The sequence below is a fragment of the Sphaerospermopsis sp. FACHB-1194 genome (assembly GCF_014696235.1).
GTDB lineage: Bacteria > Cyanobacteriota > Cyanobacteriia > Cyanobacteriales > Nostocaceae > Sphaerospermopsis > Sphaerospermopsis kisseleviana.
Window position 1 is genome coordinate 1 of record NZ_JACJPU010000037.1, and the last position, 56,288, is coordinate 56,288.

Annotated in this window: 54 protein-coding genes, 2 rRNA genes and 2 pseudogenes; 32 read left to right on the forward strand and 26 right to left on the reverse strand. The window is 38.4% G+C overall.

Annotated elements, in window-relative coordinates; translation table 11 throughout:
• Nucleotides 1-127 (forward strand): 23S ribosomal RNA (locus tag H6F45_RS18865); the annotation flags it as partial.
• Nucleotides 128-247: 120 nt separating this feature from the next.
• Nucleotides 248-365, forward strand: a 5S ribosomal RNA gene (gene rrf / locus H6F45_RS18870).
• 306 nt (nucleotides 366-671) lie between these two features.
• Here rrf and H6F45_RS18875 read toward each other — a convergent pair.
• The gene (locus H6F45_RS18875; protein WP_096571267.1) at nucleotides 672-872 is read right to left on the reverse strand and encodes a hypothetical protein; all 201 of its coding nucleotides are present in this window, start codon (nucleotides 870-872) and stop codon (nucleotides 672-674) included.
• A gap of 117 nt (nucleotides 873-989) precedes the next feature.
• Here H6F45_RS18875 and mnmE point away from each other — a divergent pair, with 117 nt between their 5' ends.
• Nucleotides 990-2,384, forward strand: coding sequence for a tRNA uridine-5-carboxymethylaminomethyl(34) synthesis GTPase MnmE (gene mnmE, locus H6F45_RS18880; RefSeq protein WP_190348075.1), 1,395 nt, complete (start codon nucleotides 990-992; stop codon nucleotides 2,382-2,384).
• Between the two features lie 73 nt (nucleotides 2,385-2,457).
• Here mnmE and H6F45_RS18885 read toward each other — a convergent pair whose 3' ends face one another.
• The 4 genes from H6F45_RS18885 to H6F45_RS18900 form a co-directional block, all read right to left on the reverse strand.
• Complete coding sequence (locus H6F45_RS18885) at nucleotides 2,458-2,814, reverse strand: hypothetical protein (RefSeq protein WP_190348076.1); 357 nt, start codon at nucleotides 2,812-2,814, stop codon at nucleotides 2,458-2,460.
• Nucleotides 2,815-2,885: 71 nt separating this feature from the next.
• Entirely contained in the window at nucleotides 2,886-3,449 is a 564-nt protein-coding gene (locus H6F45_RS18890) for a Uma2 family endonuclease (protein ID WP_190348077.1), read from the reverse strand.
• A 66-nt stretch (nucleotides 3,450-3,515) separates the two neighbouring features.
• The gene (locus H6F45_RS18895; RefSeq protein ID WP_187040570.1) at nucleotides 3,516-3,740 is read right to left on the reverse strand and encodes a hypothetical protein; all 225 of its coding nucleotides are present in this window, start codon (nucleotides 3,738-3,740) and stop codon (nucleotides 3,516-3,518) included.
• Between the two features lie 175 nt (nucleotides 3,741-3,915).
• The gene (locus H6F45_RS18900) at nucleotides 3,916-4,116 is read right to left on the reverse strand and encodes a DUF2283 domain-containing protein (protein ID WP_190348078.1); all 201 of its coding nucleotides are present in this window, start codon (nucleotides 4,114-4,116) and stop codon (nucleotides 3,916-3,918) included.
• Between the two features lie 458 nt (nucleotides 4,117-4,574).
• On the opposite strand from H6F45_RS18900, the gene purT reads away from it, so the two are divergent.
• Nucleotides 4,575-5,744 (forward strand): formate-dependent phosphoribosylglycinamide formyltransferase, encoded by a 1,170-nt coding sequence (purT, locus tag H6F45_RS18905; protein WP_190348079.1) that lies wholly within the window; start codon nucleotides 4,575-4,577, stop codon nucleotides 5,742-5,744.
• Nucleotides 5,745-5,864: 120 nt separating this feature from the next.
• On the forward strand, nucleotides 5,865-6,671 hold the full coding sequence (locus H6F45_RS18910; protein ID WP_190348080.1) for a DUF4058 family protein: 807 nt from the start codon (nucleotides 5,865-5,867) through the stop codon (nucleotides 6,669-6,671).
• 51 nt (nucleotides 6,672-6,722) lie between these two features.
• Here the strand turns inward: H6F45_RS18910 and crtH are convergent, their stop codons facing one another.
• Entirely contained in the window at nucleotides 6,723-8,210 is a 1,488-nt protein-coding gene (gene crtH, locus H6F45_RS18915) for a carotenoid isomerase (protein WP_199301857.1), read from the reverse strand.
• Nucleotides 8,211-8,578: 368 nt separating this feature from the next.
• Here crtH and upp point away from each other — a divergent pair, with 368 nt between their 5' ends.
• From upp to H6F45_RS18930, 3 genes are all read left to right on the forward strand, one after another.
• Complete coding sequence (gene upp / locus H6F45_RS18920) at nucleotides 8,579-9,229, forward strand: uracil phosphoribosyltransferase (protein ID WP_096571283.1); 651 nt, start codon at nucleotides 8,579-8,581, stop codon at nucleotides 9,227-9,229.
• A gap of 169 nt (nucleotides 9,230-9,398) precedes the next feature.
• Nucleotides 9,399-9,746 carry a hypothetical protein gene (locus H6F45_RS18925; RefSeq protein ID WP_137666634.1) on the forward strand — a complete coding sequence of 116 codons (348 nt, stop codon included), beginning with the start codon at nucleotides 9,399-9,401 and terminating at the stop codon, nucleotides 9,744-9,746.
• Nucleotides 9,747-9,877: 131 nt separating this feature from the next.
• Nucleotides 9,878-10,150 carry a YggT family protein gene (locus tag H6F45_RS18930; protein ID WP_096571285.1) on the forward strand — a complete coding sequence of 91 codons (273 nt, stop codon included), beginning with the start codon at nucleotides 9,878-9,880 and terminating at the stop codon, nucleotides 10,148-10,150.
• 207 nt (nucleotides 10,151-10,357) lie between these two features.
• Here the strand turns inward: H6F45_RS18930 and H6F45_RS18935 are convergent, their stop codons facing one another.
• The gene (locus tag H6F45_RS18935; RefSeq protein WP_137666650.1) at nucleotides 10,358-10,801 is read right to left on the reverse strand and encodes a biotin carboxylase; all 444 of its coding nucleotides are present in this window, start codon (nucleotides 10,799-10,801) and stop codon (nucleotides 10,358-10,360) included.
• Between the two features lie 135 nt (nucleotides 10,802-10,936).
• Between H6F45_RS18935 and H6F45_RS18940 the strand changes: the two genes are divergently transcribed.
• Nucleotides 10,937-11,548 carry a hypothetical protein gene (locus H6F45_RS18940; RefSeq protein WP_096571289.1) on the forward strand — a complete coding sequence of 204 codons (612 nt, stop codon included), beginning with the start codon at nucleotides 10,937-10,939 and terminating at the stop codon, nucleotides 11,546-11,548.
• A 215-nt stretch (nucleotides 11,549-11,763) separates the two neighbouring features.
• Nucleotides 11,764-13,404, forward strand: coding sequence for a DNA methyltransferase (locus H6F45_RS18945; RefSeq protein WP_137666635.1), 1,641 nt, complete (start codon nucleotides 11,764-11,766; stop codon nucleotides 13,402-13,404).
• Nucleotides 13,405-13,417: 13 nt separating this feature from the next.
• On the opposite strand, the gene H6F45_RS18950 is transcribed toward H6F45_RS18945, so the two are convergent.
• Genes H6F45_RS18950 through fetB form a run of 3 tightly spaced genes read right to left on the reverse strand, consistent with a single transcriptional unit; the run spans nucleotide 13,418 to nucleotide 14,976 of the window.
• Nucleotides 13,418-13,912 carry a DUF3368 domain-containing protein gene (locus H6F45_RS18950; RefSeq protein WP_137666636.1) on the reverse strand — a complete coding sequence of 165 codons (495 nt, stop codon included), beginning with the start codon at nucleotides 13,910-13,912 and terminating at the stop codon, nucleotides 13,418-13,420.
• Nucleotides 13,909-14,154, reverse strand: coding sequence for a UPF0175 family protein (locus H6F45_RS18955; protein ID WP_096571295.1), 246 nt, complete (start codon nucleotides 14,152-14,154; stop codon nucleotides 13,909-13,911). The genes H6F45_RS18950 and H6F45_RS18955 overlap by 4 nt, the downstream gene beginning before the upstream one ends.
• 45 nt (nucleotides 14,155-14,199) lie before the next feature.
• Entirely contained in the window at nucleotides 14,200-14,976 is a 777-nt protein-coding gene (gene fetB, locus H6F45_RS18960; RefSeq protein ID WP_137666637.1) for an iron export ABC transporter permease subunit FetB, read from the reverse strand.
• A gap of 169 nt (nucleotides 14,977-15,145) precedes the next feature.
• Here fetB and H6F45_RS18965 point away from each other — a divergent pair, with 169 nt between their 5' ends.
• Complete coding sequence (locus H6F45_RS18965; RefSeq protein WP_137666638.1) at nucleotides 15,146-16,294, forward strand: DegT/DnrJ/EryC1/StrS family aminotransferase; 1,149 nt, start codon at nucleotides 15,146-15,148, stop codon at nucleotides 16,292-16,294.
• Between the two features lie 723 nt (nucleotides 16,295-17,017).
• Here H6F45_RS18965 and H6F45_RS18970 read toward each other — a convergent pair.
• The 14 genes and pseudogenes from H6F45_RS18970 to H6F45_RS19035 all read right to left on the reverse strand — a co-directional run bounded on the left by H6F45_RS18970 (nucleotide 17,018) and on the right by H6F45_RS19035 (nucleotide 28,228).
• Nucleotides 17,018-17,764, reverse strand: coding sequence for a DUF561 domain-containing protein (locus tag H6F45_RS18970; protein WP_137666640.1), 747 nt, complete (start codon nucleotides 17,762-17,764; stop codon nucleotides 17,018-17,020).
• A gap of 117 nt (nucleotides 17,765-17,881) precedes the next feature.
• Nucleotides 17,882-19,450 carry a DUF262 domain-containing protein gene (locus H6F45_RS18975; RefSeq protein WP_190348082.1) on the reverse strand — a complete coding sequence of 523 codons (1,569 nt, stop codon included), beginning with the start codon at nucleotides 19,448-19,450 and terminating at the stop codon, nucleotides 17,882-17,884.
• The gene (locus H6F45_RS18980) at nucleotides 19,447-20,298 is read right to left on the reverse strand and encodes a hypothetical protein (RefSeq protein ID WP_190348083.1); all 852 of its coding nucleotides are present in this window, start codon (nucleotides 20,296-20,298) and stop codon (nucleotides 19,447-19,449) included. The genes H6F45_RS18975 and H6F45_RS18980 overlap by 4 nt, the downstream gene beginning before the upstream one ends.
• Before the next feature lie 11 nt (nucleotides 20,299-20,309).
• A complete protein-coding gene (locus H6F45_RS18985) occupies nucleotides 20,310-21,233 on the reverse strand; it encodes an AAA family ATPase (protein WP_190348084.1) in 924 nt (307 codons plus the stop codon).
• Nucleotides 21,234-21,372: 139 nt separating this feature from the next.
• Nucleotides 21,373-21,588, reverse strand: a complete 216-nt coding sequence (locus H6F45_RS18990; protein WP_347237750.1) for a DUF4139 domain-containing protein — start codon at nucleotides 21,586-21,588, stop codon at nucleotides 21,373-21,375.
• 31 nt (nucleotides 21,589-21,619) lie between these two features.
• Nucleotides 21,620-21,826: pseudogene (locus tag H6F45_RS18995) on the reverse strand (DUF4140 domain-containing protein); the annotation flags it as partial.
• Nucleotides 21,827-22,026: 200 nt separating this feature from the next.
• Complete coding sequence (locus H6F45_RS19000; RefSeq protein WP_137666641.1) at nucleotides 22,027-22,968, reverse strand: LysR family transcriptional regulator; 942 nt, start codon at nucleotides 22,966-22,968, stop codon at nucleotides 22,027-22,029.
• A 560-nt stretch (nucleotides 22,969-23,528) separates the two neighbouring features.
• Nucleotides 23,529-24,314, reverse strand: a complete 786-nt coding sequence (locus H6F45_RS19005; RefSeq protein ID WP_096571305.1) for a BMC domain-containing protein — start codon at nucleotides 24,312-24,314, stop codon at nucleotides 23,529-23,531.
• 49 nt (nucleotides 24,315-24,363) lie between these two features.
• Nucleotides 24,364-25,146 (reverse strand): transferase, encoded by a 783-nt coding sequence (locus H6F45_RS19010; protein WP_190348086.1) that lies wholly within the window; start codon nucleotides 25,144-25,146, stop codon nucleotides 24,364-24,366.
• On the reverse strand, nucleotides 25,109-25,339 hold the full coding sequence (locus H6F45_RS19015) for a hypothetical protein (RefSeq protein ID WP_190348087.1): 231 nt from the start codon (nucleotides 25,337-25,339) through the stop codon (nucleotides 25,109-25,111). The genes H6F45_RS19010 and H6F45_RS19015 overlap by 38 nt, the downstream gene beginning before the upstream one ends.
• 6 nt (nucleotides 25,340-25,345) lie before the next feature.
• Nucleotides 25,346-27,001 carry a ribulose bisphosphate carboxylase small subunit gene (locus tag H6F45_RS19020; protein WP_096571309.1) on the reverse strand — a complete coding sequence of 552 codons (1,656 nt, stop codon included), beginning with the start codon at nucleotides 26,999-27,001 and terminating at the stop codon, nucleotides 25,346-25,348.
• A gap of 165 nt (nucleotides 27,002-27,166) precedes the next feature.
• Complete coding sequence (locus H6F45_RS19025) at nucleotides 27,167-27,469, reverse strand: EutN/CcmL family microcompartment protein (RefSeq protein ID WP_096571311.1); 303 nt, start codon at nucleotides 27,467-27,469, stop codon at nucleotides 27,167-27,169.
• 6 nt (nucleotides 27,470-27,475) lie between these two features.
• Nucleotides 27,476-27,820, reverse strand: coding sequence for a carbon dioxide-concentrating mechanism protein CcmK (locus H6F45_RS19030; RefSeq protein ID WP_096571313.1), 345 nt, complete (start codon nucleotides 27,818-27,820; stop codon nucleotides 27,476-27,478).
• A 99-nt stretch (nucleotides 27,821-27,919) separates the two neighbouring features.
• Nucleotides 27,920-28,228, reverse strand: coding sequence for a carbon dioxide-concentrating mechanism protein CcmK (locus tag H6F45_RS19035; RefSeq protein ID WP_006276527.1), 309 nt, complete (start codon nucleotides 28,226-28,228; stop codon nucleotides 27,920-27,922).
• Nucleotides 28,229-29,100: 872 nt separating this feature from the next.
• Between H6F45_RS19035 and H6F45_RS19040 the strand changes: the two genes are divergently transcribed.
• From H6F45_RS19040 to H6F45_RS19055, 4 genes are all read left to right on the forward strand, one after another.
• Nucleotides 29,101-30,957, forward strand: a complete 1,857-nt coding sequence (locus H6F45_RS19040; RefSeq protein WP_190348088.1) for an NAD(P)H-quinone oxidoreductase subunit F — start codon at nucleotides 29,101-29,103, stop codon at nucleotides 30,955-30,957.
• Between the two features lie 137 nt (nucleotides 30,958-31,094).
• On the forward strand, nucleotides 31,095-32,594 hold the full coding sequence (locus H6F45_RS19045) for an NADH-quinone oxidoreductase subunit M (RefSeq protein WP_096572803.1): 1,500 nt from the start codon (nucleotides 31,095-31,097) through the stop codon (nucleotides 32,592-32,594).
• Nucleotides 32,595-32,816: 222 nt separating this feature from the next.
• Nucleotides 32,817-33,947 (forward strand): CO2 hydration protein, encoded by a 1,131-nt coding sequence (locus H6F45_RS19050; RefSeq protein ID WP_190348089.1) that lies wholly within the window; start codon nucleotides 32,817-32,819, stop codon nucleotides 33,945-33,947.
• 120 nt (nucleotides 33,948-34,067) lie between these two features.
• Nucleotides 34,068-34,973, forward strand: coding sequence for a hypothetical protein (locus tag H6F45_RS19055; protein WP_190348104.1), 906 nt, complete (start codon nucleotides 34,068-34,070; stop codon nucleotides 34,971-34,973).
• 42 nt (nucleotides 34,974-35,015) lie between these two features.
• On the opposite strand, the gene nadA is transcribed toward H6F45_RS19055, so the two are convergent.
• Nucleotides 35,016-35,978: a quinolinate synthase NadA gene (gene nadA / locus H6F45_RS19060; RefSeq protein ID WP_137666649.1), complete on the reverse strand. Its 963-nt coding sequence runs from the start codon at nucleotides 35,976-35,978 to the stop codon at nucleotides 35,016-35,018.
• Nucleotides 35,979-36,481: 503 nt separating this feature from the next.
• A complete protein-coding gene (locus tag H6F45_RS19065) occupies nucleotides 36,482-38,713 on the reverse strand; it encodes a polysaccharide biosynthesis tyrosine autokinase (RefSeq protein ID WP_190348090.1) in 2,232 nt (743 codons plus the stop codon).
• Nucleotides 38,714-39,480: 767 nt separating this feature from the next.
• Between H6F45_RS19065 and H6F45_RS19070 the strand changes: the two genes are divergently transcribed.
• The 17 genes and pseudogenes from H6F45_RS19070 to H6F45_RS19140 all read left to right on the forward strand — a co-directional run bounded on the left by H6F45_RS19070 (nucleotide 39,481) and on the right by H6F45_RS19140 (nucleotide 56,072).
• Complete coding sequence (locus H6F45_RS19070) at nucleotides 39,481-40,806, forward strand: glycosyltransferase family 4 protein (protein ID WP_190348091.1); 1,326 nt, start codon at nucleotides 39,481-39,483, stop codon at nucleotides 40,804-40,806.
• Between the two features lie 381 nt (nucleotides 40,807-41,187).
• The gene (locus H6F45_RS27370) at nucleotides 41,188-41,781 is read left to right on the forward strand and encodes an Rpn family recombination-promoting nuclease/putative transposase (RefSeq protein WP_190348092.1); all 594 of its coding nucleotides are present in this window, start codon (nucleotides 41,188-41,190) and stop codon (nucleotides 41,779-41,781) included.
• Nucleotides 41,778-41,921: pseudogene (locus H6F45_RS26670) on the forward strand (RNA-guided endonuclease TnpB family protein); the annotation flags it as partial. The gene H6F45_RS27370 and the pseudogene H6F45_RS26670, both read left to right, overlap by 4 nt.
• 134 nt (nucleotides 41,922-42,055) lie before the next feature.
• Nucleotides 42,056-42,502, forward strand: coding sequence for a hypothetical protein (locus tag H6F45_RS26675; RefSeq protein WP_242052677.1), 447 nt, complete (start codon nucleotides 42,056-42,058; stop codon nucleotides 42,500-42,502).
• Nucleotides 42,503-42,670: 168 nt separating this feature from the next.
• Entirely contained in the window at nucleotides 42,671-42,991 is a 321-nt protein-coding gene (locus tag H6F45_RS26680) for a DUF4351 domain-containing protein (protein ID WP_242052678.1), read from the forward strand.
• A 109-nt stretch (nucleotides 42,992-43,100) separates the two neighbouring features.
• Nucleotides 43,101-45,002, forward strand: a complete 1,902-nt coding sequence (locus H6F45_RS19085; protein WP_190348093.1) for an ABC transporter ATP-binding protein — start codon at nucleotides 43,101-43,103, stop codon at nucleotides 45,000-45,002.
• A 119-nt stretch (nucleotides 45,003-45,121) separates the two neighbouring features.
• Nucleotides 45,122-45,316: a hypothetical protein gene (locus H6F45_RS19090; RefSeq protein ID WP_187040596.1), complete on the forward strand. Its 195-nt coding sequence runs from the start codon at nucleotides 45,122-45,124 to the stop codon at nucleotides 45,314-45,316.
• Between the two features lie 225 nt (nucleotides 45,317-45,541).
• On the forward strand, nucleotides 45,542-46,510 hold the full coding sequence (locus H6F45_RS19095) for a class I SAM-dependent methyltransferase (protein ID WP_190348094.1): 969 nt from the start codon (nucleotides 45,542-45,544) through the stop codon (nucleotides 46,508-46,510).
• 4 nt (nucleotides 46,511-46,514) lie between these two features.
• Nucleotides 46,515-47,264 (forward strand): FkbM family methyltransferase, encoded by a 750-nt coding sequence (locus H6F45_RS19100; RefSeq protein WP_190348095.1) that lies wholly within the window; start codon nucleotides 46,515-46,517, stop codon nucleotides 47,262-47,264.
• A 60-nt stretch (nucleotides 47,265-47,324) separates the two neighbouring features.
• Nucleotides 47,325-48,227 carry a sulfotransferase family 2 domain-containing protein gene (locus H6F45_RS19105; protein ID WP_190348096.1) on the forward strand — a complete coding sequence of 301 codons (903 nt, stop codon included), beginning with the start codon at nucleotides 47,325-47,327 and terminating at the stop codon, nucleotides 48,225-48,227.
• 276 nt (nucleotides 48,228-48,503) lie between these two features.
• A complete protein-coding gene (locus H6F45_RS19110) occupies nucleotides 48,504-49,562 on the forward strand; it encodes an NAD-dependent epimerase/dehydratase family protein (protein ID WP_190348097.1) in 1,059 nt (352 codons plus the stop codon).
• Nucleotides 49,559-50,776, forward strand: coding sequence for a hypothetical protein (locus H6F45_RS19115; protein WP_190348098.1), 1,218 nt, complete (start codon nucleotides 49,559-49,561; stop codon nucleotides 50,774-50,776). Before H6F45_RS19110 ends, H6F45_RS19115 begins: the two co-directional genes overlap by 4 nt.
• A 2-nt stretch (nucleotides 50,777-50,778) precedes the next feature.
• Nucleotides 50,779-52,116: a glycosyltransferase family 4 protein gene (locus H6F45_RS19120; protein WP_190348099.1), complete on the forward strand. Its 1,338-nt coding sequence runs from the start codon at nucleotides 50,779-50,781 to the stop codon at nucleotides 52,114-52,116.
• Nucleotides 52,117-52,155: 39 nt separating this feature from the next.
• Nucleotides 52,156-53,088, forward strand: a complete 933-nt coding sequence (locus H6F45_RS19125) for a class I SAM-dependent methyltransferase (protein WP_190348100.1) — start codon at nucleotides 52,156-52,158, stop codon at nucleotides 53,086-53,088.
• Nucleotides 53,089-53,118: 30 nt separating this feature from the next.
• The gene (locus H6F45_RS19130) at nucleotides 53,119-54,444 is read left to right on the forward strand and encodes a glycosyltransferase family 4 protein (RefSeq protein ID WP_190348101.1); all 1,326 of its coding nucleotides are present in this window, start codon (nucleotides 53,119-53,121) and stop codon (nucleotides 54,442-54,444) included.
• A gap of 2 nt (nucleotides 54,445-54,446) precedes the next feature.
• Entirely contained in the window at nucleotides 54,447-55,037 is a 591-nt protein-coding gene (locus H6F45_RS19135) for an acyltransferase (RefSeq protein ID WP_190348102.1), read from the forward strand.
• Nucleotides 55,038-55,040: 3 nt separating this feature from the next.
• Entirely contained in the window at nucleotides 55,041-56,072 is a 1,032-nt protein-coding gene (locus H6F45_RS19140; RefSeq protein WP_190348103.1) for a galactosyltransferase-related protein, read from the forward strand.
• Nucleotides 56,073-56,288 lie beyond the last annotated feature (216 nt).

Here is a 56,288-nt window from a genome sequence, read left to right on the forward strand (position 1 = left end):
TCAAGATGAGTGTTCTCACCACTTTAAGTGGGTAAGGTCACGGGCAGAACACCCGTTTATAGGCTCTATGTGGAAGTACAGTAATGTATGTAGCAGAGGGGTACTAATAGACCGAGGGCTTGACCTCTCACATTGCTAATATTCGCGTTACTTGCAGTCTTCAGGGTTTTGTCATGTTAAAACTCAGATTTCAAATTTTCTTATTTTTGACTTTTGACTTTTGACTTTTGACTTCCCAAAGGATTTTCCTGGTGTCTATGGCGCGGTGGAACCACACTGATCCCTTCCCGAACTCAGAGGTGAAACGCTGCTGCGGCGACGATAGTTGAGGGGTTGCCCTCTGTCACAATAGCTCGATGCCAGGTTTAATATTTAACAACAATTTAACAACAATGCCTCCTCTATTTATTTAGAGGGGGTTTTGGATATTTTGTACTTGACCTTCAGAAAGAAGTAAACTAGGCTAGGGATAATTAGTTTAAAAATGGTGCAGTTAGTGTTAATTCACCTTACATAGAACTGGGTATGTAGAAATTTACTAAGAAAATTTACATCAAATTTACTAATAATTAGTGGCAATAGTTATTAGATACTGCCACTAGAAATGATTATTAATAGTATGAAATTCGTTATTGCATTTGCTTGTCCAGGAAGTTTCAAGAACTAGGAAATTAAGGATCTTCTGGAAATACCCATTTTGGAGGTTCCATCATTTTTTTCCGCAGTCGTTCTTCAGCTATCTCCAGCATTTTATCCAACGAAGTCTCTTCAATAAACTTGGAAGTTGCTTCTCTAAACTCAATATTGGGACATTTATCGCCTAAAACGCAACCGTTAACGCAAGCTTCAGCGCAGTTAATTGTCTGCTCCACAGTAAATTCCTCTCTCAAGTACGGCGTTATTAACCTTTAGATAAATATTACTATTAAGTTTGTATGGTTATCAGAAGTTATTCTTGGTGCTACCTATTACCTGTTATCTAAACTCCTATGTCAGAATTATTAACTCATACTGGAACGATCGCGGCGATCGCTACTGCTGTTGTCCCCCAAAAAGGTAGTGTAGGTATTGTGCGGGTTTCTGGTGATCATGCAATGGCGATCGCCAAAACTCTATTTTTAGCACCGGGAAAACAAGCGTGGGAAAGTCACCGCATCCTTTATGGTTTTATCCGTCAACCCCAAACCAAGCAAGTAATTGATGAAGCTTTATTATTAATAATGAAAGCACCCCGTTCTTTCACCCGTGAAGATGTGGTAGAGTTTCATTGTCACGGGGGAATTATGGCAGTGCAACAAGTATTGCAATTATGTTTAGAAAATGGTGCAAGGTTAGCGCAACCGGGGGAATTTACGTTAAGGGCTTTTTTAAATGGTAGATTAGATTTAACCCAAGCTGAAAGTATTGCAGATTTAGTTGGTGCAAAATCTCCCCAAGCTGCACAAACAGCATTAGCAGGTTTACGGGGTAAATTAGCGCAACCGATTAGAAATTTACGCTCTCAATGTTTAGATATTTTAGCAGAAATTGAAGCGAGAATTGATTTTGAAGAAGATTTACCGCCTTTAGATGAACAAAGAATTATTCATGAAATTGATAGAATTAGTTTAGAAATAAATAAATTATTAGCCACAAAAGATCAAGGTGAATTATTAAGAACTGGGTTAAAAGTTGCCATTGTTGGCCGTCCGAATGTGGGAAAATCAAGTTTATTAAATGCTTGGAGTCAGAGCGATCGCGCTATTGTCACCGACTTACCTGGTACAACCCGTGATGTGGTAGAATCTCAGTTAGTTGTAGGGGGAATACCTGTACAAGTTTTGGATACTGCGGGTATTAGAGAAACAGTAGATCAGGTTGAGAAAATAGGAGTTGAGCGATCGCGTCAAGCTGCGAATAATGCAGATTTAGTGTTATTTACTATTGATGGTTCTGTGGGTTGGACCGATGCAGATCAAGAAATTTATGAACAGGTAAAACATCGTCCTTTGATTTTAGTAATTAATAAAATTGACCTCATTTCCGAAGCAGAAAAACAAACTCTGAAATCTAAAATCCAAAATGTAAAAGCTAAAATTGAAACTGCTGCTGCGAAAAATCAGGGTATTGATGATTTAGAAACAGCGATTTTGGAAAGTGTGGAAGTTGGAAATGTGGAAGCTGCTAATCTGGATTTAGCTATTAATCAAAGACAAGCAGCAGCATTAACAAAAGCAAAGATTGATTTAGCACAGGTGCAAGAAACTATTAAAAATCAATTACCTTTAGATTTTTGGACTATTGATTTACGAGGTGCTATTTATGCGTTGGGAGAAATTACGGGTGAAGAGGTGACGGAATCAGTTTTAGATCGGATTTTTAGTAGGTTTTGTATTGGTAAATGAATTTTAAATTTTGCCTTTAAATTTTGACATTTGTCAGAATCAGGACACCCTTCGGGAAGTCAAAAGTCAAAAGTCAAAAGTCAAAATTTAATTTTAAATAAGATAAATTACCAGATTTAATCATCACCATTAAGTGTTCAATGCGTTCATATTCATCTAATTCTTGCACTTCACTAGGTGTAATTTCACCTGCTTTACTGCGTGTTAGTAAAGTACGTAACCTTTCTTGCATTTGCGGTGTGGGTTTAAATTCAGCAATTTCTTGTGGAGTAGGGTTACTGGCAATAAAATTAAGGATATATTGGTAAACTTGTGTTGGTATTAATGGTTTTTGCAGACTTACAGCTAGGAGTTCTGGTAAGGTATCTATTCCTATTTGTGCTATTTGTTGAGATAGTTCTTCTGATATTTCTAGGGTAATTTTAGGCATGGTGCATTTTTCCCAAATCCGTTATTTCCTATAATACAAAAATCTTCACATCTCAACAATATATTAAACTTCTATTCATTTAACCAACTAAAAAGTTGACCTACAGTGAGATTAAAAGACTCAGCAAAAGCTGGAACAGGTAAAGTATCTGTTTCTAATTCAAATAATAGAATACGTTGATCAGCAAAATAGACAAAAATTAATTTTTCTTCAGGGTCAATTAACCAACCCATTTGAGTACCATGTTGAAGACAATGGAGAATATTTCTAACTACTTTAGTTTGATTTTGTTCAGGAGAAAGTATTTCAATTGTCCAGTCAGGAGGGATAGTAAAAGTATTAGCAACTTCACCATTTTCATCGCGGGGAATGCGTTCCCAAGTGAAGACAGCAATATCTGGTACAATGGATCTACCGCCAAAGGTACAGCGTAATTCAGAGTATGCGCGGGCGATATGCTGGGGTTTGAGAATGGTATTTGCAGCAGAGATAAAATCGCTTTGAACTGTGCTATGTTTTCCTTGGGGCATTGGTTTTTGAATGATTTCACCGTTAATAAATTCGCTTGCTGGTTTGGTTTCTGGTAATTTGAGAAATTCCTCAAGGGTTAGGGGTTTAATAGGGGTTTGAACCATTATCATTTCGGGTGATGTGGATTATTAATATTGTATCTTATTTTAATTATTTGTCAGAATGAATGATTATTCTCTTGTATGAATTTCATCTCTTGTTAGTTTAGATAATCCTTTAACGCTAATAGGATTTTTTGCTAATTCATCCATTAAGCTATATTCTCGTTGAGGTTCATTTTGGAAACTAATTACAACTCTAATTTCACTTCCGTCAACCAAATTAGTTTGATATTCTTGAGGAATTTCAATAATACCTTGTTTAACTTTTGCATTGAATCTAACTGAATTAATCATTTATTTATCTCCATTTGATAAATTATGATAATAATATAATATCACAATCTGTATAGATTCTCAAATCTTAATTAAATTTTGCGTTTGTCTGATAGTGTAGCCATATCAGGAAACTCTTCGGTAAGTCAAAAGTCAAAAGTTAAACGGTAAGTCAAAAATCAAAAGTCAAATCTACCTAAGAATTACTAACAGAATACTCAACTGAACAGGGATTATCAATAAGTTTAGAAGGGTCTATTATTTCAATTCCTACAATATTTCCAGCGTCGTCATAATCTAAAATGATTCCTGGTTTTTCTTCATCACTTTCTTCAATTGGCACATTGCTGAATATAATTCTTAAAACATCAACTTCTGCATCGTAGGTAATTTTCATGATTCTCTCCAGTATTTCTCAATTTTGCATTTGTCAGAATCAGGACACCCTTCGGGAAGTCAAAAGTAAAAAGTCAAAAGTCAAAATTTAATTGTCTGAATCAGGATGTCCAGAATTTGATGATTTATAGGATATTTTTTGATGATTGTTTGTGACGTTTTTTTAATGCTTTTCCGGGTTGTAGCATAAATCAGGATAATGATTGATGATGTCCGTGATCATAACACACTGCATAAGTATTAACACGATGAACAATCAATAACATCCTGTAAATCCTTTAATCCTGGACATCCTGATTCAGACAATTAAATTTTGACTTTTGACTTTTTACTTTTGACTTCCCGAAGGGTGTCCTGATTCAGACAATTAAAAAATTCAAATCCCCTCGCAAAATTCGGTCATCTAAATAGTTTATTATCTTAAAAGATCAACATATTAAAAACCGACCAAGGTAAACCATGAAAAAATCACTGCAACTACCCCAAAAACTCATGTTACTCGGTTCAGGAGAACTAGGAAAAGAATTTGTCATTGCTGCACAACGCTTAGGTAATTATGTGATCGCAGTTGATCGTTATGCAAACGCTCCCGCAATGCAGGTTGCTGACTGTTCAGAAGTAATTTCTATGCTCAGTGCAGAAGATTTAGAAGCGGTAGTTACTAAACACAAACCTGATTTTATTATCCCAGAAATCGAAGCCATTAGAACAGAAAAATTACAGGAATTTGAACAAAGAGGAATTACAGTTATTCCCACCGCAGCAGCAACCAATTACACGATGAATCGTGATAGAATCCGAGAATTAGCACACAAAGAATTAGGAATCAGAACCGCTAAATATGGTTATGCAGTCAGCTTAGAAGAATTGATTGCCATTTCTGAAGAAATCGGTTTTCCTAATGTTGTGAAACCTGTAATGTCATCATCAGGAAAAGGTCAATCTGTAGTTAATGATAAAACAGAAGTAGAAACAGCTTGGAAATATGCAATTGAAAATTCTAGAGGTGACAGTCAAAAAGTCATAGTAGAAGAATTTATCAATTTTGAAATAGAAATCACTTTACTGACAATTAAACAATGGGATGCAGAAACTATATTTTGTCCTCCCATTGGACACAGACAAGAAAGAGGAGATTATCAAGAATCTTGGCAACCTGCGGGTATTTCTGATGATAAAATCTTAGCATCTCAAGCAATAGCTAAAAAAGTAACTGATGCTTTAGGAGGTGCGGGAATTTTTGGGGTAGAATTTTTCATCACTAAAGATGAAGTGATTTTCTCTGAACTTTCACCTCGTCCCCATGATACCGGAATGGTAACGTTAATTTCCCAGAATTTGAATGAATTTGAATTACATTTACGGGCAATTTTAGGTTTACCTATTCCCCATATTGAACAACTAGGATATTCTGCAAGTGCGGTAATTTTAGCTTCAGAAAAATCTGATTCCATTGCTTTTACTGGTGTTGCAGAAGCATTAGCAGAAAAGGATGTAGATATTAAATTATTTGGAAAACCAACCGCACATCCTTACAGAAGAATGGGAGTTGCATTAGCAAAAGGTAATGATGAAAAATCAGCAAGGGAAAAAGCGACAAAAGCAGCAAATAAAGTGAAATTAGTTTAAATGTAAAACTTCATTAGGGTGCGTTACGCTGTGCCTAACACACCCTACAATATATAATACTTACTTTCCTAGAAATGCTATAATAAAACAGGAACTCCAATAATTGTATAGGATAAATTTATGACTTCACCATTTCCAGGGATGAATCCCTATTTAGAAAATCCTGATTTATGGTCAGAAGTACATCATAGATTAATTACAGCGATTGCTGATAATATAGAATCCCATCTTAGCCAAAAATATCGCGTAGCTATAGAAAAACGCACCTATAGAACTGACAGTGAAGATTCTCTGTTAGTTGGTATTCCCGATGTAACGATTTTATCAGTAAAACAAAAAACTCAAAAATCAGATAATTATACAGCAACAGCAACTTTATCCACAGAAACAGCAAATAAATCCGTTGATGTCACATTACCCTTACCTTTAGAAATCAAAGAAGGATATTTAGAAATTAGAGAAGTTTCTACAGGTAAAGTAGTAACTATAATTGAAGTGCTTTCTCCTACTAATAAAAGAACAAAAGAAGGTAGAAAATCTTATTTAGACAAACGGGAGAAAATACTACAAAGTGATACTAATTTAGTAGAAATAGACTTAATTAGGGCTGGGGAAAAGATGCCTATGATTACCCATATTGCTGATACAGATTATCGAATTTTAATTGTTAGGTCTTATCGCTTGCCATCGGCTCAACTATTTGCATTTAGTGTCAGAGAAACTATACCTAATTTTACTATTCCTCTACAAAAAGGGGAACAGGAAATAGAAGTAAACTTGCAGGATTTGTTATCAGTTATCTATAAAAAAGCTAGATTTGATTTAACCTTAGATTATAATATTCCTCCTGTACCAGATTTATCTGTGGAAGCTCAAGAATGGATGGATCAATTATTAAGAGAACAAGGAAGAAGAGGTGACAGCTAAAGTAGATAGATAAGGGTGTGTTAGCGATCGCCTAACTCACCACACTAATTATCAAAATCCCAAATCTACCGCAATACGATGAGCGCAAGCAAACCCAGAAAACGCCACAGCATTTAAACCTTGACCCGGAAATGTGCTATCACCCACACAATAAAGATTAGGTATGGTGGTACGATTAAAAGGCATACCCAACAAACCCCATAACTTACGTCTGGGTATTGGTCCATAAGTTCCATCAACCCTACCTAAAAACCGCCGATGGGTTAGGGGTGTTCCCACTTGCATATAGTCCAAACCCGCATCTAAACCGGAAAAAATTCGTTCTAATCTGTTAATAATTTCCCCTGCTGCTTGTTCCTTCTTTTCTGCATATTCACTCCTAGAAAGTCCCCGCCAATTATCAATCCAATCCGGTGTAAAAGCATGAATAATGTGGTATTCTGGAGGAGCTAAACTCGGATCTAGCAATGTGGGAATAGATACAAACAGGGTCCCTGCTGCTGATTCCATTTTTTCCCAGTCTTCTAAAATAATGTGATGACATTCTGTTCCTGTAGGTAATACGGAAGCTTTTACACCTAAATGCAAACTTAAAAAACTTGGTGATTTCTGATATCTCTGCTGCCAATTTTTCTCATTAGGTGGTATTTGTGCTTTTGGTAGTAATTTTTCAAAAGTGTCCCAGCGCGTAGCATTAGATACAATTTTTTTACCATGATAAACTTCACCTGTTGCTAATTGTACACCAATAGCTTGACCCTGTTTAGTGAGAATTTTTGTCACTCTTGCTTGATATTCAATTTTACCACCACATTTTTCTAAACCTTCTGCTAATTTTTGGGCAATTTTTCCTACTCCACCTTTAGGATAATTAACTCCCCCATAATGACGATCAGAAAACACCATTCCAGCATTAATCATTGGTGTCATATTAGCAGGAACGACAGACCAACAATAACATTCAATATCTATGAATTTTAATAATAACGGATCTTTAATATATTTGCGGGCTATATCGCCAACATTTTGCGGTAAGTATTGGGCTAAACCTAAGCAAGCTAAGGGGTTTTGCCAGAATACTCGCATTACATAACCAATTTCTTCTAATGATAATAATTCTATGCTATTGAGGCAATTAAAAATTTTTTGACATTCGTTATAAAATCGGCGAATCCCTTTTTCTTCATGGGGAAAATAAGCAATTAAATTTTGTAAAAATTTCTCGTAATTTTGATCAACTTTAATATCTAAATTATCAGGTAAATGATAATGAATTTGGACAGGATCAGGGATGGTTTCTAAGTGAACATTGACTGCATCTAAAGCGCGGGTGAGTAGGTTGGTTGTTCCTTTTTTACCAAAACCAAATATCATGGATGCACCAACATCAAAAGTATATCCTTGGTGTTGAAAATAACCTGCACTACCACCAGGAATTAAATAACGTTCTAAAACCAAGACTTTCGCGCCTTTAGCTGCTAACTGGGTGGCGGTAACTAAACCCCCGATACCAGCACCAATAATAATAGCATCAAACATAATTGGTAATTGGTAATTGCTAATTGGTAATTGGTAATTGGTAAATACTAGAGTTTGCGTATTTGTTCTCATTTTTTATATTTTAGCCTTGAAAGCTGAAAAAAAAGAGGGACAAGCCGCTATTACTGGCCAATCCCGTCTGCCGATCCTTTAAAGAGAGGAGAACACTATAAACAATATAGCCTTGATTGAGAATATCTGTCAACTACTAATGAAAATTTATTGCAATAGTTGGAAAGCGATCGCACAAATGCCGGAAATACACAGATTGTCCACAGCCATAAATGAGCCTATCTAACCAATGCACAGGCGGGAAAGAGTATGATGGTGGATCAGTTCCTTGATAGTGAGAGGCTGCTTTTTGAACTATGACTCAACAATTGCTAGTTTATGTCCCACCCCATCCCCTGATCAAACACTGGCTGGCGGTAGCTCGTGATGCAGCTACACCTTCAGTATTATTTCGCTCTGCGATTACGGAGTTGGGACGATGGCTAAGTTATGAAGCCGCAAGAGAGTGGTTACCAACGCAAAACACGGTGGTTAATACTCCCTTAGCTCCTTGTGCAGCAACTTTCATTGATCCACAAGTACCAGTGGCAGTTGTACCGATTCTCCGGGCTGGGTTAGGCTTATTAGAGGGAGCGCAAACGGTATTACCTTTAGCAAAAGTTTACCATTTGGGTTTAGTGCGAAATGAGGAAACCTTAGAACCCTCTTGTTATTTGAACAAACTACCAGAGAAATTTGATCCAGAAACGAGGGTGTTAATTACCGATCCCATGTTAGCAACAGGAGGATCTATAATGACAGCAATGGCAGAATTGACACAAAGGGGTGTTGATCCGACGTTAACGCGAATTGTTTGCGTGGTAGCTGCACCACCAGCTTTGCAAAAATTGAGTGCTGCTTATCCTGGCTTAACAGTTTATAGTGCCATTATTGATGAAACGGTTAACGATCAGGGATTTATTGTACCGGGATTAGGAGATGCAGGCGATCGCATCTTTGGGACTTGACGAAGGCAGAAGGCAGAAGGCAGAAGGCCGTTTTTGTTATGGGTATTAATCACCCACTGCAAAAACTTTGCACCTGAAAAAGCGGGGTTTTAGACCCGAATGTTTGGATAACTAATAAAATTACTGAAAATGGGCTTCTGATGGTTTCTTTGTTCAAGGCGGTGAAAATATGAGTCAAAAAGATGGTTTTGCCAGTGGTTTTTTACTTGGGTCTATTGTTGGCGGTGTAGTTGGCGGCGTTTTAGGTGCTGTGCTGGCATCTCGACGGGATACAGTGGAAGAGGAAGAGAGAGAAATTAACAATGGTTCTGTGACAGCGGGTAAAGTTCCAGCTAGAAGAAAACGGCAGATGAGATCCGCTGCTGGTGAAGATTTAGAAATGGAAACAGCAAGGCGATCGCTAGAAGATAAAATCGCTCAACTCAATGCCACAATTGATGATGTGCGAAATCAGTTGAGCAATGTTAATGGTAGTTCATCTCCAACCGCTGAACGCTCTATGTCCCAAGACCCTTAAACAACGGCTATATCATAGCAAAAAACCTATTTTGGTAGATGTCGCTGTTATTTGCAGACGCTATGACATTAGCTCCATTACAATCAAGAAATAAGACAGCGTTTAGCTTTTACCACAAAAATAACCCATCTATGTATTTACTGATTAACACTCTCAATACTTTCATCACTATCTATAGCTCTTTGCTAATCATTCGGGTTTTATTAACCTGGTTTCCCCAAGTCAACTGGTATAACCAACCATTTGCAGCCTTGAGCCAGATTAGTGACCCCTATCTTAATCTATTTCGTTCAATTATCCCCCCATTGGGTGGTATGGATTTTTCGCCTATCCTAGCTTTCCTTGCACTCAATGTTGCTAGTAGTTTAATATCTGGTCTTGTTCCTTTAGTCCAGGGATTTTAAATCATTTCTGCTCATTTCGGTAATTACCCGGTCTGATATCAGCCGGGAATGTAGTGTAAAAATATAGGATTTGCTGAAAAAGTCTTTTCGTGGAGGCAGGGAATAGGGAGGAAAATTTTAGATTTTAGATTTTAGATTTTAGATTGGAGTTAACAAAAACAATCCAAAATCCAAAATCCAAAATCAATAACTCCTGACTCCTGACTCCTATCTTCTCACTTTACCGCTAAACCCAGATGCTTTAAATTGCTTTAGTTGTAATGGAGTTGGTTGGTTTGCAGGTACAGAAATTCTTAACTCAAAATTACTAACACCAGGTGGTACTTCAGGAATAGAACCTAGACGGGTGCGGTTTTGTAATATTGGATTATTATTGGCATCATAGATGCGTCCGTAGATATCTGCGTCATAGACTGTTTTATAAGTGCTGTTTTCTGCTTTACCAGTGACAATAAAGCAATTAGCAGACCCTGAACCATTACTAACAACAGCACCTTGTGCTAATTCTGGTGGACAATCTTGGTATGATAAGTCAGATAGTTTAATTTGTGTTAAAGCTTGGGCTGGTAAGGTAAAAACCCAAGAGCAGAAAACTAATAAACAAGAGATTAATATTAGCTTGAGTGATAGCTTGAGTGAGTGCGATCGCATAAAACACAAAGTAAATTTACAAAAAGTATACAAAAGTTTTATTTGCCGATTACCGAAAATTCCCTGTTTTTTAATGAGAAAGTGGAATTTAATTTTGCAATAATTGTATCAATAGACCATTCTTTGCACCAGCTTATGAATCCAGATGAGATTGAAGCAGTCTTGCAAACAGCATTTAGTCGTTGTGATGCTGCTGACTGTCCTCTCACTGATATACAGAAACAAATATTGCTGCAAGTAGTCGAACAGATTCAGAGAAGCTTAACTTCTAAGGTATCAGATACTAACAACCCTTTGGATGAACTGACTCCAGAGGAATTAGAGGTGTTTTTGGAGTTTGTCAAAGCAGAGGAAGCACAAAACCGCACTTGGAAAGTACAATTACTTAATGATTGGCTGTTAGCACAAGATTCGGGAAAAGTGCAATTTATTCGCCAACGTTATGGTTTACAGTGGTTAAATCGGGTGCAAGCATATCATTTTGATAAGTATGCTTATTTGGAAGAAGCTTTAAAACTGAAAGTAGGCGATCGCATTGAAGTTTCTAATGCACTGTGGGAATGGATACCAGAAGATGATATATCTCAGAAGGAATGGATTCCCTGTATGGTAATTAATATTGATGAAATTGTTAATAGTAATGACAGTTTTAGTATTTGTCAAATTCGGTTTTTTAATGGTAGTGAATATGAAATACCCGGTGTTTATGAATGGAATCGGTATAATTGGCGGTGGCCTAAAAAGTAAATATCATTTAATATCATTTAATATCATTTACCCAGATACCGGACTTCTTAAATAAGTCCGGTATCTATCAATTTTAATTGGATTTTGACTTATTTATTAAAGTAATCAACCAGGAAAATATTAAAATTTTATACGATTTTATAGCATTGAATTAGACATATTGTAAAATATGATCTTGAAATAGCTAAAACATTTAAATTTTGAGATTATTAATTATGGTCAATCAGTTATTTTATGGTGATAATTTGCAGGTTTTGAGAAAACACATCAAAGATGAAACTGTGGATATTTGCTATATTGATCCGCCCTTTAATTCTCAACGCAATTATCACCAAATTTATAATAATATCGGTAAAGAAGATAAAGCAAAAACTCAAGCTTTTATTGATACATGGACATGGGATGATCACGCTAATCAAGGTTTAGCAGAAATTCAAGAAAACTATTTAGGACATTTTACTTCTCAAAGCATAGATTTAATTTCTGGGTTAACCAAAGTTCTGGGTAAAGGAAGTCTATTAGCTTATTTAGTGAACATGACTTTAAGAATAGCAGAAATCCACCGAGTTTTGAAACCCACAGGTAGTTTTTACTTGCATTGTGATCCCACAGCTTCCCATTATTTAAAAATTATTATAGATGCTATTTTTTGTTCTCAAGGTGGAGATTTCAAAAATGAAATTATCTGGAAACGTACATCAGGACATAGTGATTCTGGTAAATATGGTAATGTTCATGATGTGATTTTTTACTATTCCAAAAGTTGGAAAACTACCTGGAATCAAGTATATCAAAAATATGAACAAAGTTATATTGATAAATATTACAGATATCAAGATGATGATGGGAGAAAATGGATGTCAGGTGATTTGGGTGCTGCTGGTTTAGCTGGAGGCGGTTATCAATATGAATGGAATGGAGTGACAAAACTGTGGAGATGTCCAAAAGAAACAATGGAAAAACTTGATAAACAAGGGAGAATTTACTATACTAAAAATCGTGTTGCGAGAATTAAAAGATATTTAGATGAAAGTGAAGGTTTACCAATCCAAGATACTTGGAATGATGTAGAAGCTTTGCGATCTTGGCACAAAGAATTATTAGGATATCCCACCCAAAAACCCGAAGCATTATTAGAAAGAATAATTCAAGCCAGTAGTAACGAAGGTGATATCATATTAGATGCTTATTGTGGTTGTGGAACAACAGTAGCAGTATCACAAAGATTAAATCGACAATGGATAGGAATTGATATTACTTATCAAAGTATTAGTTTAATTCTGAAAAGATTAGAAGACTCTTTTGGCAAACAAGTATTAGAAAATATTAATATTAGCGGTATTCCCAAAGATATGCAATCTGCGGAAGCATTAGCATTGAAAAAAGACGATCGCACTCGTAAAGAATTTGAGAAATGGGCAATTTTAACCTATACTAATAATCGTGCTACCATTAATCAAAAGAAAGGAGCAGATAAAGGAATTGATGGAATAGCGTATTTTACAGGAGACAAAAACGAACCAGAAAAGATAATTTTACAAGTAAAATCTGGTAATGTCAAATCTGGAGATATTAGAGATTTACAGGGAACAATAACCCTAGAAAGTGCAGTATTAGGGATTTTTATTACCTTAAAACCACCGACAAAAGACATGATCCAAACTGCAAAAGAAGCAGGAATTTATCAAAGTCGGTATATGAGTCAACCTGTAGATAAAATTCAGATTATCACAGTACAAGAAATCATTGAACAACAAAAAAGATTAGATATGAGATTAAGTTTAGAAGTTTTGAAATCTGCGGAAAAACAAAAGGAAGTGAAACAAACACAATTAGAACTTTTTAGGGATGAATAACTCTCAATCCTAATTATTCCCCAGCAGCTTGTATAATTGTTGAATACAATTCCTTACTGACTCGAAAGTCAGCTTTTTCAATCATTTTATCTAACAAAATTTTTACAGAAGGGATCAAAATTTGTCGTTTCGCTTGCAATAGGACTCCTAATAACCCAGTTATTTGTAAACCATAGCTACTTGCAACTATTCTACCTCGACGTTCATCCATTAATAGTAAATTAGCTTTGAGTTCCAGAGCTAAAGCAATCGCTTCTGCTTCACCTAAATCTATATTTTCTTCGTTTTCTTGAATCACAATTACTCTTTGAGAATCTACAACAGTCTGTTGTTGAATCCAAGGTAAAGTTTGTACCTCCACAGCACCCGGAACAACTTTATCTACTTTGACCATTTCATTATAAACTGCTGTGGGAATAATAATAGAAGTGTAAAGTTTTTGCAATAAATCTAGTTGACTAATTGCTGCTAAATTAGTAATGGGTGAAGTATCACTAACGATAATCATAATAACCCCATTGATTCTAGGGTTTTGATATCTGATTGAAAATCCTCTATATCATAATTAACACAAAGTCCTCTTACAGCAAGCTGATGTTGAAATTCTATCACTGTTAGTCCAGTCCAAGCACGAACTTTACCACCACTAATTTTTCCTTGTTGATAAAGCATGATAGCAATTTCTAATTTTAATTCTTCTTCTGTCATTTTGCTCGCTCGCAGAATATCATCAGGTATTAAGATACTCATAATCAAAAATGTGATATTTACTTTTAATTATAGCAAAACTTAATATCATCTTACCAACTGCATCGCATCATTAAAAAATTGCCGACATAAACCTTTAGTGACAAAAATAGTCGTCAACAAATTAACCACAGCTACCATAAAAATAATTAAAATTTCATAAGAAACCGCTGCCAACGCAGATACTCCAGCTAATAATTGTCCACTGGTAAAAGTGGGTATTGTCACCATGCCAATTAGCATCATTTGATTTAAAGTAGGAACAAAAGCAGCTTTAATTGCATCCTGGCGATAGTGACTAACAGCTTGCTGGGGTGTTGCACCTAAACTGAGGTGTGTTTCTATTTCTGTAGGAAATTGATTAATACTGCTAACTAGCCTTTCTCCGGCTACTGCTGCGGCATTCATAGCGTTACCGATCAATATACCACCCAAAGGAATTAAATAACGGGGTTCATACCATCTGTCAGGTTGGATAATCAAAAAATTGGTGTAAAGTAAGGTTAATGACGTACTAGCAAAAATCACTACCCAAACTAAAGGCAGTACCAAAGGAATTTTTTGACTGATGCGGTTTCGTGCGACAATCGCCGTAATTGTGAGAATGATAGTAAAAATTCCCACAACAGCCCAAACATTGTCAACAGCAAAAATGAAGTCTAAAACGTATCCTAATACTATAAGTTGGAGGATGGTTCTACCGGTGGCTAATGCTAGGTTTAACTCTAGTCCTAATTTTTCCCAGGCAGATAAACCAATAGCGATCGCCATTAAACCCACAGCTAACACTAAATCTACAATATCCAGTTTAATCAAATCCGGCATGGTTTCTTTATTTCCTGAGATAGTTTACAGGCAGAAGGTAGAAGTACAACCTATTTTAGTCCTAGTTTTATGATCAATTAATGTCGTAAATTAATGTCATAACTACCCTGTATACTGCTATATCACCGTTAAAAGTGTATCTTTTGAATCTCCCGATAAAATAACAACTATGATCCAAAGTGTAAATTCCGTTCCTGCATTTGATATCAAACAGCAATATGCCACCATTGAAGTTGAAGTTAGTCATGCTGTTTTAGAAGTTCTCAGTTCTGGCCGTTATATTGGTGGTCCTGCGGTAGAAGGTTTTGAAGAACAGTTTGCAGCTTATCATAGTGTCACGGAATGTGTAGCTTGTAATTCCGGTACTGACGCTTTATATCTGGCTTTACGTGCTTTAGAAATTGGTGCAGGTGATGAAGTTATTACCACACCCTTTAGCTTTTTTGCTACCACCGAAGTCATAACTGCTGTCGGTGCAACACCTGTATTTGTAGATATTGATGCCACTACCTTTAATTTAGATGTCACCCAAATAGCCGCAGCAATTACACCCAAAACTAAAGCTATTATCCCCGTTCACCTGTTTGGTTTACCAGTGGATATGACAGCTTTAATGGCGATCGCCAACTCTCATAATTTAGCAGTGATTGAAGATTGCGCTCAAGCCACCGGTGCAAGTTGGGAAAATCAAAAAGTTGGTAGTATTGGTCATATTGGATGTTTCAGCTTTTACCCCACCAAAAACCTTGGTGGTTGCGGTGATGGGGGTGCAATTACAACTAACGATAGTGCGATCGCTGCTAAACTGCGAATATTACGAGAACATGGCAGCAAAGTTAGATACATTCACGAAGAAATTGGAGTTAACAGTCGTTTAGATGCCATTCAAGCAGTCATCCTGCAAATCAAACTTCGTTATTTAGACACCTGGAACAAACACAGGCAAAAAATAGCAACATATTATTATCAATACCTCAGTCAAATTCCTGGCATTACTCCCCCCCAAGAATTATTAGGAGGAGAAGCCGTTTGGAATCAATATACCATCCGCGTTTCCAGTGAAGAAAGAAACGGTGCAAGTTCCAAATATCGGGACTGGGTGCGGACTCAACTGCAAGAAAAAGAAGTAAGCACAATGCTCTATTATCCCCGTCCTTTACACTTGCAGCCGGTTTATGAAAATTTAGGCTATCAACCAGGACAATTACCTGTGTCCGAAAAAACCTGTCATGAAGTGATTTCTTTACCCATGTTCCCAGAACTCACACAGGAACAGCAAGATAAAGTCATTTATGCGTTGAAAGACTGTTTAAGTTAGAAGAGGTGACAGGTGACAGGTGACAGGTGACAGTTAAGAGGGAGGGGTGAGAAACTTCTCCCCAACTTCGATAGATAAAATCTTAATTTCTCTCTGCGCCTCTGCGTCTCTGCGTGAAATAAAAAAATGCGCCTTAACAATAAAAAAAGCGAATCAACATATTTTACCGCAACTCAGAAACTCATATTTTTATAACCCTAACTTATCTTAAAGTAGTAGCTGTTTACATATTCAAATCTTACAACCATTTTCCCTTAACATTTCTTAAAATTTTATTGAGAATTATTTTTATTTCCCAACGGTATTGCAATAGTTTCCGGCATTTGCTATAATTTTTTCAAATTTCATAATCAGGGTAAGTATGTCAAATTTTAAAAAAATCAAAAATTGCCATCTTTTAACCCGTGATATACAAAGGTTTGCAAAATCTATACTTAAATCATTCTAAAAAAACACTGAGAAAAAATAGATGTTGCTTGCACCAATTTTAGGGGTAAATTGATCTGAAAACTTGAATAGTACAAATAAACTCTTGACAAAAAATCATTTATAACCATCTGCGTTCAGATGCGTTTTTTGTATTTAAGGTTTGAAAAAGTCTTGTTATGAGTTTTTACGAGTGCAGAGTGTCTAATTTTAGATTTTAGATTTTAGATTGGAGTTGACAAAAGTAAATAATCCAAAATCCAAAATCCAAAATCCAAAATAAATAACTCCTGCCTTTTATGCAAAAGTGCGAGTATTTGCAGTCGCCAAAGCTTCCACCAAACCACGCACAGCCGCAATCATCGCAATTTCGCTATTGAGTTGGTTAATAGCAGAACCAACACCCACACCAGCAGCACCAGCAGCTACAGCCAAAGGTGCAGTCACATTAGAAATACCAGAAGCACACAAAACAGGTACAGAAACAGCGCGGGAAATTTCATAAGCAGCCGCTAAAGTGGGAGCAGCTTTTTCAATCAAACCCAAAGTACCAGGGTGAGCAGGTTGACTGCTAGTACCGCCTTCAGTTTGGATAATATCAGCACCAGCTTTGACTAAATCTTCAGCTAATTGAACTTGTTGATCCAAAGTTAGGATGTGAGGAACAGTCACAGATAAAGTAATTTCTGGTAACAAAGCGCGGGTTTGCTGAGTTAACGCCAAAACTTCATCCGCTTCAAATCTGCGACCTTGAGCGTAAAAAGAATCAAAATTACCGATTTCAATTAAATCAGCACCAGCAGCAACAGCTTCTACAAATTTTTCTGGTGCAACTGCGGACACACAAACAGGTAATTTAGTCAAGTTTTTAGCTAAATGCACTAAAGCCGCATCAGCAGCGATATCAACAAAAGTTGCACCACCCAAATCAGCAGCTTTCACGGTAGCAGCAACACTTTCAGCGTTAAAATTATTTAAACCGCTAATTACTTTTAAAACACTGCGGTTAGCAAATGCACGTTGCAAATTAGGAAGCATAGTCATAATATCTGATTTTGAACCTATTGAGGTAAGAATTATACACTATTTGGGGTATTTGGGAATAGGGCTTTGGGAATAAGGAACAGGAAATAGGTAAAATTACCAGATATTTCTCAGAATTTAATCTACATATTTAATATTCAAACTTTCAACAAATTTACTTTCTTTACATTTTAAATACTCATCTCTTTGAGAAACAAAATCATCTATTTTACCCTGGTTATATAAGATAACCATCTCTTCTTTTATAAAATGCTTTTCTAAAACATCAGGTTGAGAATTGTTAATAAAGTTAGCTAATGTTTTTTTCTCAGGTGATTGATCAAATTCAGAAGATAATCTCAAAATTATATTACCCGGAGTTCTATCTTTTTTAGAAGAAATGAAAATTTCTTTTATTCCTTCCATATCTTGAGGTTCACTATTACCAAGAATTGATTTTAAATAAAATAATTGTAATGCTTTTGGTCTAACTCCTGTAAAATTTAATTTACTTGGATACTTCGCTGTAGTAAATTCCATATCATCATTAACTCTATAAATTCCATCATTGTTTTCTCCCTTAGCAAATTGGCAAAATATTTCATAAGCTGTTCTATGTTGACTAATAGAATAAATTGTAAAATAATTAGAATAGGTAGTTATCCAAAACCAATTTTTTAACAATTGCAACTCTTGAGATGTAGGATTTGGATTTATTCTAAAATACTCAGATATAAAAATTAATTGAGCAGGATATGGTAACAAACGGATATCTATTACACATAAATTTTTATACAAAAACATTACAGCTTTCTTTATGTGTATATAAACATTTTGAGTCAAAGATTCTAAATCTTGTTTCTTGAGTAATTCTTCTATTTTGACATAATAATAAATTTTTCCAGTCGCAGTAGAAATACAATCCAAAACAGTATCTCTTTTTAAATTATCGAAATTATAAACATTTAAAGTATTAAGAAATTCAGTAATTGATTCATTAAGAAAAAATCCTGTTTTCTCATTATAACTCAATGCTGATAACATAAAATCTTCAGAAATTTCTGTTCCTGTAGAATTTACCCTAGAAAAAATTTCTACAGCACTTTTGATATCTCCTCCTTTGATCTCTACATAAGGCAATTTATATTTATGTAAAATATTATGCAAATTTCTTGCATTATCAATATATTGATTTTTTTCAATTTCTGGAATATTTTCTTTATCTAATTCACGCAGCAAATTAAATAATTCACGATTATCATAAATTTGATAAAGAGGACTTGAAAAAATATTCTTATCTTTTTTATTTCTGATATATATAAACTTATTTTCTCTAATGTCAAAATAAATCAAAAAATCCTTCAATTCATTTTCGTTTACTGTTGAAAACTCTTGAGGATTCATCAAAGCACCAAACAGCGTGGATATTCTTTGAAATCCATCTAAAACATATATAGTTTCTCTGTTTTCCTTGTTTATTTTATAAGGACCTATTTGATCCTTTGTTTTATATCCTGTAGTATTCCAAAATAATAAACTACCTATAGGATAACCTTTCAAAATGCTATCAAATAATTCTAGCATTTGAGAAGTTTTCCAAACAAATTCCCTTTGAAATATAGGGATTTTATATGCTCCATTAGCTATATCGTTTAATAGGTCTTCCAGAAATATGGTATCCGGTTTAATAATGATTTTATCGTTCATATTATTTTCGCTATTTTTAGTAAAATTTGTTCAAGTTCAGAAACTAATTCATTTTCTTCAGGGATAAACACCTTGTGATGTTGACATCTTTGCTCAAGTAGTCTGTAAGAAAAATCACCTAGAAACATTTCTGGAAATTCTTCTTTTATGTTTATCTGTCCTATATTGTTACCGTCTTTATTATATTCCAAAAAATCCAAATCACTTTCGCTTTTACTACTTAAATGATCTTTTTGGTCTTGAGTAATTAATGGAGCTTTTTTAAACAATATATCCAATGGAATATAATTTTCAATTTTCCTCTTGTATAGAATATGCCATATAATCAAATCATCTTTTTCATAAATTATATCATTTGTAGCAGGAGGATTACAGATTGTTCGATTTTTTAAAAATTCAATTAGCTTTGTATATCTTGTGTTGAAGTGATTAATATGACTTTTATCACTATCAAAAATAGTCATCAATTTATACTTATAAATATAGTCATAACCTTGATCTTCTATCAAAAATTGTGTTGTTTTTATAATCTCACCGATACCCCCAGCATGATCACATTCTATAGTTCTTAACTTAAAAGCTCTAGTGATCAATAAATAAATAGAACCTCTTTTTTTATGACTACTATACTTTTGGGCAATTCCTTGAATAAATTTACCATCATTAATCCGATTTTCGACAATTATTTTAGAACGCTCTGTCAAAATTTTATGAGCATCTCTTGGATTTATTTCTCCTGCATCAGTTCCAATCGTTATATGAGTAATATGATCTCTATACAAGGAAGTAATAGGTTTACGATTGTTTGTTATGTAAAGTTTTAAATAATCCCTTTTAGTATCTGACAAATAAGATTTCGCTATTTTGTTTTTACTGAAAATGAATCCGGTCTATCAGTGACATTAGCACGAACAACTAAAGGTAAGGCTTGATGTATTCCTTGTCCTACATCTACAATATTTATTGGAAATTCTTGTTCATAGACTTTTTCCATAGTTTCTGTCCTAAAAATGTTTTTAGAAAGTTGTATTTCAAAATAAGGTATGTTATCATCATTTACTTTTAGTTTCCATCCATCAAGGTGTTTTTCGTACCAACTTTCAACGTCCTGATGTAACTTGTCATGATTTCTTTTACTTACTCCCAGCATTGCATAGGCGTTTTCACCTTGAACACCAGTATATTGATATTTTGTTTTTCCTGTCAAAATAAAAGATCGGTTTGGCAATATTCTAAATGGTCCAATATAATCAACTTGAATCTCTAGTTTATCTAGTTCTAAGTTTCTAGTATCACTAGTATTTTCTTCCCTTATCTGACTTAAAAGAAATCCTTTAAACTTACAAAGATATATTTTTTTATGACTAGCATCAAAGAAAGTATTATTTTTAAAATCAAATTCCAATTCAAATTGCCGTTTATCATCTTTATATTTCCATTGAATAACATCCAAACCATAACCGTATCTCTTTTTGAATAAACCGATTTCTATTGTTATATTATTTTCAAATGTTATTTGAAAGTTTAAAGGTAGTCCAGATGTATCATTGCCAAAAAACAAATTATCAAAATCTGCACCTAATTCCACCCCATTATTTTTTAATAAAAGAGGTTCATCTATATCTCCCTTGAGGGAAGTTTCCAGCAGAGTAAACAGTTTAGCAATAGCACTTTTACCAGAACTATTTTTACCAATCAAAATAGTAATTGGTTTTAATTGCATTATCTGTTTTTCATAAAATGCTTTGTAATTTTCAAATGAAACTGATTTAATTTTTACCATGATTAATAAACCTTATAAATTCATATTCGGATTCTCAGAAATGAATTATGAGAAGTAATCATAATTATTGATATGATATATGATACTTCTCCTTGTATTTAGATTGTATCTGTAAATTAACTTCGCTTAATTTGATCCTCTAAATCTCCAAACCCAAAACCGTTAAATCTGATGGATGCTCAACAATAAACTGATAATAAACCTCCTGCTGTTCCTGCGATGCAAGCAAAAGATCCCATTCCAAAATACCCATTTCACCTAACTGAATCTGCGGGTTAGAACGAGTTAACCGCACCTTAATTTGCTCATGACGACTCACTGGTAATTGTTCTGTTAATTGTGGTTTTATATTGATGAATTTGCTTAGTCAACTGTGCTACCTTTTATCCTACAGGTTCAGTAGTATAAATGCGATCGCTGCTGACTCCCAGCAACCGCACCCCTACCGTACCAGCACCATTTACCCGCACAGACTCCGTTTCCAAAGTCACAGGCAAAGGTGTAATTAATAACTCTCGTTCTTCTCCTGTTAAGGATATTACACCTCTTCTTGTAACCAAAGCTTTGTCACCATAGACTGTGACAGATACAATCTAGCTTTGTATTGTTTTACGCCAAGATGATAATTCCGAGTTTACCATTGCCAGTTTTCCACCATGTTTAACAGTTACCAGTTATCACTGTCACCTTTTGCCTGTTCACTGGTTTAATAATTATGTTGGTTAATTGTCAATGGTTTCCTGTTGCACCGTCAAGCAGTAAGGAAGTTTTGAATGTAAATTTGATGCAAATTTTATGACGGAAGTTGCTCAACCTTAATACTGAGAGGAGCAATTTCCTGTTCCACAATTTTCCTTGCTGCTTCTAACAGATACTCGTAATAAGTACGAGCAACAATAGATAATTGTTTACCTGCTGGATAAGCTATATACCAAGTCCGCTTAATGGGAAAATGCTGGACATCCAAAATACTAAACTCATGGGCATCCGTCAACAAAGTATGACGAGATAGCACCGAAATTCCCAAGCCTCCAACTATAGCCTGTTTTATTGCTTCATTACTCCCTAATTCCAATTTCACCTTGACCTTCACCCCATGTTCATCTAAGAGACTTTGCACAGCGCGGCGTGTGCCGGAACCAGGTTCGCGCATAATAAATGGTTCTTCTCCCAGTCGTTCTAAAGGAATATTTTTTTCCTTTGCTAACGGATGCCCAGCGGGAGCAAAAACCACTAAAGGATTTTCCAAAAAAGGTTGACAATTGATATCCAAATGATCTGGAACTTGACTCATAATATACAAGTCGTCCAAATTAGTAATCATCCGATCTAAAATACCTTCATGATTTGTTACCTGTAGCGAAATATCAATTCCCGGATAAAGTTGGCAAAACGGACCCAACAAACGGGGAATAATATATTTAGCTGTGGTAATTACCCCCAAACGCAATTGACCTTGTTTTAGCCCCTTTAAATTCGCAACAGTCATTTCAAACTGGGCGATAGTGTCAAAAATCTGGCGACAAGTGGCAAATAACTGATGTCCCGCTTCTGTTAAAAATAAGCGTTTTCCCACCTGTTCAAACAATGGCAACCCCACAGATTTTGTTAGTTGCTTGATTTGCATTGATACAGTCGGTTGGGTGAGAAATAACTCTTCAGCAGCACGGGTAAAGCTACCGTGTCTTGCAGCGGCCTCGAACACCTTCAACTGGTGCAGTGTCGCTTGGTTCAAGGTGATTCTCCTCTAATAGCAGTTAATAGATAACTTAATTTGCTAGTTGTGTTAGAAGTTCAGAAGTTCAGAAGTTCAGAACCAAGAATTAAGTTTTTCTCCTACACCCCTACACCCTGACTTTTTTGTAACTAGCAACTTGGGTTAGATATATTAGTCAGCAGTAAGATTGTGACAACTCTTGTTTTACAAAGATTGTAGAATTTGAGATGATCCTCATTATCTGCCGACTACTATATATATTTAGTATTACTTAACACTGACATATTGTGTAGTGGCACACATATTAAAGTTATGAGTGTAAGTATAGGGAAAAATCTATCCTCGCTATCAGAAGTGTAGTATTGGACTTATGGAATTGAAAAGATATGATCAAAACAACACAAAACGTAAGATTCCTTCTAACCCAAGATGAATGCTGAATATCGAAAATATAGCAGAAGACAAGAGGCAAAAGGCAAACGTAAAACCTTTGTCAAAACTAGGTTTGAGTTTTCAATCATGTCTTAAAGTTCTTGTCCACAGCTACATATAATTGATTATTCACCATTCATCATTCATCACTCATCACTCCAAAGTTCTTCCTTAACCTTAACAGGCAATTTCGCTAAATCAGGTAATTCCACAGCTTCTGCATCAACAATTTTATCCTTGATATTCAAGGGTATATTCACTGGTTGACGTTCTTCCACCCAGCAACTAGCCACAGGCAAGGTTTGTTCCAACTCATCCAAAGGTCGCGGAATCACCATGACAGCGTTTAACTCACCAATCCTTTCTGCCTCATACATTCCCGCTTCTACAGCAACAGCCACATTAGCCACCGTACCCCGAATAATAGCGGTACACAAGCCCGCACCAATTTTTTCATAGGAAGCTAAATGGACATCTGCTGATTTCAGCATAGCATCACAAGCCCCTACCATTGCCGGAAAACCACGAGTTTCCACCAAACCAATCGCTTGATTACTCAAACGGCTGTAACTGCCATCCTCCATTATTTGCGTGAGACGGTTAATAGGTAGAACTATATCCAAATTGGGATAAGGCCGAGGAATAACCAAACTAGACACCAATTGTCCAAACTGTTCTGCTGTTTGTACACCAGCTTCCACAGCTAGACGTACATCAGCAATATTACCCCGAACAATAGCCGTACAGTGACCACTACCAATTTTTTCATAGCCGACTAAATGAACACCAGCCGACTTGAGCATCATATCAGCCGTGCCAACAATAGCCGGAAAACTGAGAGTGGATACCATACCCAAGGCTGCATCCTTGAGGGGATCGCGGCGACGTGGTGCATGGATGGTACTAAGAGAGCGTTGGTTGTATGTTTCCATCATAAATTCACCAGGATTCTCGCAAAGGCAGACAACTAACAAATAACACTTACTCTGAAGAATTTTCAGAGTTTTGGTTACTCAAGGGTTGCCGATTGGGAAACAATGTAGTCAATAGTCTATTAATGCTTCCTTGTCCATATATCTGTGTTCCAAAAATTTGAGAACTTTCAGTGTTAGCAGGACTGGGTTCGGGTGCTTGAGAGTTAGTTTCTGGAGAGCCTGGGAGAGTTGTTTCTGTAAGAGTAGAGTCAGTAACCAGGGGAGTTGCTGCAACTGGAGGCGACTGGCTTTTAGGAGTGGGAGAAGGTGGAGGTACGGAAGTAGATTCTTGTTTAAACTCTACAAAAGCCACAGCAGAGAATTGAGTAGAAGTAACTACTTTTTCCTCTGGGTTCTCTGGTTCTGCTTCTGGGGGATTTGTCACCGTGGTATCAGAAGAAGTTTCTACCGTTGGTTGATTTTGATTTTCATCAATTTGCCGACTGCTATCTCCCAGAATTGAACCTGATGGTACTACTTGCTCCGGTGCGACGGAACAGTTAAACACTGTCGTAGCAGCACCAATACAAGCATTAGCCCCAATTTTGCCTTGGCCAACCATCAAAAAGCCGGCTCCCAGGTTTGCTCCTACTTCTATTTCTAGGATACCCTCATTGACTTGGAGAATTGACCCCATGCCAATACAAACCCCAGGACCAATAATAATTTTACTGTTGGCAGCTGCTTGGAGTATTACCCCTGGTGCTATTACGGCGGTTTCATGAATATTGACATCGCCACTCATAAAAAAATCAAAACTGTTGCCCAGGCGTAGCAGCGGCACAGACATGGAATTTATTACCTCGGAAGCCGGAAAAATTAATGTTGAATATTTTGAGATAGGTAGGTGGGGGAAGCAGGGGAAGCAGGGGAAGCAGGGGAAGAAAAATTAATTCTTTATTCTTAAATTCTCCTGACTCCTGACTCCTGACTCCTGACTCCTGACTCCTGACTCCTGACTCCTGCCTTCTGTCACCTATCACCTAAAATTATGGACGCTGAATAATTGCTTCTAACACGCGGCGTTTTGCTGCGGTGTCGATTCCAATTAAACGCACGTATTCACCTGGATATTCAGAGAGGCAAGCTTCTACAGCAGCGATCGCATCTCTTTCTGTTCTCGCTTCAATTTGTCCGGCACTCGCCCAAGTACCTGTACGGAAACGGCGCTGGTCTACGTGTTCTACGCTAATTTTCAACCCACCTTGTAACAACTGTCTCAGTTGATCTACAACTTCTGCACTTAAACGGGTGCTAGTTACGGTTGCAGTTCCACCACCATAAGAAGCTGCTGCTGGTTTCGCTGTGCCAGAAGATACTACTTGTCCGTTAGGACGTTGGATAATGGTTTCTAGTACGCGACGTTTAGCTTTAGCATCAATGCCAATTAAACGTACATATTCCCCCTGATGGGAAACCATACAATCTTCTAACGCTGCTACTACCTCATTAGCAGAATTTGTTTCAATGGGTTGGCAGTTTTGCCATGTACCTGTACGGAAACGACGCTCATCCACGTGTTCTGTACCAATTTTGTAGCCATTAGCCAAAAGTTGGCGAATTTGGTTAATGGTTTCGGCACTGAGGCTACCACTGGCAACAGCACCGTTACCATGACCATTGCCGTTGTAGCTGCTGTAAGATGTAGCCGCCGGAGCTTTAAAGCTAGATGTACCGTTGCTAACTACACCATCAGGACGTTGAATGATGGTTTCTAATACCCGTTTTCTACCATTGTCAATGCCGAACAACCGCACATACTCGCCACTGTGGTCTACTAAACAAGATTCTAAGGCTGCGATCGCCTGCCCTAATGACCGGGTTTCAATAGCCTTACAGCTTTGCCAAGAACCTGTGCGGAAACGTCTTTGATCTACGTGTTCTGTGCCAATTTTATAACCTTGTTCCAGTAGATAGCGCACTTGCTCTATCGTTTCTGCACCCAATTTGCTTGCCACTTCACTACTCCTATCCAATTCTTCAACGGTAATGCTTGTATAAGATTTTGCCCCAGAAACATTCAGTTCATCCCGAATTGGGGTAATACACTTGAGATCCTCTGCACAGCGATAACCAGCCCGCAAAGCCTGATTTATCCCCACAACGTGGTGAGCAAATTGCTGATCCTGATCTTGTACATCTGGCAGACGATCCGCTTGTTGCTGGGTCGTAATAATAGAACCAGAAGCTACGTATTTCCCCGGAGGAATTTCTACATCTTGTATTAATGCGTGCATCATGACGATGCAACCTGCTCCGACTCTGGCGTTAAAGACAGTGGAGCGAAAACCTATAAAGCAACTGTCCCCAACATAAGCTGGTCCATGAATCAGCGCCATGTGGGTAATAGAAGCATTTTTACCAATCCATACCGAGTATTTTTCGCCATCATCACCAATTACTCGGCCTTGCTCCAACCCATGAATGACTACACCATCTTGAATATTAGTATTTTCACCAATATAAAAAGGTGTACCTTCATCTGCTCTAATCGAAGTTCCTGGAGCAATAATCACATTCTGACCCAGGTGTACATCCCCAATGAGATTACAAGAAGAATGTACAAATGCGGTTTGATGGATATCTGGTTCAGCTAAACTCCTAGACCACGGGGTTGGGGGTGCCGCCGTGCTGCGGACTGCCATTGTGAGATTCCTCCTCAAATATGCTTTTTGTCAGTGGTTAGAAGAATAAGGCAAAAGGCAAAAGGCAAAAGGCAAAAGGCAATAAATTATTTTTATTCTCTCTTCCTGTTCCCTGTTCCCTGTTCCCTGTTCCCTGTTCCCTGTTCCCTGTTCCCTTTTTTCTGACTATCTATATTGATCTTTTTTGCTGTAAATGAAACGATCTTCAACGTGAATGGTATCTATTATCGCCACTACTGCTGCATCTAACGGACGTTGTTCGTTACCAAGAACTTGACGAGCGGCACTGCCTCTACTGACAAGTACCCACTCATCTACTCCTGCTCCCACACTATCGGCTGCTACCTCATATTCTGAGAGGAGATTTCCGTTTTCATCTACTAATTGCAACATTAGTAGTTTTACACCCCGCAGACTCGGATCTTTTTGGGTGCTAACTACTGTGCCACGCACTTTAGCAATTTGCATTCTTAATTATTGTCTGCTTCTGAAAGGACGAATTCCGCTTACACCTTCCCGGAATTGTTCAACATCCTCTGTATATCTAATTGGCAGTACATATTCCAGGTTTTCGTGAGGACGAGCAATTATGTGTGTAGACAACACTTGTCCACCGTTAACTCGTTTCACGTTTTCTACTCCTGCTGCTACAGAAGCTTGGACTTCGGAAACGTCACCACGCACAATAACTGTTACCCGACCGCTACCAATTTTTTCATAGCCTACTAAGGTAACACGAGCCGCTTTTACCATAGCATCAGCAGCTTCTACTACTGCTGGAAAGCCCAGGGTTTCCACCATTCCCACTGCAATTGACATTATTCTTTTATCCTTAAATCAAATTTTTCAACAAACAACAAACAGACAAATTTTCCACGTAAGCAAGCAAATCCTTTAACCACTTTATTTTAAAAGTGTTTAGGTTCGGAACTGTTCTACTGCTTCTGTGTACCGAATCGGTAATACATATTCTAGGTTTTCGTGGGGACGAGCAATGATATGAGTAGACAAAACTTCACCACCATTGACTCTTCTTGCGGCTTCAATTCCCGCTGCTACTGAAGCTTGTACTTCAGATACATCACCCCGCACAATTACGGTAACACGCGCACTACCGATTTTTTCATAGCCTACTAAGGTAACACGGGCTGCTTTTACCATCGCATCCGCAGCTTCTACTACTGCTGGAAACCCTTTTGTCTCAATCATTCCAACTGCAATTGGCATCGCAGAACTCCTAAAAATTTAATACAATCTGTACTATGGGTGTATTTTTTTGACGGGGATGCTCATTTTGAGCATTGAAGAAAAATACTTCTAAAATTAAGGATATGAAACCTTGGCATCCCTGGCAACATAAATTACTATAATAGTTTATGATAAAATACTTTTAAAAAACTTAACAAAACTTAATATACCCAAAAAATACATCAAAGTTCACGGTTTCCTAGAGTGGCCACTTATGCTTTATAATTTTTTTATTACTTTAAAAAATCACATTCATAGCCAGGGCTAATCTGAACTACTCAGGATTGAACAAAGGCTGTATATTTTACTGTCTCAGTCTTTCCTTGATTTTTGCTATTGGCACAGATATTGAATGAACAATATATAAGATTTTTAAATATAAAGTATAAAATTCTTTTTTCAAAGTAGGAAGACAAATGTTCCATCAGATGATTAAAGAAGATAATTAGTCAGCATTCAGCTATCAGTAATCAGTTTTAACCTAATTATAAGCAGAGAGGTTTTTGATGAAATTAAAAGTTTGCCCAATTCCACAATACAAATTTACCGACTGGCTTTTGTCCTTGTTTTTTTTAACAAGATTGCTGAATACTGAAAATCAGTAAATGCTGCGAAATCTGTAAATTTTGTAAATTTTGTAAATTTTGTAAATTTTGTAAATTTTGTAAATTTATATCTAACAGCCCGTGAATAGCGCAGGTGAAAGTAAAAATAAAGTAAAAATACTGATTCAAGCGTTTTGAGAAATAGTTAAGAAAAACTTGATTTTTTCAAAATTAACATTTTTTAAGCAAATGATTGATTTAAGGCTGTTTAAGAAACCAAAGACTGAGTCGTCAAGGAAAAATTAAATGAATGAAGTTCTATTTTTCACCAGTTGGTTTATACCTTTTTATAACTTACTAGGGGCAATTTTAACACTGCCTTGGGGCATTGGGTTAATTCAACGTACAGGACCTAGACCTGCTGCTTACTTGAACTTGTTGACGACCTTACTAGGTTTTATCCATAGCCTGATTGTATTTCGAGACATCTGGAACAGAGACCAAGAAAATTTATTAATTACTTGGTTTCAAGCTGCGGATTTTAAGTTAACCTTTGCTTTAGAACTGTCACCAGTAAGTATTGGGGCAATAGTTTTAATCACAGGATTAAGTTTATTAGCTCAAATTTATGCCCTGGGTTACATGGAAAAAGACTGGTCTTTAGCCAGATTTTTTGGACTGCTGGGATTTTTTGAAGCCGCTTTGACTGGTTTAGCGATTAGTGATTCTTTGTTCCTCAGTTATGCCTTGCTGGAAGTTCTCACCCTTTCTACTTACTTGTTGGTGGGTTTTTGGTATGCTCAACCCTTGGTAGTCACAGCAGCGCGAGATGCGTTTTTAACCAAGCGTGTGGGAGATTTATTATTGCTGATGGCTGTTGTCACGCTTTCCACCCAAGCTGGTAGTTTGAACTTTTCTGACTTGTATGAGTGGGTACAAACCGCTAATTTAAGTCCATTAACATCAACATTACTGGGTATAGCTTTGATAGCTGGTCCTGCTGGTAAGTGCGCCCAATTTCCCCTACATTTGTGGTTAGATGAGGCAATGGAAGGACCAAACCCGGCTTCGGTAATGCGAAACTCTTTGGTAGTGGCTGGTGGTGCTTATGTTTTGTACAAGATTCAGCCCATATTAGTTCTATCCCCTGTGGCGCTCAATGCCTTGGTAATTATGGGTACGGTGACTGCGGTGGGTGCAACATTGGTGTCAATAGCCCAGATTGATATTAAACGGGCTTTATCTCATTCTACAAGTGCTTATATGGGATTGGTGTTTTTGGCAGTGGGTTTAGAACAAGGTGGTGTAGCTTTGATGTTGTTGCTAACTCATGCGATCGCCAAAGCCTTATTATTTATGAGTTCCGGTTCCATCATATATACCACCCAAAGTCAAGACTTAACAGAAATGGGTGGTTTGTGGTCAAGAATGCCAGCTACTACCACCGCCTTTGTAGTTGGTTCAGCAGGGATGGTGACATTATTACCCTTGGGTAGTTTTTGGGCAATGTTGGCTTGGGCTGATGGCTTAATCAAAGTTAACCCTTGGGTGATTGCAGTTTTAGTTTTGGTTAATGGCTTGACAGCTTTAAATTTAACCAGAGTTTTCCGGCTCATCTTTTGGGGAAAACCACAACAGAAAACACGCCGCGCCCCAGAAGTCGGTTGGCCAATGGCTTTGCCAATGGTGACTTTAACTATCATCACCCTGCTAATACCAATGATGCTTCAGCAATGGTACTTACTACCAAACTGGGAAAGTATTGATTGGTACATTGTATTAGCTTTGATGACTTCCACGGTCTTAGGGGTGGTGATTGGCTCAACGATTTACTTGCATAAAGGTTGGTCAAGATCCACAATTCTGGGCTGGAGATTTTTACAAGATTTACTAGGGTATGATTTTTACATTGATAGAGTTTATCGCTTCACCATAGTTAGTGCAGTAGCATTATTGTCCAAGATATCTGCATGGAGCGATCGCTATTTAGTGGATGGGTTGGTAAACTTAGTCGGCTTTGCCACTATTTTTGGCGGACAAAGCTTAAAATACAGCATTTCCGGTCAATCCCAAGGTTATATGTTAACTATCCTCGTTGTGATCAGCCTTCTTGGTTTCTTTATTAGCTGGTCCTTGGGTTTACTGGATAAATTGCCTTTTTAGGGGACTGGGGACTGGGGACTGGTGACTGGTGACTGGTGACTGGGTTATTTACCTCCCCTACTTCCTCTACTTCCCCTACTTCCTCCTTCCTGACTCCTGAACTCCTAAACTCCTAAACTCCTGAACTCCTCATTATGATGCTAAGTACATTGATATTGCTGCCGTTACTGGGTGCAGCTTTAATTGGTTTCTATCCCGCTACTCTGAGTGGGAAAATTGCCCGTAAAATAGCTTTGGCCTTGGCGGTAATTATTTTTCTGTGGACGGTTTTCCTGACAATTAAATTTAATCCTGGGGAAGTGGGAATACAGTTTGCTGAGTCGTTACCTTGGATAGATGCGTTAGGTTTAAACTATAATTTAGGTGTAGATGGTTTATCCTTGCCATTGCTGTTGTTAAATGGACTTTTAACAGGTATTGCCATCTATAGTAGTAATGAATCTCTTCAACGTCCTAAATTTTATTACTCCTTGGTGCTGCTGCTGAGTGCAGGGGTGACAGGAGCTTTTTTAGCACAGGATTTATTGTTATTTTTCCTGTTTTATGAATTGGAATTGATTCCCCTCTATCTTTTGATTGCTATTTGGGGTGGTGCAAAACGGGGGTATGCTGCTACTAAGTTTCTGATTTATACTGCGATTTCGGGAATCTTAATTTTAGCTAGTTTTTTGGGCATGGTTTGGTTGAGTCATTCTCCTAGTTTTGGACTAGCAACTTTAAATGCTCACACTCTACCTTTAGCCACTCAACTATTATTATTAGCAGGAATTTTAGTTGGGTTTGGCATTAAAATTCCTCTCGTTCCTTTTCATACTTGGTTGCCCGATGCCCACGTCGAAGCTTCTACACCAATTTCTGTTTTATTAGCTGGGGTATTGTTGAAATTAGGAACTTATGGTTTACTCAGATTTGGGATGAACTTGTTACCCCAAGCTTGGGAATATCTAGCACCAACGTTAGCAACTTATGCGGTGATTAGTGTATTGTTTGGTGCATCCTGTGCGATCGCGCAAACGGACATGAAAAAAATGGTAGCCTATAGTTCTATCGGACACATGGGCTATATTTTATTAGCAGCAGCAGCAGCAACACCCCTCAGCGTCTTGGGTGCTGTCATGCAAATGGTGAGTCACGGTTTAATTTCTGCGTTGATGTTTCTCTTGGTGGGGGTTGTGTATCAAAAAGCTGGTAGCCGTGATTTAGAAGTAATTCGGGGATTACTGAACCCAGAAAGAGGAATGCCAGTGATTGGTAGTTTGATTATTTTAGGAGTCATGGCCAGCGCAGGTATACCTGGAATGGTGGGTTTTATTTCCGAATTTATTGTATTTCGGGGTAGTTATGCAGTTTTTCCTGTACAAACCCTGTTATCAATGCTGGGAACTGGTTTAACGGCGGTTTATTTCTTAATTTTGGTAAATCGTGCCTTTTTTGGGCGGTTATCTGAGCAAGTGATGAATTTACCAAGAGTATATTGGAGCGATCGCATTCCTGCTTTAATCTTAGCTGTGTTAATTGTGGTTTTTGGCATCCAACCATCTTGGTTAGTACATTGGACCGAAGCGACAATTCAAGGAATGGTAAATACTCCCAGCTTAGTGGCCACTGCATCAGTAGATCAAGGGGAAAGAAATTAAAAGGTGTAAGGTCTGTAGTAGAGTTTTAGGTAAGAATTCAGGAGTCAGGATTCGTAGGGGCGAAGCTTATGGGCGATAATTTAACGGAAAAATCAGACATCTAGATATCCCATAAGCTTCGACCTGCCCCCATAAATAGGTTCCATAATTTCTTTTATGGAGATGTCTTTTTTATTTATCTTATTTAGACGTAGTTATTGTTGATGTTCTGGAGAAACACTAATGGTTAATACCAAAAACAAACCCGTTGATCATCCCTTGAATGAGTTTATTCAGCGTTTACAAACTGGACAAGCTTTACTGAAAGATAGCCCAGAAAATGTTTTAGAAGTAGTGGGTATTCTGAAAAGTTATGGTGTGGTTTTAGATGCTTATTCCCAAAATCTTATTTACATTGCTGAACATCAGTTTTTAGTGTTTTTCCCATTTTTGAAATATTTTAATGGTAAAGTTTCTGTATCTCAATTACTGCGTCATTGGTGGCATGACAGAATTAATTTTGAGTATGCAGAATATTGCATGAAAACCATGATGTGGCATGGTGGTGGTGGCTTAGATAATTATTTAGATAGTAAAGAATTTGCAGAAAGAGCAGAAGCAGTAATAGCTGCTAAGTTTAAGTATAATCCTTTAATGTTAGGAATTAACAATCTGTTCCCTGATTTTTTAATTGAACAGTTGCGAGTATCTGCCTATTATAGTGGTTTGGGTCAATTTTGGCGAGTCATGGCTGATATTTTTCTCAGCTTATCAGACCTTTATGATCAAGGTAAAATTAAATCAATTCCTGAAGTTGTCGAACATATTAAAGCAGGTTTGGTAAAAGATGCTTTAAGACCTATTACCTACGATGTGAAAATTGGCGGTAAAGTCTATGATATTATTCCTAAATCAGTTGGTTTAAAATTCTTGCCAGATACCGCAGTTCCTTATGTAGAAGCGGTATTTTTCCGGGGAACTCCCTTTTTAGGAACTGTTTCTTTAAACGCCCAAGCATATCAAGTTCCCCCAGATCAGGCAAGATTTCAATATGGTGCTTTATATGCAGATCCTTTACCTATTGGTGGTGCGGGTATTCCTCCCACATTGTTAATGCAAGATATGCGCCATTATTTACCAGATTATTTACATGAAATTTATAAGCGTAGTTTGCGGGGTGAAGATGATCTGCGTGTACAAATTTGTATGAGTTTCCAAAAATCAATGTTTTGTGTCACCAGTGCTGCTATTTTAGGATTGATGCCTTATCCTGTAGATACAGAAGATCAATCTGAGCAAACAGCGAATCGGGTATATTTAGAAAAGTGGATGGATAGATTTAAAACTTCTCGGTTATTAGAAGTAAATGAATAGTACATAGGTACAGACAAAAGTTTGCTTTAGACTAGGTGAAGTTAGTGACAACAGAGTGCAAAATTAATGATAATGAGTTAGTTCATAGGTCAGGGTGCGAGAGTGATCACTCAATCTCAAATGGTAGATAGAATCAACGATATAGCTTGGCAAGCTCACCAGGGCAGCGTTGCCGCTATTATTCAGGTATTGAACGAAAGACTCGTGATGTGTGGTGTCAGAACTAGAGCGATCTTTGCCGATGGTGTGTTACAAATTTTATGTGAAGCAGCTACGGTAGAACAACTTGAGCAGTCTACCTTGGTAGCCAACATCCAGCAAATTTTAGAGTCCATTGCACCGCGTAACATTCGCAAAGTCAAGATCAACAGTCGCATTGTGCGGGAAGAGCAATTATTATGGTTGGAGGAAATTAACCGCAATAGCGAAAATCAATTACTTTGGTCACAGGAAATTACTTTATCTCAGCCTAGTCTTTTCCAGCAATTAATTCAAGATTTTACAGCAGCCTATACTGAGTTTGGAAAACCGATTTTACCTAAAGCTCAATCTTTACTTACTAACCAGGATAAAAACAAAGATACAATCAAGAAGCTGATCATTGGATCAGTTAGTTTGTGTGCATTACTTTTGCTGGCTGCTTTGTTTGATGAACGTTTAGGTAATTCAATAAAAAATCTGATACCATTAAAAATTTCTCCTTCTGTAAAAACCGCAGGTGAAGTTAAATCAGAAGTATCATCCTCTCATGCTCAAAAAAGCCCTGCTCAATCGGCAAATGATACATCTGATGACAAATTTGCAGATGCAGTGAGACTTGCTAATCAAGCCTCTGCTGCTGGTAAAACAGCTGCAACTTCAACTCAGTGGTTGGAATTAGCTGCTATATGGCAAAGGGGTTCTGATTTAATGAGTCAGGTTCCACCTAGTCATAGCCGATATCAAGAAGCACAAATTCGTACTAAGTTATACAGGGAATATAGTAAAGCTGCTGAGAAAGAAGCAGAAAAAATGGGTGATTGGTGATTGGTGCAAAATATTTCCCTCCTGCCTCCTGCCTCCTGATGGCTAAACACTCATTTCTAACATCCGTTGCATGGGTTTGAGTGCTGCCAGACGGATATCCTCTGACATGGTAATTTCAGGGGTGCGGTTTTTCATGGCTAGGTACAGCTTTTCTAAGGTATTTAACCGCATAAATGGACATTCGTTACAATTGCAGTTATTCTCAGGAGGGGCAGGAATAAAGTGTTTACCCGGTGCTAATTTTTGCATCTGGTGGATGATTCCTGGCTCTGTAGCCACGATAAACTCATGGCTAGGGCTTTTTTGACAATAATTCAATAAAGCCGCTGTAGAGCCGATATAGCTGGCGTGACGTAAAACGCTGGTTTCACATTCTGGGTGAGCGATCGCCTCTGCTTCTGGATGTGTAGTTTTTAACTCAACTATTTTCCTTTCCGAAAATGTCTCATGGACAATACAGCTACCTTGCCATAACAGCATATCCCGTCCTGTTTGCTGCATTACGTACCGTCCTAAGTTCCGATCTGGTGCAAAAATAATCGGTTGTTCTTTGGGTATTTGCTGGACAATTTTTACAGCGTTGGAACTGGTGCAGATAATATCGCTCATGGCCTTGATTTCGGCAGAGCAATTAATGTAAGAAATTACTAGATGGTCTGGGTGTGCGGCTTTAAAAGCTGCAAACTGATCTGGGGGACAGCTATCAGCTAAAGAACAACCAGCATTTAAATCTGGTAATAGTACCAATTTATCAGGATTGAGGATTTTTGCGGTTTCTGCCATGAAGTGAACGCCAGCAAACACAATCACATCTGCATTTGTCTGTGCTGCTGCTCTTGCTAATTGTAAAGAATCACCAATAAAATCTGCAATATCCTGTATATCTGGATCTTGATAGTAATGCGCTAATATCACCGCGTTGAGTTCTGTTTTCAGATCCTCAATAGCGGCAAATAAATCTAGTGGTAGTGTACCCTGTAGTCGAGCGAGTTTAGTTGTAAACACAATTAAGAACTGCTTTTGATTACAAATTGTTACTTTATGGATTCAATTATAGTAGTTTTTACCAAAAATGGTAGACAATTGATGAGGGTAATTTTTGACACTCTGCGGTCTAAAGACACGCAGATTCTTTAAGACTTGCTCAAAAGGGATAGTCAATTATCCCCCTACGCGCTCAAAACAACTACCAGTACGACAGGTATTGCAATTGCGTTTACTTTTATGTTTCTTTGCTTTCCGAGTCCATCAAATTTTGGCGGTATTACACTCCATATTTGCCTTTGCTTGTTTACCCAGGCTGCGGTCAAATGCCGAGACGAGATAAATCAGGGGTTTCTCCTGATCAAAATACTTCTTCGTGTAGATGGTTATTCCTACTCGCAGTCCAATCATATCATATTCGCGGCGAATAAATTCGCCGTTGGCACTTCCTCCACTGTAAGATAGCCAAGTGGCTTCCGTGCCTTTCGGCGATTTTCTTGTGATATATTCTTCCTGTTGACAGATTATTCCTCACCTTGGTGGTAATAATAGTTGTAGTAATTGTCTGAATGACCATGCTGTCCATTGGCAACTACGCCTAAAACATCAATGGACGCATTTTTCATATCAGTTAAAGCCTGCTCAAATACAAAACGGTCTGTTTTATCCATCCTGACGATCATCACCACACCGTCGGTTTGGGGAGCGATGTAATTGGTATCAGCTAGACCCACAATGGGAGGAGCATCATAAATGACTAAATCAAAGGTATCTTGAAACTGTGCCATCAGTTTTTTCATTTTCCCTGATGAGAGTAACTTAGGTGCATCGGGGGGAATAGGTCCAGAAGTAATGATAGATAATTCATTCATAGCAGGTAGTAGTGTGACTACATTTTCTATGGACATATCCGTAGTAATTAAACTACTCAACCCCCAGATATTACTTAAATTTGCCAAGGTATGAATACTAGGGCGGCGCAAATCTGTATCTACCAGTAATACTTTTTTCCCCATAGTTGCAGCTACTTGAGCCAGATAAAAGGCAATTGTACTTTTACCGTCACCTTGCATGGAGGAGGTGATGGTAATAGAACTGATGGGAGTATCAGAGCTTAATAATTGTATATTTGTGTAGAGTACCCTGATGGCTTCGATAAAATTGTTAGCGTAATTGGTGTAGTGCCGTTTGGCTACGGTGGTTCTTTGGGTAGTAGTTTCCATCTGCCCATCCGCGTATTGTATCAAAGCATTTTTGAGTTTGAGAGTAGGGGATTTATCCTGCTGCATTTCTTGGTTAAAGGGAATATTCCCTAATACAGGAAATTTGATTCTTTCTTTGAGGCTCAAAGCGTTGTGATAAGTATGATCTAGCTTTTCCAAGAGTAAAGCTGCACCAATCCCTAGGGAGATACTCGCGGCAATTCCCATGATCATATCCCGGATCATAGTTGAAGAGACAGCTATAGGACTTATGGGTAGGTTAGGTGACTGAACTAATTGCCAACCTTGTTCCATCTGAGAGGATTGTTTAATGAGCAAATCTTCCCTAGCTGATAAAAAACGATTCAGACTTTCATTAGCAATAGCTAAACGGCGTTGTATTTCTGTATATTGTCGGATCAGTGTAGGTAATTCCAGGTTTTTCCGTTCTAAAATTCGGCGTTTTTTTTCCAGTTCTTGTTGATTAAGTTCTAAGGATTTGAGTAATTTATATGCTTCTTCTCGCTTAGTTTGGATATATAGTTCTGATTCTTGCTCGATTAATGGTCTGATGTTGTTCTGTTTTTCCTTGAGTGTAATTAGGGCAGGGTTTCCATCTTGAAAAACAGATGATTGTGTGGCAATTTGAATATCTAATTGGCGCAATTCTTCATTTAATGACCGATATATAGGATAGTTATCCAGGATAGACCTGACACCATCTTCAGTTTGTAAGAAATTCCAATCAGCACGAGCTTGGGCTAGTGGTAGTTGTAGTTGTTGCAGTTGTTGATTTACATCTGTGATTTGCTTTCCAATTGCTTCCGCTAGGACTTCTGGACCGAGAAAGTTATGCCTACGTTGGAACTGTTCTAATGTTGCCTGAACCTGGTTGACGCGTTTTTGTATCTTGGGTAGTTCTTCATCTATATATTTTAAACCTTCAATGAGGGTATTTCGCTTTTGTTGTTGACTGTAAGCTAAATAATCGGCAGCAATTTGTTCTAGTACATCTTTGGATTCCTCAGGTTTTTGGCTACGATAACTGACTTGGATAATTTTGGTTTGACCTACACGAGAAATCCTTAGACCCCGAGTCAGATATCCATAGTTGATGTTTGGATAGTTAGCTTGTAACTGTTTAATGCTGTTTTGCAGAATGTCAGAACCCAACATCACGAGAATTTGAGTTTCATAATCGAAACTCTCTGTAACTGTTCGGTTGATGTTATCGCCTAAGTTTAACAACTCACTCCTATTATCAGGGGTTTCAACCAGGATTGTAAAACTGCTTTCATATTCTGGTGGGCTTTGGGGATTTAAGTAAATCTTTACACCTACACTGGCAAGTACAGTTGTAGCTACTCCCACAACAACTACAATTCGACGCCTTAACAAACTTAAAAATTCTTTGTAATTCCAATCCTCCCTTTGTTGCTGATTTTCTTGTTGCTGATTGTCCAGAAAAGGGGGATAGGGAAAAAATGGAGTGATGGAGTTTCTCGTCTGTTCGGGATTTACGGGTTTATCAGTTTGATTGTGGATATTAGACATATTTTACACTCTATTTTTACTAAGTACGAAGATCAGATGAAATCCAATAGACATCTGGTGAAAATTACATAAGCGTAACCTGAAACCCATTCGTAGGAACAATTCATGAATTGTCCCTATATCTTTTTCAAAGAGGTCTAATATAGAGTAGTTAATCCGTGAACTGTTGACACTTGATACCTGCTGAGTAGATAACACTTTCTATCAATTTTACTACTTTGTCAATGCGTAAGTCCTATTTGCTTCAGTGGTTTTGGCTCACTCCATTTCCTTATAAATAGCACTCAATGACATTAATTTTGCAGTAGCAAGATTATCCCATATGTGCTTATAAAGGTTAAGGTGATAGGGGCTAAAAGCACAAAATGCCTACATCCTGTGTGTCCTTGCTATCTAAGAAATACAAGGGTATTAGTCGGATAGATTCATAGAGATTTATACAGTGTTGATACATGAAATAAAAATGATACTGTGACATTGTGACATTGTGACATTGTGACATTGTGACATTGTGATACTGTGATACTGTGATACTGTGATATTGTAACATTGTAACATTGTAACATTGTAACATTGTAACATTGTGATATTATAGCTACTATAAGTGCTGAATCCTGCGATAAGATTTTCTAATTGCTCAAGTTTGGTATCACCAATACCAATGCACAACTTGAACAATATCCTCAAAATCTTAACATTCAACTCTTCTGTGTAGCTACATAAATAACAGCTTAGTATTAGCCTAAATTAAAAATTAATTGCGATGTATGAAGAATGCTCAACAAACCTACAAACCATTAGGACTGTCGTCGGTAGATGGTACAAATAAGGATGATGATTGTTTCTATGAGCAAACAATTAAGTTATCTGTAGTTACACAGTTTTTTCCTCCAGACTATGCTGCTACAGGACAATTAATTGAGGAACTTGTACAGCAGTTAGAACAGCAGGGGGTAGAGATTGATGTGTTTACCAGTCAACCTGGATATGCGTTCAGGGTGAGTAAGGCTCCCCGTGTGGAACTGCGTGAGCAAACTAGGATTCATAGGTCTCGGACTGCGCAAATGTGGACTGGGAGAATTCGCGGAAAGGCTGTAAATGGAGTTTTATACAGCATTCGTGCTTTTTTGTATCTGCTCTCACCTTGGCGGCGAAGTAATGTGTTACTGATCACAACAGCACCACCATTTTTGCCCATTGTGGGTTATGTGGCTAATCTGCTGTGGAAGTTGCCCTATGTTTGTATAGTCTATGATTTGTATCCAGATGTGGCGATCGCACTGGGTGTAGTATCAAAGCAGCACTGGGTAACAAAACTTTGGCAAGGTTTAAATCAGAGAGTTTGGCTCAAAGCTGGGGGAATTGTGGTTCTCAGTCCAGAGATGAAACAACGGGTTGTAGAATACTGTCCCCAAGTCGCCCATAAAGTTTCTGTAATTCATAGCTGGGCTAACCCAGATTTAATTGTACCTATTGCCAAATCAGAAAACTGGTTTGCGTGGAAGTACAACTTAGTCAATAAATTCACTGTCCTTTACTCTGGGAATATGGGGCGATGTCACGACATCGATACTTTGTTAGTAGCGGCCAGAGAATTACAACATGAGTCAGTGCAGTTTGTGTGTATTGGTGGGGGTGCTAAACGGGAAGAGTTGATTGCTAGGGTCTCTCAACTAGAGCTAAGTAATTTTACATTTTTACCTTATCAAGATAAGGAAGATTTAGCCTATTCTCTCACAGCCTGCGACCTGTCTTTAGTGAGTGTTAACCCCAGCAGCGAAAGTTTAGTATTGCCGAGTAAGTTGTATTCAGCATTATCAGCTGGGAGACCATTGGCGGTAGTTTGTTCACCCGACTCTAGCTTAAGAAAAATAATTACTGACGCTGAATGTGGGGCAGCATTTGACCATGGGGATGGTCAGGGACTGGCGACATTTATCCGTTTATTGCAAAGTAACCAAACACTAGCAGAACAGATGGGTAAAGCTGGCCGTGAGTATCTACAATCCCACTTTACACCGCAAATTATTTGCCAACAGTATCTTGAGGTTTTACTGCAAACAGCGAATATTAAAAAGGGTAAAAATTTTTGAAATTACTGCTTGAATTTGTGGTACAATTGACTTGTGTAATATGTATAATAAAATAAGATAAACCTAAAAATGAAATAATTCCTAACGGGGTTTTTCATCTCAAGTTTATTATTAAGTGAATTAAAAAAAATAATAGTTACTTTCAGTATAAGCTGATTTTTGTGGAGTGGGCTTTGATGGTCTGATTGATCTCAGTTTCTCCAAACGTAACCTTCCTATTGATTTTGATATTAGGGGGACGAATTGCATAAAAGGTGTAACCATAATCGGAAACGTTCCAAACGTAGAGCTATTTACTGTCCTATTCATAGTTGTTATCTAGATAGTGTCAGTCGCAAATATAAAGTTACGTCCGATTCATCAAAGTTAAAAAACACTTGTGTGTCCGTACCCATAAAGGAAGAGTGGTTAGAAGCTTTTTGGTGTCCACAATGCCAGAAGAAAAAATGGATTACCCAGCGCAGTGACTTACAAGTACAAGACATCCTCAACACTGAATTTCAGTGGATAGAGCGGGAAAGTGATGTTTTACTGAAGGTTTTATCGCCAGAAATAGGGGAATTTTTGCTGCTCAACGAATTACAGCTACGGTACAATCAGAAAATGCCTCGAAGGATACGGGCTTATACAGCTTTGGCAGAAGAGCGTTATAATTTACCAGTGTTTATGTCCTCCGCTGATACCATACAGATTTACCACCGAAATAACGTACATAATATACTCCCCGACCTAAAAGAATTACTAGATATTTGTTATCCCCAGCCGCCTCAAAATGTTTTCTACCTACTGGTAGAAGAATATCGCCGGGGATTTCCCGTTTATATAGCTATTGAAAATTCTGGTAAAGTCATAGGATTTACTTACCTGGCTCCCAATAGCAAAGGGGGAACATTAGAATCCTTAGCTGTACATCCTGACCCTGAAACGAGACGCAAGCCCCAGGCTTTTAGACATGGGGATAAGTCGATAACATAACTGAAAAACGCAATCGTCAAGCCAGGGATGCCGTTAATAAAGCTGCAAGATTGGTAATTAATCATTGCTTAACTAACAACATTGGCACAATTGTATTCGGGTGGAATAAAAAACAAAAAGATAACACTGATATGGGAAAACTTATCTCAAAATATTAGCAGCACCATTACAGTCTGCATTAATTTTGAACCCATCAGAAGTTTTATGCCCTGGTGCGATCTGCTTGCAGCAGCGCTATCGCTATCGCCTATAGATTTATAACATATAACTAAAAATGACTAAAAAGAAAGCAGACATTGGTGGTAAAAGATTAATTAGTCTAGCACCTGAACAATGGGTACGTTGGTTAACTAACAACCCTGACCTAACAGTTAAGGAAATTATTAATTCTGATTTTCAATGGGTAGCTAGAGAAAATGATGTATTAATTAAAGTCTCCAGTCCTAAAGCCGGAGAATTTTTAATTCTCAATGAGTTACAATTGCGTTATACTAAACAAGTACCTGTAAGAATCTATGCCTATACCGCCCTAGCCAAAGAAAACTATAACTTACCTGTTTATCCGGTATTAGTCAACATTTTACCCAACTCTCAAAGCGAAATAATTCCTAACTTCTATGAAGCGGAATTTATGGAAATCAAAAGTTATCAAAATTATCATGTTATTAATCTATGGGAACTAGACGTTAATTTAGTTTTTGAGAATAAGCTATCAAGTTGATTACCTTTCGTACCAATATTAAAAGGAGGAGGAAATGAAAACATAGTCAGAAAAGCAGTAGTAGAATTACGAGCCAATGAAACTCTAACAGATTTAGAACCATTACTATCATTTTTTGCTAGTTTTGTCTTAGATATACCTTTAGTACAACAGATAATGAGGTGGGATATGACTATTTTAAGAGAGTCTCCTTGGTATCAACAAATATTAAAGGAAGGTTTAGAAGCAGGAGAAAAACAGGGTTTAGAACTAGGTCTAGCAACAGGTTTACAGCAGGGTTTACAGCAGGGTTTACAGCAGGGTTTACAGCAGGAAAGTCTCAAGTTAGTAAAGAAATTAATTGACCGTCGTTTTGGGGCTTTATCATCGGAGTTAAACCTTAAAATTAATCAATTGTCAACTTCTAAATTAGAAGATTTGGCTACAGATTTACTAGAAATCACTGAGATAAATCAACTGGAAAATTGGTTACAACAAAATATCAGTTAATCAAAAATTTATGAGATTAATTGGGTATGATGCAGCACGGCAAAGGCGATCGCCTTTAGTATTGGAGAAATCAAGTCTTGACTTATTGTAAACAACCTTAACCGAATTAATGACTTTAGCAAAGACAGTGAAGCTTGGACGCAGATCAGCCTCTAGGTTTTTGAATCGTTACCTGAAAACTGAAGCAGATCGACTGATTTTGCAGTCTGCATGGGAGAACTGGGGTTTAATCCTAGCCAACTTTGCCACTGGTATTATAGGGGCTATGTTTGAAGGGGGAACCTTTGGCATTATCTTCTTGGCGGTTACCCTGTTGAGCACTCCCCAAGGAATAGACTGGAACCAGTATGCCATCTTAGCAGGAGTCCCCGGACTAGGGAGTTGGTTGAATGCCCTTGGTCAGGAGGTGTTATTTATTCTCTTATTAGGACTAGCAGTGACAGCCCAAATCTTCCTGGGGCTTTGCAACTATTGGAATGCGGTGACTGCGGGGGACTTGGGGATCAGATTACAGGTTAAGTTCACAGAGTATATTCATCGCCTAATTCTCAGTTTTAGCTTTGCCTGTGCCAGTCGTTATAAGGTAGGAGATTTAACTTCCTATGCCAGTAGCGCTGGTCCCACGGTTAAAACCCAGATTAAATTAGCTAATACTTTGATCACTAACTTTTTGCTGCTTTTGGTCTATCTAGGCATTCTGGTGGTGATTTCCCCTTGGCTGTTATTGGCCGCTCTGTCCACTGTCTTAGTTTTTTATGTTATCCAAAAGCAATTACTGCCCCGCATCCGCCATTACTCTAGTGTTAATGAGCAAGGACTGGTGGAAATTAGCAAACAGGTAACGGAAAATTTGCAGGGGTTAAGGCTCTTGCACACCACAGGACGTCAATCCAGGGCTGTGGCTCAAATTAAGGCATTAGTAGAGCAGGTTAAGCCAGGGCTGCAAAAACAGATCCGCTTGCTGAATATTACCAATCCCATTACCCAAACCTTACCGGTCATTTTGTTGGCTATTATTGCGGGTATTGCCTTTTTGCTGTTTTCCCGGCGGAGCACTGGGGTGTTACCCAGCTTAGTCACCTTTGTCTTGGCCTTGCAACGGTTTAATATCCGTCTTCAGGGTGTTACTGGAGCGGTCACGGGGTTTGCTGATAACTATGGTAGGTTAGCCCGCTTTCAAGAGATTCTTGACCCCAGGGATAAGGAGTTTGGGCGGTTGGGAACAGTACCCTTTACTAACCTAGCCACAGATATTAGCTTCCATGGGGTTTATCTGCGTTATTTGGCTGATCAGGGGGAGGTACTGCAAGATATTAATCTTGTCCTACCTTTGGGCAAGGTAACGGCCCTGGTGGGACAGTCGGGGGCGGGTAAGTCCAGCTTGGCGGATTTATTGGTGGGGCTTTATGAGCCGACCAGAGGAAAGATTTTGGTCAATGGTCGGGATTTGCGCGACTATGATCCTAGTAGCTGGCGGCAACGATTAGGGGTTGTCAGTCAGGATACTTTTCTGTTCAATGCCACTATCCTTGAAAATATTCGTTTTGCTTGTCCGACTGCTACAGATTGGGAAGTGATGGCTGCCGCCCAAGCGGCTCAAGCCGATGGCTTTATTCAGGATTTACCCTTGGGCTATGACACGGTAGTCGGGGAGAGGGGGTACCGACTCAGTGGGGGTCAGCGGCAACGGATCGCCCTGGCTCGGGCGATTTTATCCGATCCGGATTTGCTGATTTTAGACGAGGCTACTAGCGCTCTAGATACGGTTTCAGAAAAGCTTGTCCAAGAAGCTTTGGATAAGTTTGGGCAAAACCGGATGGTGTTAGTGATTGCTCACCGATTATCGACGATTGTTAATGCGGATCAGATTGTGGTGCTTCAGCAGGGACGCATTGTGGAAAGGGGAACCCACAGTGAGTTACTGGGGTTGTCGTCGGGTATCTATAGAAATTATTGGCAGTTACAGTCAAGCCAAAAGAAAGTGCCGTTGTCACCTTCACAGAATACTTGAAATATATAGGGCTTGCTGAATAAACTTACCATTAAAATAATGCCTGTTAATAGCTGAACGCCCTTTAAATCAAGAACCTATCATTTATCAACCTCAACTATGGAGTCAAATTACTACTAATGAATAAGCCAATTTCTGTAAATAAACCAATTCCTGAGAAATTATCTAGCCAAATTGATGCAGGTGTTAAACTCGCTATTGCTAAAGCTATTGAAAGACACCGCAAATTAGGCGAGGCGATTAGCATTTGGCAAGATGGCCAAGTTGTTACCTTAACTCCTGAACAAATTCCACCTTTAAACTCAGATGAATAAACTATATTCTCTCATTCTAGAATAAATTCCACCTTTGACTTCAGATGATTAACGTATTTTCTTTTGTTCCAGAACACATCCGAGAAAAACTAACACTCACGGATGATAAAAAACAAATATTGCAACAACAAACTATTAGTCAACATACCAATTCATGAATTGTCCCTACCAAGGGTTTCAAGTTACGCATATTTAATTTTCTGAGATGTCTAGAGTGTAAATTCAGTGTTAACAGGATCTAAAAAATTACTGTGTCGGGCCTGTGGTTCTGATCGTCTTGTTTATTTATGGGATTGTGCCGAATTTCCCAATGGATTACTCGAACAGGTCGGACTATCGAATCTTTCCCCCGGTCAGTTATATCGTTGTCAGGACTGTGGGTTAGGACAACGGCTACCTTGCTTAACAGCGGATCAACTTAAACAGGTTTATGCCACAGCGCCGGGTGGCGCGATGGATTATGAGTTGGCTAAGAATGCAGGTTGGTCAAGAAGTAAGACGTTATTGCTAGAGTATTTCCAGAATCAAGAGTCTATTTCTGTCCTCGACGTAGGTTGTAATGAGGGAAAGTTTCTGGATAATTTACCCACTCATTGGCACAAGTTTGGCATTGAGGGGGGAATTCAACCGGCTAAATCAGCTGGCGCTAAGGGAGTTAATGTTATTGCAGATCGATTACAAGATATAGATTCAAAGTGGCATCATTGTTTTGATGTGGTGACAATGTTTGATGTGTTTGAGCATCTCATCAATCCACTAGAGGGAATAAAACAGGCAGAATATTTACTTAAACCGGGGGGGGTACTGCTGATTAGCACCGGCGATATGGATGCTTGGACTTGGCGTTGGTTTAAGGGCAATCATTGGTACTTACAAACGCCATTACATTGGTCTTTTGCTACAAGGCAATTTTTTGATTATGTTGAGAAAAAATTGCCCCTTAAAGTTAAAAGTGTGTATCAGATTCCTCATCAATTGGGAAGCAGTCGGGAGGTTTGGGATGAGCGCGTCAAGGCTGCTTATTATGAGTGTTGGCAACGGGGTGGTTTTTGGCGACTTCCTCAAAGAGCCATATTTTCAATCCCGCAATACTCACATCTTAAGCATTTAACCAGTGTGCCTTGGACTATGAAACTTAGCGATCACTTCCTAGTTTTATGTTTAAAACCCATCTTTGGAAACTCAATCTTCTAGCCCTATGATTAAAGCTGTGATGCATAAAATATTCAATTCTCTTGGTTTGGAAATTAGGCTTCTAAAGAATCTTCGTGAAGCACAAAAACGAGAAAAGAAAATGAAAGAATTAGAAAATTATCAATTTCTTGCCAATTTTGATATAAAAAGTATTATCGATGTTGGTGCCAACGAGGGACAGTTTGCTAGGACAATTCGTCATGTGTTTCCGGGTGCAACTATCTATTCGTTTGAACCCCTACCTGATGTTTATAAGGAGCTTTATTCATTATGTGCAGAAGATACTAACATTAAAACTTTTAATTTAGCATTAGGAAACGAAGTTGGCACAAAGCAAATGTTCTCAAGTTCCTTTTCCCCCAGTTCTTCAATGTTGAATATGTCTAAACTGCATAAAGAAGAATGGCCAGAATCATCAGTTAATACCAGTGTTATGGTTCAACAAACTTGTTTAGACCAATGGGTAAAAGAGAACAATCAAACTATTGGGGATAATATTTTAATTAAGCTGGATGTACAAGGCTATGAACTTTCTGTTATTAAAGGAGGAGAGAAGACTTTTAAAAGTGCCAAGCTAGTAATTATTGAGGTTTCTTTTTATGAGTTTTATGAAAAACAACCTCTGTTTGATGATATCTACAAATACCTATGCAATTTGGGTTTTGTTTATCGGGGCAACCTGGAGCAATTTCGCTCTCGATCCGGCAATAAAATACTTTTTGCAGATGCGATTTTTGAAAATCTCGGTATCTAGTTACTCTACTTAATTTAGTCGTAATTTGTTTTTTTAGATAGGCAATTACTTTGTAGTTATATGATTAAAAATCGTCTTTTGAAAATGTCAGACTCTAACTTACTTGCTCCTATTTATTTCTTTTTGCATATACCCAAGACTGGTGGAGTATCAATAAAAAATAATTTAAGTAGAGTATTACCGAAGAGTTCGGTGTATTCAATTACATCGAATGGTGATGGAGTATCTGGATATTTTGGATATTTATCGAGTCTAAAAAAACTAGAGGACTATGAGCAATTCTACAAGGATAAAATACGTTTAGTCACTGGCCACTATTCTTTTGGATTACATGAGTCCTTTGGAGATAGAACCTTTAAATATCTGTCTTTTGTAAGAGATCCTATAGAACGAGTTATCTCTCTTTATTTTTATATTAAAACTCAACCCACTCATCCTTTATTTAGTGTTGTGGTTGATAAAAATTTAACCCTCGAACAATTTGCCCTTGGCAGCTTTCATAGCGAAATTGAAAACTGTCAAACCAAAATGTTGAGCGGTCGGAAAGAAACAGATTTTTTGGTTGGAACTGAACCTTGTGCTGAGATTGATTTGCAAAGAGCAATAAAACATATCGAATCATATTTTCCTGTTGTAGGACTTACTGAGAAATGCGACCAGAGTCTTAGTTTAATAAATTATAATTATGGTTTAAATTTAGTCCCTGGGGTCAAAAAAAATGTAACGAAGTATAGACCCAAAATAACTGAGATTGACCAAGTTACAAAAAAAGCCATTGAGAGTGTTAATGCTTATGATATTGAGTTGTATCGTTACTCTTGTGAAAGATTTCAAAAAATGATTAAATCTCAAAGAAATCAGTTATTTTTATTGTCAACGTCTCAAAGAGTAAGCCGTAAACTTTCGAGAATAAACTGCAAAATACAGCGCATTTTATCTGAGAGGATGTTTGATAAGTTTTGAACAGGTAATTGGAACAGGGAATGGGCAGGATTGGGGAACACAGAAAAAACAATAAAATCTAGTTCCCTCCCCTTATAAGGGCAAGACAAGGTGGACAAGGTGGACAAGGTGACAAGAGAGAAAAACAGTACAAAGTCTGTATTCTTAGTAACAAGAATAGCCTAATCATGACTTGACAAACATCCTCTGAGTGAGGTACAGAAGGGCAGGCAGGATGCCATAGGTGTCAAGTTAAGAAAAATGGCTTAGTGTCAAGTTAGTTTTACTTATTTCAATATGCCTTTTGATAAGCAACTGTTAGTCACCGGTTCCGCTGGCTTAATCGGCTCTGAATCGGTGCGTTATTTCACCCAACTGGGCTGGCAGGTTACAGGTATTGACAATAATATGCGAGCCGACTTCTTTGGCAAAGACGGTGACACTACCTGGAATTTGCAGCAGTTACAAGTTGACTGTCCGGAGTATCAGCATTTCTCCCTTGATATCCGCGATCGCCCCTCTATTCTGAACCTCTTTTCAGAACAAAAATTTGACCTGATTATTCACGCCGCAGCCCAGCCCTCCCACGATTTAGCCGCCAGTCGTCCCTTTGATGATTTTGATGTTAATGCCGTTGGCACACTAAACTTGCTGGAATCAACCAGAAGGGCTTGCCCTGAAGCAGTGTTTTGTTTCCTCAGCACTAACAAAGTCTATGGTGATGCCCCCAATGAGTTGCCATTGGTGGAACTAGAGAGCCGTTGGGACTATGCCAATCCCCAGGACTATGGCGGTATTACCGAAACCTGTCGCATTGACCAGAGTAAACATAGTTTATTTGGTGCGAGTAAAGTAGCAGCGGATGTGATGGTACAGGAATATGGCCGCTACTTTGGGATGAAAACCGCCTGTTTTCGCGGCGGGTGCCTGACGGGATCAGCCCACAGCGCTGCTGAACTCCATGGTTTTTTAGCTTATGTGGTGCGAGCCTGTGCGGAAGGAAGAGAATATAAAATCTACGGTTATAAAGGTAAACAGGTGCGGGATAATATCCACGCCTCTGATGTCTGTGCTTTGTTGCATCAATTTTATTTACATCCCCGTTGCGGTGAAGTCTATAATCTGGGTGGTGGTAGAAAAAACAGTATTTCCGTCCTTGAGGCGATCGCCAAGGCGGAACAGCTTTTAAATAAACCGTTCAAAACCGTTTACGTCGATAAAAATCGCGAAGGCGATCACATTTGTTATATTAGTGACCTAAGTAAAATTCACAACCATTTTCCCGACTGGCAAATTACCCGCAGTTTAGATAGCATTTTCCAGGAAATGGCTACCATGTACCTATTGCAGCGATGACAAAAACATTAATTGTTATTGGTTCCGTTGTCCCTGGAGGGGCTAACGTGGGAGAAATCTTGTTGCGGGATATGTTGACCTGCCTCAAAAGAGAAGAGTTTATTGTTGCTCCTCTTTTAACTGGGGAGACCTTTACCGAGGAAACCAGGGGTAATAGTGAGCAGTTGAATACAATTTTTCCGCTAAAATCTCCCCCAGAACATGCCGTTCGGCGTTGGGGTGGGCGTTTGGGGGGTTTAGTCTGTGCGGGTGAACGATTACTATTTTACGATAGACAGATCAAAGTCCTAGTTAGCCAGATCGAGGAGCAAGTGAGGGAATTAGGTATCACTCGTATCTGGGGCATTTTGAATATGACTGTGGTGGTTGATGCCCTGTTTGGTTTGATGGGAAAGTGTGATTTACCTTTATACACCCAGGTCTGGGATGACATTGATTACCTCACCCAACAGCGTGGACTTGACGCTACCATGCGATTTCGCACCCGAAAGAGATTTGGTCTACTCCTGAAAAAATCAGTTAAGACTGGTGTGATTTGTGAAACTATGGCTCAAAGCTATAAACAACGCTACACAGCCCGTTGTGAAATTATCCGTCATGGACTATCTAATCAGGTAATAGCTCGGACTGAATATTCATCAACCGATGAATTCCGCATCGGCTTTTCCGGGGGGATGTATGCCCCTGATGCTTGGCAAGCGTTGTTTGCAGCTCTGGCTTATATCAATTGGCAAGTTGGGGGTAACAAGCTAATTAAATTGATTGTCATGTCGGGAAAAATCACCCTACCCTGTACAAGCCCCGCCCATGTTGAATACTTAGGTTGGCGAACCACTGATGAAGTTAGACAACGACTAGCTGAGTGCGATTTGCTCTATGTTCCTTATCCCTTTGCTTCCTACCTCAAACCCTTGGCTCAACTCTCCTTCCCCACTAAACTCAGTACCTATGTTAACCTCGGCCGTCCAATTTTTGCCCACGTGCCTGAATATGGTTCATTGGTGGACTTTTACGCCCAGTATCCATTGGGTGCGCTTTGTACTTCGTTAGATCCAAAAATCATTGCTGAACAAATTACCGCCCTAGCGGAAAATACCAGTCTTTATGAAGCCTCCGCTAAAACGGTTGCTTGGGTTGGGGAAAAAGAATTAAGTCACCAAAATTTTGTCAATCAAGTTAAACGGTTTATTGAATTGGAAGGCCTGACTAGTTAGACATGAGTTATCCCAAACGGTTCTTGTTTTTGATGCCAACTAGTTCGATCGCAGGCGGCGTGGAGACATGGCTTGATGAAATTTATGAATATTTAACAACGCATCAATTTGAAGTATTAGTCGGGTTATTGCGAGGACAACAGTTTAACCAACCAGAGCGCTATCGTGCTGTTCATCCCCAGCTAAAAACCATTGAAGTCGATGGACGGGGCTGTAATCGAGAAGGTAGAGTGCGGGCATTAATGCGCTGTATTGAAGGAGTTAAACCTGACATAGTGATTCCATTGGGAATCGCCGATGCTTATGAGGCTGGGATTCGCAGCAAGCAAAAAGGGCTAGATACTCGTTTAGTAATTCATGCTCAGGGAAACTTAGAGCCAATGCTTGCCGATCTCAGGAGTTACCGGGATGGGATTGACCAAGTAATTTGCCCCGGAGAGCTAACCAAACGAGTTTTAATTAACTGGGGAGGGTTTGCATCAGACAGAGTGACTCATATCCCCAACGGTGCTAATCAGCCAAAATGCAGTTCACAACGTCCAATCTCATCAGGAAAAGCAAAGCCTATTCGCATAGGATATATTGGTCGCTTAACCACCCTTGACAAGCGATCGCCGGATTTAATTACCCTGTATCAAGAACTCGAAAAGCTGAACCTAAATTATCAATTAGATATTGTCGGGGACGGATCTTGTTTTGCTCAACTCAATGAAGCTTTGGGTAAAGCTCCCCAAGTTAAACTCCACGGAGCTTTGTCTCGCGAGGTTGTTTATCAAGAAATATTTCCCAACCTTGACGTACTGATTTTACTATCCTCATCGGAAGCCTTTGGCATTGTGATTGTGGAAGCATTGATGCACGGTGTAATACCGGTCACTTCCCGTTATGTCGGCTTTTACGCCGAAGGTTTAGTCAAAGAAAACGAAACCGGTTTGTCCTTCCCTGTGGGAGATATGGCTGGCGCGGCTCAACAAATTCAGCGTTTAGCCGAGGATGGTGATTTACGACACCGCCTGTCTAGCAATGGGCAAGTGCATGGACAGCCCTATACTTGGGAAAATTCCCTCACTAGTTGGAACATAACTTTAGAACAAGTCATGGCTCGCCCTCCGCTTTTAAGTTCGTCTCCTTTACCCAAAATTCCCACCACAACTGGAAGATTAGAACAGTTGGGGATTCCAGCCAGTGTCATTGACGGGTTACGTCGCCTCCGTAGGTTTCTGTTGGGGTCACCCATTCCCCCTGGTGGAGAAGAGTGTCCGTTATTTTATCGTCATCATTCTGAGTCTTTGCTGGAGGAAATTTCCCAAGTTTTGAAAGACCTTGATACTGCCGAATAATATAATCTTTAATATAAACAATTAATATAAATAGCCAAAATGCTTAAGCAAGTTATTAAAAGGTTGCCAGGATTTCGTAGTCTTATCGCACAAAGAGATTTTCTGTTAAAAGAACTGGAAAAATGGAAATATCAACAAGAATTTTTGCCGGGACATTACTACTCTCCCATTCCAGATCATGAAGACTTAATAAATTATTTCGATAATCGAATAGATCCTTCGCAGGTAAAAGATATTGGCGGAATTGAGCTTTACTGGTCTGAGCAAATTTCTTTACTAAAAGATTTAGCAAATCGTTTTTATAAAGATATACCATTCTCAGAACATCAGCGCACAGACAACAATAATCGTTATTTTTATGAAAATGGTTTTTTCACTTATGCGGATGGAATTATACTTTACTCCCTACTCAGGTATTTAAAGCCGAAAAATTTGATAGAAGTTGGGTCTGGTTTTTCATCTTCGTTAATTCTAGATGTGAATGAGCAGTTTTTAGATAACTCAATTAATTGTATATTTATTGAACCCTACCCTGATCGCCTAATAAGAAACTTGCGAAGCGCGGATAGGTCAAGAATAACAATTATTCAAGAGAAGGTACAAGAACAGGATCTAGAACTGTTTGAGCGTTTGCAACCGGGAGATATTTTATTGATTGACTCATCCCATGTTTCCAAGGCGGTAAGTGATGTTAACTTTCTGGTTTTTGACGTGCTTCCCAGGCTTAAATCGGGGGTATGGATTCATTTTCATGATATTTTTTATCCATTTGAATACTTAGAGGAATGGGTCAGGGGAGGGCGGTCGTGGAATGAGGCATATTTATTGCGTGCGCTCTTAATGTTTAACCAGAATTTCAAAATAAAGCTTTGGGGAAATGCTTTAGCAGTTCGCTACCCGGAAATATTACAAGAATATATGCCACTGTGTCTGAAAAATTCGGGGGCAAGCCTTTGGTTGAGAAAAGAATAACTCTTTATGTATTATTACTAGCATATTTGTATGAATCCTCACATTCTTTTTATTGCACCCTCCGCTTACACCCTTAGTGGCTTGGCAACTTGGTTAGACTATCTGTTACCTGGTCTAAAACAACTGGGGTGGCGCACTACCTTGGGGCTAGTAGAAGGGACTCGGTATCATCGAGTCGCTGACTATTTAGCAGTTCATCCCTGTGAAAGCGCGATCGCCATTACCTGCAAAACTGGAACTCCCCAAGGACGACGGTGGGCGGTGCAAAGGGCAATTCAAGAATATTCACCGGATATTGTGGTGACGGTTAATATTCCTGATGCGATCGCCGCTACAGCAGAACTCAGAAGTCGGGGTGAAACTCAAGCTAAAATTGTGATGACCTGTCACGGTATTCAGGAAGACCTATTTGCCGACATGAAACTATTTAAAAATTCCCTGGATGCCGTAGTTTGTACAAATAAATTGGCTTGTAAGTTAGCAGAGGATTATTCTAGCCTAGATAAATCATCAGTATTTTACGCTCCCTGTGGAGCGCCAACTCGGCCTTTAACCCCTCGCAAATCCGAAAAAACATTTAAAATTATTTTTGTCGGAAGACTAGAGCAGCAACAAAAAAGAGTACATGACTTACCCGCTATTCTGGAGAACTTAAGCAGTCAACAGATTCCCTTCCACTTGAAAATTGTGGGTACTGGACCTGAAGAAATCAGACTACGTGATCGTTTATCACAATTTATTAACTCAGGAGAGGTTTCATTTTTAGGCCATGTCCCTTCCCATGAACTGTGGGAAAAAGCCTATTTTCAGGCCGATGCCTTGTTAATGCCATCCTGTTGGGAAACAGGCCCAATCGTTATTTGGGAAGCAATGGCTTGGGGTGTGGCAGTTGTATCCTCTCGTTATGTCGGCAGCGGTCTAGAGGGAGCATTAAAAAATGACGAGAATTGTCTAATGTTTGATGTCGGTGATTGTGCAGCGGCTAGCCAACAAATTATCCGGCTTTATCAAGATCAAGATTTATCCCAGAGAATAAAACAAAGTGGTTGGGAAACGATTAATAAAAAATATTCCCATCCTGTTTCTGTTCAGCAATGGAATAAGATTTTTGAGCAAATTTTAACAACATCTGCCTCAACAATATTACCTGTCAATATAGACAGTGGGTCGTTAAATAACCGTTTAGATAAACTATTGGGTAAGGCTAATGCTGAGAGAATTAGAATTTGGTTGGAGCGCACAGGCCCAAGCTGTGATCCGGGGGGAGAATGGCCTCATAGTTGGAGTGACAAACAAACATCCCAGAGAGAAAACGAATTTTGGAATATAGCGCAACAGTTAGATCGGCTTGAGTAAAAATGTTTTTATCCTTACTTAAAGGAATCTGGCAACTGCGGGATCCGCTGTTAATCCGAGATTTAGGAGAACGTCGTTTTCACTTGGCTAAGGTTGACCGAATACGTCAAGGGTTTCCCAAAGCGAAAATTAGTAATGATGTGATTTTGATCAATCACGAACCTCAACGACTAAAACTTACAGGACAAGTCACCATCAGTCAAGGAAATATACTGGCATTTGGGGATCCCCTGAATGGCTACGGCAATATTATCATTGGCGATCGCACTTGGATTGGGCAGTACAATAATTTACGAGCTGGGGGTGGTGACATCCAGATTGGGGAAGACTGTCTGATCAGCCAATTCTGTACATTAGTTGCCAGTAATCATCAAAAACACAGGAGTTTACCGATTAAAGTCCAACCATCAGATCAAAACCGTACTGGTGTAATCCTAGGGAATGATGTGTGGTTAGGATCTGGTGTAACCGTGTTGCCAGGGGTTACTATTGGCAATGGTGCTGTAGTCGGTGCTAATGCAGTTGTTAATCATGATATTCCTGACTACGAAATCTGGGGTGGAGTCCCTGCCAAAAAACTAGGAGACAGATAACCGATGGTAACATTAAAAGAGCAGTTAGGATGTTGGCTGAACGAGCGCTGGCAAACGGAGTTAGTATTAAGATCCCCTAAATTAGCCCAATTGCTGGGTTTAAGCTGGTTGGATCTGTGTAATCGTTCTGAAGTTTTGCAACCTGATCTAATTACCGGGGGGCGAATTTGTCAGTGGCAATTTTCTTCCCAGCTAACAGTTTCACGGGTTTTTCCCGGGGTGGGGTTAGGTATTCTACAGCACGTTTTACAACTATATCCTGTAAAACTCAACTTTGAATCTAAAAGTAATTTATCAAACAAGCCAGATTGTTCAATTTTATTTGTTGTTGGCGGTATAGAGCGTTTTCCGCAATTTGAATTGGCTTTAGCCTCAGCCCGTGCCCAAGTTGATGTTGATTACGAAATCATTGTTGTTGAACAATCCCCCGAACCTCTGTTGACAAATAAGTTGCCCACTGATGTTCGTTATTTTCATCAAGTCAACCCGCAACCTGAGAAGGGGTTTAATAAGAGTTCCGCACTGAATAAAGCGGCTAGAGAAGCTAAATCTGAAAAACTAATTATTTTAGATGCTGACTTTGTTGTTCCAATTAATTTTGTCATTGAATGTAATCAAGTTTTAGGTAAAATTTCTAGTGCCAGGTTAGCACGATTAATTTTTTATGTTGATAGTCAGTCAACTGAACATATAGTTAATGCCCAGGAATTGGTATCTGGCATAAATGTAGAGAAAATAGTTGAAAATAATCCTACCCCTCTAGCATTACACAAATCTACTTACTGGGACATTGGTGGACATGATCAAGACTTTTGGGGATGGGGGGGAGAAGACACTGAATTTTTAGATCGTTTACGCACTTGTAAAATATCTGAAGGGGGGTGGTTGCCTTTCATTCACCTTTGGCACCCCTCCGCTCCCAAAAAAGCCAACGGCGATCGCAATTCTCAGTTATATAATGATCGTTTAAAGATACCTGCACAAAGTAGAATTGAGGAGTTAAGAGAGCGAGCTTGTCCTAAGTTGACAATTTAATAGACAAACCTGTACACTCATAGACAAACCTATGAGTGACTTTATGTTTAAACCTCATGAATTTGCTAAAAAAATCGGAGTTTCAGTCATGGTATTACTTTTGCTAATCCTAAACACTACAAACAGAACTTAGCTAAACTGCAAAGATTATCTAATATCTACTCTAAAAAGGCTTCATGTTCAAGCAATAAGCATAAAGCCAAAATTAAACTAGCT

Bases quoted from the DNA above. Each gene is read 5' to 3' on its own strand.
- H6F45_RS18900 (WP_190348078.1), bottom strand. From the start codon at position 4,116: ATGAAAATTACCTACGATGCAGAAGTTGATGTTTTAAGAATTATATTC.
- H6F45_RS19130 (WP_190348101.1), top strand. From the start codon at position 53,119: ATGAATCCTCACATTCTTTTTATTGCACCCTCCGCTTACACCCTTAGT.
- H6F45_RS18965 (WP_137666638.1), top strand. From the start codon at position 15,146: ATGATCCAAAGTGTAAATTCCGTTCCTGCATTTGATATCAAACAGCAA.
- H6F45_RS26675 (WP_242052677.1), top strand. From the start codon at position 42,056: ATGACTAAAAAGAAAGCAGACATTGGTGGTAAAAGATTAATTAGTCTA.
- H6F45_RS18945 (WP_137666635.1), top strand. From the start codon at position 11,764: ATGGTCAATCAGTTATTTTATGGTGATAATTTGCAGGTTTTGAGAAAA.
- H6F45_RS18955 (WP_096571295.1), bottom strand. From the start codon at position 14,154: ATGAGTATCTTAATACCTGATGATATTCTGCGAGCGAGCAAAATGACA.
- H6F45_RS18940 (WP_096571289.1), top strand. From the start codon at position 10,937: ATGAATCCAGATGAGATTGAAGCAGTCTTGCAAACAGCATTTAGTCGT.
- H6F45_RS19100 (WP_190348095.1), top strand. From the start codon at position 46,515: ATGATTAAAGCTGTGATGCATAAAATATTCAATTCTCTTGGTTTGGAA.
- H6F45_RS18925 (WP_137666634.1), top strand. From the start codon at position 9,399: ATGAGTCAAAAAGATGGTTTTGCCAGTGGTTTTTTACTTGGGTCTATT.
- H6F45_RS19025 (WP_096571311.1), bottom strand. From the start codon at position 27,469: ATGCAAATTGCTAAAGTGCGTGGCACAGTAGTTAGCACCCAAAAAGAT.
- H6F45_RS18970 (WP_137666640.1), bottom strand. From the start codon at position 17,764: ATGACTATGCTTCCTAATTTGCAACGTGCATTTGCTAACCGCAGTGTT.
- fetB (WP_137666637.1), bottom strand. From the start codon at position 14,976: ATGCCGGATTTGATTAAACTGGATATTGTAGATTTAGTGTTAGCTGTG.
- H6F45_RS19005 (WP_096571305.1), bottom strand. From the start codon at position 24,314: ATGGAAACATACAACCAACGCTCTCTTAGTACCATCCATGCACCACGT.
- H6F45_RS19115 (WP_190348098.1), top strand. From the start codon at position 49,559: ATGACAAAAACATTAATTGTTATTGGTTCCGTTGTCCCTGGAGGGGCT.
- H6F45_RS18985 (WP_190348084.1), bottom strand. From the start codon at position 21,233: ATGGTAAAAATTAAATCAGTTTCATTTGAAAATTACAAAGCATTTTAT.
- H6F45_RS19135 (WP_190348102.1), top strand. From the start codon at position 54,447: ATGTTTTTATCCTTACTTAAAGGAATCTGGCAACTGCGGGATCCGCTG.
- H6F45_RS19140 (WP_190348103.1), top strand. From the start codon at position 55,041: ATGGTAACATTAAAAGAGCAGTTAGGATGTTGGCTGAACGAGCGCTGG.
- crtH (WP_199301857.1), bottom strand. From the start codon at position 8,210: ATGTTTGATGCTATTATTATTGGTGCTGGTATCGGGGGTTTAGTTACC.
- H6F45_RS18890 (WP_190348077.1), bottom strand. From the start codon at position 3,449: ATGGTTCAAACCCCTATTAAACCCCTAACCCTTGAGGAATTTCTCAAA.
- H6F45_RS19085 (WP_190348093.1), top strand. From the start codon at position 43,101: ATGACTTTAGCAAAGACAGTGAAGCTTGGACGCAGATCAGCCTCTAGG.
- upp (WP_096571283.1), top strand. From the start codon at position 8,579: ATGACTCAACAATTGCTAGTTTATGTCCCACCCCATCCCCTGATCAAA.
- H6F45_RS19050 (WP_190348089.1), top strand. From the start codon at position 32,817: ATGGTTAATACCAAAAACAAACCCGTTGATCATCCCTTGAATGAGTTT.
- H6F45_RS18975 (WP_190348082.1), bottom strand. From the start codon at position 19,450: ATGAACGATAAAATCATTATTAAACCGGATACCATATTTCTGGAAGAC.
- H6F45_RS19065 (WP_190348090.1), bottom strand. From the start codon at position 38,713: ATGTCTAATATCCACAATCAAACTGATAAACCCGTAAATCCCGAACAG.
- H6F45_RS18930 (WP_096571285.1), top strand. From the start codon at position 9,878: ATGTATTTACTGATTAACACTCTCAATACTTTCATCACTATCTATAGC.
- H6F45_RS19110 (WP_190348097.1), top strand. From the start codon at position 48,504: ATGCCTTTTGATAAGCAACTGTTAGTCACCGGTTCCGCTGGCTTAATC.
- H6F45_RS19090 (WP_187040596.1), top strand. From the start codon at position 45,122: ATGAATAAGCCAATTTCTGTAAATAAACCAATTCCTGAGAAATTATCT.
- H6F45_RS19030 (WP_096571313.1), bottom strand. From the start codon at position 27,820: ATGTCAATTGCAGTGGGAATGGTGGAAACCCTGGGCTTTCCAGCAGTA.
- H6F45_RS26680 (WP_242052678.1), top strand. From the start codon at position 42,671: ATGACTATTTTAAGAGAGTCTCCTTGGTATCAACAAATATTAAAGGAA.
- mnmE (WP_190348075.1), top strand. From the start codon at position 990: ATGTCAGAATTATTAACTCATACTGGAACGATCGCGGCGATCGCTACT.
- H6F45_RS19125 (WP_190348100.1), top strand. From the start codon at position 52,156: ATGCTTAAGCAAGTTATTAAAAGGTTGCCAGGATTTCGTAGTCTTATC.
- H6F45_RS18935 (WP_137666650.1), bottom strand. From the start codon at position 10,801: ATGCGATCGCACTCACTCAAGCTATCACTCAAGCTAATATTAATCTCT.
- H6F45_RS18895 (WP_187040570.1), bottom strand. From the start codon at position 3,740: ATGATTAATTCAGTTAGATTCAATGCAAAAGTTAAACAAGGTATTATT.
- H6F45_RS19040 (WP_190348088.1), top strand. From the start codon at position 29,101: ATGAATGAAGTTCTATTTTTCACCAGTTGGTTTATACCTTTTTATAAC.
- H6F45_RS19020 (WP_096571309.1), bottom strand. From the start codon at position 27,001: ATGGCAGTCCGCAGCACGGCGGCACCCCCAACCCCGTGGTCTAGGAGT.
- H6F45_RS19035 (WP_006276527.1), bottom strand. From the start codon at position 28,228: ATGCCAATTGCAGTTGGAATGATTGAGACAAAAGGGTTTCCAGCAGTA.
- purT (WP_190348079.1), top strand. From the start codon at position 4,575: ATGAAAAAATCACTGCAACTACCCCAAAAACTCATGTTACTCGGTTCA.
- H6F45_RS19120 (WP_190348099.1), top strand. From the start codon at position 50,779: ATGAGTTATCCCAAACGGTTCTTGTTTTTGATGCCAACTAGTTCGATC.
- H6F45_RS18910 (WP_190348080.1), top strand. From the start codon at position 5,865: ATGACTTCACCATTTCCAGGGATGAATCCCTATTTAGAAAATCCTGAT.
- H6F45_RS19070 (WP_190348091.1), top strand. From the start codon at position 39,481: ATGAAGAATGCTCAACAAACCTACAAACCATTAGGACTGTCGTCGGTA.
- H6F45_RS18885 (WP_190348076.1), bottom strand. From the start codon at position 2,814: ATGCCTAAAATTACCCTAGAAATATCAGAAGAACTATCTCAACAAATA.
- H6F45_RS19105 (WP_190348096.1), top strand. From the start codon at position 47,325: ATGATTAAAAATCGTCTTTTGAAAATGTCAGACTCTAACTTACTTGCT.
- H6F45_RS19055 (WP_190348104.1), top strand. From the start codon at position 34,068: ATGGTAGATAGAATCAACGATATAGCTTGGCAAGCTCACCAGGGCAGC.
- H6F45_RS18950 (WP_137666636.1), bottom strand. From the start codon at position 13,912: ATGATTATCGTTAGTGATACTTCACCCATTACTAATTTAGCAGCAATT.
- H6F45_RS19010 (WP_190348086.1), bottom strand. From the start codon at position 25,146: ATGTCTGTGCCGCTGCTACGCCTGGGCAACAGTTTTGATTTTTTTATG.
- H6F45_RS19045 (WP_096572803.1), top strand. From the start codon at position 31,095: ATGCTAAGTACATTGATATTGCTGCCGTTACTGGGTGCAGCTTTAATT.